This window comes from Enterobacter cloacae complex sp. SHL001 (genome assembly GCF_049236825.1).
Lineage (GTDB): Bacteria > Pseudomonadota > Gammaproteobacteria > Enterobacterales > Enterobacteriaceae > Enterobacter > Enterobacter hormaechei_C.
Genome location: NZ_JBMKIP010000001.1, coordinates 56345 through 112670 on the forward strand (window position 1 = coordinate 56345; position 56326 = coordinate 112670).

The window sequence follows — 56326 nt, forward strand, 5'->3', positions numbered from 1 at the left end:
CGCCATTTCCGCCCGACCTCCCTGCGTCCGAAAACGTTATTTATCAACTTTCGTCTGCACTGGCGCGATCAAGGGCTGCCCCGTTTGTTCCTGACCGGTTTCCTGCTGATGGGCTCGTTCGTGACGCTGTTTAATTACATCGGCTATCGTCTGATGCTTTCACCGTGGCATCTTAGTCAGGCATTGGTGGGTTTGCTCTCTGTGGCATATCTCACCGGGACATGGAGTTCGCCAAAAGCGGGCGCCATGACCGCGCGCTTCGGTCGTGGTCCGGTGATGCTGGTTTCCACCGCCGTGATGCTGTTCGGACTGCTGATGACGCTTTTCTCTTCCCTGTGGCTGATTTTTGCCGGAATGCTGCTCTTCTCTGCGGGCTTCTTTGCCGCGCATTCCGTTGCCAGCAGCTGGATTGGCCCACGCGCGCGCCGCGCCAAAGGTCAGGCTTCGTCACTGTATCTGTTCAGTTACTATCTCGGTTCCAGCATAGCCGGTACGCTCGGCGGGGTGTTCTGGCATAACTACGGCTGGAACGGCGTGGGCGGATTTATCGCGCTGATGTTGTGCGCGGCACTGCTGGTGGGCGCGAGCCTGCATAAACGTTTGAAATAGGTTAACGTTATCCCCGCATGAACGTAATTGTGCGGAGCTCATTTCTGACGTTAGTTATATTTAATTCAAAATTAAGAAAAATCAATGACTTATCACCATTTCGTGTATTTATCACCCTTCCCTCTCTCTGTAAGCTCATTGGCTCCATTCTATGAAAAGAGGGATTTTACATGGCTATTCCAGGCAACATGTGGTTGTACGATGACGGTGGTGCACTGATCAAAGGCGGTTGCGACGTGCAGCAAAGGGAGTACAGCATTGAATTTAAAGGTTTTCACCATAATCTTTCCACGCCGACCGATAATCTGACAGGTAAACCTACAGGTAAGCGCATCCACTCCCCGATGATGATTGTTAAGGAATTCGATTACTCATCACCATATCTCTATAAGGCAGTCGCCACTGGTCAGGCTCTGCAAAAAGCCGAACTCAAGTTCTACAAGATCAATGATGCAGGCCTGGAAGCGGAGTACTTCAATATTCTTCTGGAGGGCGTGCGGATTGTTTCGGTATCACCTGCCATGGCCGCGCCGGGTGACAACAATAATAACCACCTCGAAACGGTTGAATTGCGCTACGAGAAAATTACCTGGAAGCATAACGACGGCAATATTATTTTCTCTGATTCATGGAATGAACGGGCGACAGTGTAACTGGGGTCGATATGGATACAATCGAAGAAGTTAACGGCACTTACTTTTACAGAGGCCATTCAAACGTCACTCCGGGCGAGTTACTTGAGATCATTTTTCTGGAGGAGTTCTGTATAGAGTTGGGGATAGATGCCGTTTCAGGTGCAGCTATTTTGGGCGGGCAACCGTGGTTAGGTACGCGAACGAAGCCAGGGAATGCCATTGAAGGAACAAGCGTCATTTCAAAGTATGCGCGAATGATTTTGAAGGATGTTAAAACCCCATTCGGAATTCGAGTCAAAACACCGGTGGGTGTACGGATGAGAACAACAACAAGCCTTGCCGCTGTTATTGCCCGCTATTGTCCCTGGTTAGGTTGGGGGTCATTAGTTACCACCCTTTACAGAATTTCGACACGCACTCAGGAGAAATATAACCTGATCGCACGACCTAAAGACCGTATACAGTGGACATCGTTCTAATGCTGACAGACGAAATTAGCTCTAAAGTCCTTGATATGTTCAACGATGAAATTTCACGTGAACTTGACGATAACTGGAACGAGATATTGCTTGAACTCGATTCTGATTTATTCGGTTCACCAGGCGATGACCTCCACGATGCGTTAAACCGTTTCGAGAAAGAGTTTAACGTGGATTTATCTGGTGTTAACTGGTCTCGTTATTTCCCCTGGCAGAACACACCATTACTACAGCGCTGGTTTAAGCTGAAGCGGGAAGAGGTGGAAGCAACCCGCATCCCGTTAACCGTAAGAATGTTTGCTGAGTCCGCAAAAGCTGGAAAATGGCTCTACGACTGAATTGACAGGGGCTTCACGCCCCTGACATCAAAAGCGCACGGTTCCTCTCTAAATCGCGTTACACTCCCCAGACACTTTCAACCGAACGAGAACAATAACTATGCAGAAAAATGTTTCTTATCAAAAACTCACCCGCACCTTCCAGCGCCTCTCCCGCTTCTCGCACCTCTCCTCCATCGCCAGCTGGGACATGTTCACCATGATGCCGCCAGGTGGCAGTGCCGCGCGCGGTGAAGCGCTGGCGGAGATGAGCGTCCTGCAACATCAGATCCTGACCGATAAAAAAGTGGGTGAATGGCTGGCGGCGGCGGCAGACGAAGATCTGAATGACGTTGAGCAAGCCAACCTGCGTGAAATGACACGCCACTACCAGCAGGCCACTTTACTGCCGGAATCGCTGGTGGAGGCCAAATCGCTGGCGGGCAGCAGGTGTGAACACGCCTGGCGCACTCAGCGTCCGGCCAACGACTGGCAGGGCTTTTCAGCCAACCTGAAAGAGGTGGTGAAACTCAGTCGTGAAGAGGCCCGCCTGCGCGCTGAGGCTAAAGGCTGCACGCCTTACGACGCGCTGCTGGATATCTTTGAACCCGACATGACCAGCGCTCGCCTGGATGTGCTGTTCGGCGATCTGAAGTCCTGGCTGCCGGAGCTGCTGGCAAAGGTTGTGGAAAAACAGGCTCAACGATCGTTCGTTCCGCCACAGGGTCCCTTCCCGACCGCCACGCAGCGCGAGCTGGGCCTGGAAGCGATGAAAATGCTTGGCTTCGATTTTAATGGCGGTCGTCTGGACGTTAGCGCTCACCCGTTCTGCGGCGGCGTGCCGGAAGATGTGCGTATCACCACGCGTTACGATGAAGATGAACTGCTCAGCGCGCTTTTCGGCGTGATCCACGAAACCGGACATGCCCGCTACGAGCAAAACCTTCCGCGAGCGTGGGCCGGCCAGCCCGTTGCGCTGGCGCGCTCTACGGCGATCCATGAATCCCAGAGCTTGTTCTTTGAAATGCAGCTGGGCCGCAGCGACGCTTTCCTGAAGCATCTGCTTCCGGCGGTTCATGCCCGTTTCGGCAGCCAGGCGGCATTCAGCGAAGAGAATTTTATTGCCTGGAACCAGCGCGTGAAGCCGGGCTACATCCGCGTTGATGCGGATGAAGTGAGCTATCCGGCGCATGTGGTGCTGCGCTATGAGATCGAGCGCGCGCTAATCAATGGCGAAATTGAAGTCGATGATATTCCCGCGTTATGGGATGAGAAAATGCAGGCGTGGCTTGGGTTATCCACCAAAGATAACTACCGCAACGGCTGTATGCAGGATATCCACTGGACCGACGGCGGTTTTGGCTACTTCCCGTCTTACACGCTGGGGGCAATGTATGCGGCACAGCTGTTCCATGCCGCCAAAACTGCGCTGCCCGGGTTGCAGGCATCCATTGCCGGGGGCGATTTCTCGGCGCTGTTTGACTGGCTGCGTCAGAATATCTGGCAGCACGGCAGCCGTTTCAGCACGTCGCAACTCATCACCCAGGCTACAGGTGAAGATCTGAATATCCGCTACTTCCGCGAACACCTGACGTCCCGCTATCTGTAACCGAACGCGCCGGGGGGCCCACCCCGGCGTTGTACATATGGTTACACGCCGATACCAATCACTCACGGAAACCCCGAATTTACAGGGATATAGTTATTTCAACGGCCCCGCAGTGGGGTTAAATGAGAAACCAAATTCGAGGGTATGAAAATGAAAAAAGTATTAGCTCTGGTTGTTGCCGCTGCTATGGGTCTGTCTTCCGCTGCATTCGCGGCTGAAACTACCGCCACCGCAGCGCCTGCGGCATCCACCGCTGCTCCGGCCAAAACGGTTCACCATAAAAAACATCACAAAGCGGCTAAACCAGCGGCAGAACAGAAAGCGCAGGCCGCGAAAAAGCACCACAAAAAAGCGGCAAAACCTGCGGTAGAGCAGAAAGCCCAGGCGGCTAAAAAGCATCACAAAAAAGCGGCAAAACACGAAGCGGCTAAACCTGCTGCACAGCCAGCAGCGTAAGAGTACAAGCTTAACCGTGCCCTTCGGGGCACGTTGGTAAACCGGCGCTGAACGGGTTTGCGGTCAGCGCCGTTTTTTTATCCGGAGGGCGTATGCTGCGGCGCTATCGGTTTGAGTTCATTCTTATCCTGCTAATTTTATGCGCGCTCATCGCCAGCCACTTTTATCTTTCCTGAATGTAGCACGCTGATTTTACTCCCACTTTCTCGCCGTCGCGTCTATAGTATTTTCATAGGGTTCACTTTTAATAATCATAATTACCCCCACCAGAGTGTGATATGCGTAAATCTGTTGTGTTGTTACTGGGAACGTTTAGCCTTTTTGCTGGCTTTTCACATGCGGATGATGGCGACGATGACGCCATTAGCGCCAAAGAGGTAAAGACGCTGTTTTTTGGTCATGACGATCGTACGCGTGTCACCGATCCTACCGAATCGCCCTGGGATGCCATCGGGCAACTGGAAACCGCCAGCGGCAATTTATGTACCGCAACCCTCATTACGCCACGCCTTGCGCTGACGGCGGGTCATTGCCTGTTAATGCCGCCTGAAGGCAAACCGGATAAAGCGATCGCCCTGCGCTTTGTGTCGCAAAAAGGAATATGGCGCTACGAAATTCACGGTATTGAGGGGCGAGTGGATCCGTCGCTTGGCAAACGCCTGAAACCGGATGGCGATGGCTGGATTGTGCCGCCCGGGGCGGCCTCCTGGGATTTCGGGCTGATCGTTTTACGTTATCCGCCGTCCGGGATCACCCCGCTGCCGCTCTTTGATGGCGATAAGGCCGCGCTCACCGCCGCCCTGAAAGCCGCCGATCGAAAAGTGACGCAATCAGGTTATCCTGTTGATCACCTCGATTCGCTGTACACCCATACGGACTGCGTGGTGACGGGCTGGGCGCAAAACAGCGTACTGTCGCATCAGTGCGATACGCTACCGGGTGATAGCGGATCGCCCCTGATGTTAAAAACCGATAACGGCTGGCAGCTGATTGGCGTTCAGAGTTCTGCGCCAGCGGCGAAAGACCGCTGGCGCGCCGATAACCGGGCGTTGTCGGTGACCGGTTTTCGCGACCGGCTGGAAGCCCTGGCGCAGCAGTAGGTCACTCAGGCCAGTTTAATCATGATCATGCCGGCGAGCAGTAATACCAGCCCTATCCAGCCTTTATTGTTTAAACGCTGCCCGAACATAATCCAGCCTGCCGCCAGGGTGGCGGCAATACCGAAGCCCCCCCACAGCGCATAGGCCACGGACAGATCGATGCCTTTCACCGCCTGCGACAGGGCGCTAAACGCCCCCAGAACCGCGGCAATCGATAACAGGCCGTAGGCTTTGCGACGAAAACCGTCGGAGAACTTCAGAAAGACGTTGGCAATAATTTCCAGAACGATGGCGAAAGCCAGCCAGGCCGCGTGGATCCATTCAAACTGCTGCATGGGTCTGCTCCTTCTGCTGTTTTGCCGGTTTGCGTGTACCCGATTTAATCAGCACGATACCTGCGACCAGGGTCGTCAGCCCGGCAATTTTCATTGTCGTCAGGGTTTCATCAAATAACATGACGCTAAACAGCGTAATCAATAAAATACCAATACCTTCCCACAATGCGTATGCCACGCCCAGCGCGATTTTTTTAACCGCAAAAGAGAGGAAAATATAGGAAAGCGTAATCATGACCAGCATCAAAATAAAACCGGTGCTGCCATCACTCACGCTTGCCCATTTCATCGACAAGGTGCCGGTAATTTCAGCGACGATCGCCAGAGCTAATAAAATCCAGTAAAACATGTTTTTTCTCCTGCTTGAGAATATAATCCATCGAGGCTCGCTGCGGACAGCAAACCAAAAAATTGGGAATTAAATCAGTTAGCTAAGCGCATAGCGCTAGCTCAGGCAGAAGACGTGACTATAGCGCGGAACGCCAGTGTTGCTCACCAGAAAGCAGGCAGAGGGAGGTTGAAAACAGAGCAGAGTTGTTTGAAAAATACGTCCTGAACAAATTGTCCATAAAATTACAATTATCCGCGGTGTTGCTTCTCGTCTTTGCGGATGAAAATTGTCCTCGGTAGTTGAACACGCCTGATTTGTATCATAAGCCAGGAATTTACTCAAAGCCTTTTCATTTCTTTACCCAGTCTGTTTGATTTTGGTTAGTTTTTTTAATCCGCTTTCCCCTCTATTATAAATAAAAAACTGTTCAGGAACGTCCATGGCCAAACCTATTATCACCCTCAACGGGCTTAAGATCGTCATCATGCTGGGCATGCTGGTGATCATTCTGACCGGCGTTCGTTTTGCGGCCGATATCATCGTGCCTTTTATCCTGGCGCTTTTTATCGCGGTGATCCTCAATCCGCTAGTGCAGCGAATGGTGCGGCTGCGCATCCCGCGTGTGCTGGCGATAAGCCTGCTTATCAGTATTATTATCGTTGCGATGGTGCTGTTAGTCGCCTATCTGGGAACCTCCCTGAACGAGCTGGCGCGGACGCTACCGACATACCGCTCTTCCCTGGCGACCCCGCTGCTGCAAATTGAACCCTGGCTGCAACGCGCGGGTATCGAAGTCTCGGTTGAGGAACTGCTTAAATACATCGATCCGAATGCCGCCATGACGATTGTCACCAGCCTGCTGGCACAACTCTCCAACGCCATGACCTCGATTTTCCTGCTGTTCCTGACGGTTGTGTTTATGCTGCTGGAAGTTCCACAGCTGCCTGCAAAGCTCCAGCACATCATGGTGCGTCCGGTAGAGGGAATGGGCGCCATTCAGCGCGCGCTCGACAGCGTTTCACGCTATCTGGTGCTGAAAACGGCCATCAGCCTGGTGACGGGATTAGTGGTCTGGGGGATGCTCGCCGCGCTGGATGTGCGTTTTGCCTTTGTCTGGGGGCTGCTGGCCTTTGCGCTCAACTATATTCCTAACATCGGCTCCGTGCTGGCGGCGATCCCCCCTATCCTTCAGGTGCTGGTTTTCAGCGGTTTGTATGATGCCCTGATTCTGCTGGCAGGCTATCTGGTGATTAACCTTGTCTTCGGGAACATTCTCGAACCACGGATAATGGGACGCGGGCTGGGGCTTTCAACCCTTGTTGTGTTCCTGTCCCTGATTTTCTGGGGCTGGCTGCTCGGGCCTGTCGGCATGCTGCTCTCCGTTCCGCTGACAATTATTGTCAAAATTGGCCTGGAGCAGACCGCCGGTGGACAAAGTATCGCTGTACTGCTGAGCGACATGAGCCATAAGGCCGATTAATTGTCCATCGACAGCATGGGCTTACCCGTTCTTCCCGCTTCGCGATAGTTGCCCACTGCCCGCTGCCATTCCGACAGCGGGTAGAGGGTGACATCGCTGCACTGGCTGGCGCGCAGTTTAGGCCAGATGCGCCGAAACTCCGCCTGCCACGCCTCAGCGCTCAGCGCGTCCAGATAGTTACGAATGTGAAACCACGCCACGCGCGGCAACGGCCGCTGCTGCCGGAAGGTCTGCCCGGAGAGTAGCCCGTAGCAGACAAAGGTGCCGGTTTCGGGCATCACGCTCAGGATCGTCTCCGCCAGACTGCCGCCCGTGGCGTCGTACACCACCTCCGCTTGCGCGGCGGCAGCGTTGACGGCGGTCGTATCATGTTGCGCAATCGGGACGATCCCCATTTCAGCCAGACGTTGAGCGTGCACGGGCGAACGATGGATCCCGTAAACCGCCTCCGCACCCGCCTGACGTGCCCATTGCCCGAGCAGAACGGCGCAGTCAGAACCGGCAGCGGTGAGCAGCACCGTTTTCCCGACCGGAGGATAGCGGTCCAGCATCATCTGTGCGGCAAGCGGGTTGATATACGCCCGCGCGGCAAGTAGCGAGTCGACGTCGTCCGGGACGGGAACCGCATACGCCGCCGGGCAGTCGACATAGCGCTGCCAGGTTCCCTGCCCCCGTAACGGCAGGACCCGCTTGCCCAGCAGCGCCGGATAAGCGGCGGGCGTTTCGGTCACTATTCCGACCCCTTCATAACCGGCTATCGCAGGCAGCGGCGTGCGATGGCGATATGCTCCGGTGATGGGGATGAGATCAGAGGCGTTCACCGGGGAAAAAAGCATGCGCACACGTATCTCTCCCGGCTGTCGCGGCGACAATGGTGTAGTTTCCGCTTGCAGTACCGATTCAGGCTCACCAAACCGGCGATACCAGAGGGCCAGATTAAGCATTGCGATCGCGCCATCCCATTTCCGGTGCGACATGTTTCAGGATGGACTCGATCACATGTGCGTTGTATTCCACGCCCAGCTGATTCGGCATGGTAAGTAACAGCGTATCCGCTTCCGCGATCGCTTCATCCTTTTTCAACTGTTCAATCAGCTTGTCTGGCTCTGCGGCATAGCTGCGTCCGAAAATGGCCCGCGTTTTCTCATCCAGATAGCCCACGCTGTCGCTTTCATTGCGGCTTGAACCGAAATACATCCGGTCGCGATCGTCCATCAGGGCAAAAATACTGCGGCTGACCGAAACGCGTGGCTGACGGGTATGCCCTGCCTCAGCCCAGGCCTGTCGGTAGGCTCGGATCTGTTTTGCCTGCTGAATATGGAACGGCTCGCCGGTTTCATCATCTTTCAGCGTTGAGCTTTGCAGGTTCATCCCCAGTGTTGCCGCCCATACTGCCGTTGCATTAGAGCCAGCCCCCCACCAGATACGATCGCGTAAGCCTTCTGAATGCGGCTCCAGACGCAACAATCCCGGCGGGTTTGGGAACATCGGCTGTGGGTTAGGCTTTGCAAACCCTTCACCGCGTAATACATCAAGCAGTACCTCAGTGTGGCGGCGCGCCATATCAGATTCGTTTTCCCCTTCCTGCGGTACGTAACCAAAATAACGCCAGCCATCAATCACCTGCTCCGGGGAACCCCGGCTGATACCAAGCTGTAATCGCCCGCCGGAGATGAGATCTGCCGCGCCAGCATCTTCCGCCATATACAGCGGATTTTCATACCGCATGTCGATCACGCCCGTCCCGATTTCGATGCGTTTGGTTTTCGCGCCTATTGCAGCCAGCAAGGGGAATGGCGAACTGAGCTGGCGGGCAAAGTGATGCACACGGAAATAAGCCCCGTCCGCGCCCAGCTCTTCGGCGGCGACCGCCAGATCGATGGACTGTAGCAGCGTGTCAGCCGCGGTTCGCGTGCCGGACTGGGGTGACGGTGTCCAGTGACCAAACGACAAAAATCCGATCTTTTTCATAGTGGAGTATCCTGATAAAGCATTGCGTTATCCCTACTCTACGCATTAACGAATGAGAATAAATGGTGATTATTTAACGGAATGCTTCAAATAAACTGACAGAAATACGCAAATCGCACGCTGCCTTCCCGCAGAGGAGGCATTCTCCTGACATCTCATAATGGGATATAGTGTGAATTATTCTCTTTTTAACAGGTAACATCAGCAATGGCTCTGATCCCCAAAAACTACGCACGGCTGGAAAGCGGCTACCGTGAAAAAGCGCTAAAAATCTACCCCTGGGTTTGTGGACGCTGCTCGCGTGAGTTTGTTTATTCAAATCTTCGTGAACTCACGGTTCACCATATCGACCACGATCACACCAATAACCCGGAAGATGGCAGTAACTGGGAGCTGTTGTGCCTGTTTTGTCACGATCACGAACACTCAAAGTACACCGAAGCGGATCAGTATGGCACCACCGTTGTCGCGGGTGAGGATGCGCAAAAAGACGTGGGTGTCGCCACGTTTAACCCCTTTGCCGATCTCAAGGCGATGATGAACAAGAAGAAGTAATATCGACGGCTTCACTGCCCATACCTGTCGTATGGGCACTTATATTCCTTAAACATTTCATTAAATACCCTTTCCGCCAGATTTGCCTCGCCGCCATTCTGAACATAACCCTCTCCCTCCTGCATCCGTACGACGTCACTCCTCGTTCCCCCTTGATCTTTGCTATCAACATACAATACTGTATATAAAAACAGTCTTAATTAACGGTGATCATAATGCAGTTTTTCACCCCTCCTGGCGATACCAGAGCGAGCTGACCATGTTTGCACTGTGTGATGTGAACGCTTTCTATGCTTCCTGTGAAACGGTTTTTCGCCCGGACCTGAAGGGACGACCGGTGGTCGTCTTGTCCAATAACGATGGGTGCGTCATCTCTCGCTCCGCTGAAGCCAAACCCTTTGTGAAAATGGGTGAACCGTACTTCAAACAGAAAGATCTCTTCAGGCATCATGGCGTGGTTTGTTTCAGCAGTAATTATGAACTTTACGCGGATATGTCCAACCGGGTAATGAACACGCTTGAAGAGATGTCGCCTCGTAGCGAAATATACTCAATTGATGAGATCTTTTGCGATCTTACCGGCGTGCGTAATTGTCGCGATCTTTCCGACTTTGGGCATGAAATGAGAGCGACCGTACTGCAACGCACCCATCTGACCGTCGGAGTGGGCATCGCACCCACAAAGACGCTGGCGAAACTGGCAAATCATGCGGCGAAACGCTGGCAGCGCCAGACGGGAGGCGTTGTTGATTTATCCAATGTGGATCGTCAGAGAAAGCTGATGGCGGCGCTACCCGTCGAAGACGTTTGGGGTGTAGGACGTCGCATAGCGAAGAAGCTTGAGATGATGGGGATTAAGACCGTCCTGCAACTGGCAGACACCGATATCCGGTTCATAAGAAAACATTTCAATGTCGTGCTGGAGAGAACGGTGCGTGAATTACGGGGCGAATCGTGTCTTGAACTGGAAGAGTTTGCCCCGGTAAAGCAAGAAATCGTCTGTTCGCGCTCGTTTGGCGAACGCCTCACCGAATATGACGATGTACGCCAGGCCATCTGTAGTTATGCCGCCCGGGCAGCAGAAAAACTTCGCAATGAGCATCAGCATTGCCGCTTTATCTCCGTATTTGTTAAAACCTCGCCCTTCGCGCTTAACGAGCCATATTATGGCAATAGCGCGTCGGTAAAACTGCTCACCCCAACCCAGGATAGCCGGGATATTATCGGCGCATCAGTTCGTTGTCTGGATGCGGTCTGGAAGAACGGCCATCGGTACCAGAAAGCCGGAGTGATGCTGGGAGATTTTTATAGCCAGGGCGTCGCGCAACTTAATCTGTTTGACGACAACGCACCCAGGAAAAACAGCCAAAAGTTAATGGATGTATTAGACCATCTGAATGCTGAAAATGGCCGTGGCACGCTTTACTTCGCGGGACAGGGTATACAGCAGCCGTGGCAGATGAAACGGGAAATGCTTTCACCCCGCTACACCACCCGCTTTGCGGATCTCCTCACTGTTAAGTGATATTAACAATTGCTGCTAAGTTGTAATTTTCCCCTTGCCGGACCGGACAAATCGGTTATCGTGCCAGGCAACTTTCGCAGCAATAAAAGACAGTGGGATGCGCTATGGCGATTTTTGATGGTCACAATGACCTGTTGCTTAATTTATGGCTTCACCATCGCCAGGATCCGGTAACGGCCTTCTTCTCCGGCATTGAGAAGGGACACCTCGATTATCCACGCATGCAGCAAGGCGGATTTTCCGGCGGGCTGTTCGCGCTGTTCGTGCCGCCGCAGGAGTATATCGCCCGCATGGCGCCACAATACGCCAGCGAGCCGTGGCAGCCAGTCGACATTCTCTGGCAGCAGCTGACGATCCTTAAGCAGCTTGTCGCCCACTCCGATGGCCGGGCGCGATTGTGCCTGAGCGCGGCGGATATCGAACGCTGCCGTCAGGATAAAGTGCTGGCGATAGTGGCGCATATTGAGGGCGCGGGCGGTTTTGACGGCGAGGGAGACGATCTACAGGCTTTCTATGCCGCCGGGGTGCGCAGCATTGGGCCTTTCTGGAACATTGCTAACCGTTTCGGCACCGGCGTTAACGGGGCGTTTCCCGGCAGCCCGGACAGCGGCCCAGGGCTTACCGCTGAGGGTATCGCCCTCATTAAGCACGCTAACGCCCTGAACATGCTGATTGACGTTTCGCATATGAATGAAAAAGCGTTCTGGGATACCGCTCGTCATTCCTCTTCACCGCTGGTCGCCACCCATTCCAACGCCCATACGCTGTGCCCGCAACCGCGCAATCTGACCGATCGGCAGCTGCTGGCTATCCGCCACAGCGGCGGCGTGGCAGGCGTCAATTTCGGCAACGCGTTTTTGCGCGCCGACGGTAAACGCGATAGCGATACCCCGCTGAGCACAATCGTTCGTCATATCGACTATCTTATTAACATCATGGGTGACGATCATGTCGCGCTGGGCTCCGATTTTGACGGCATTACGTTGCCTGATGATTTACACGATGTGAGTGGTTTACCACGGCTAATCAGCGCATTGCGTGACAGCGGCTATGATCAATTTGTGCTGAATAAGCTGCTGTGGGGCAACTGGCAAAAGGTATTGCAAAATGTTTGGCAACAATAGGTTACGTTGTAAACATTAAGTTAATTCCTTACATCTTTCGGGTTGAGCTTTGCCCTCCTGTGACGCATTATTTGATGACCATCACAAAACTGGCACAAACAATGGCGTTGGTGCTGCTTTTTTAAAGAGGAATAAACGATGTGGAAGAAACCTGCTTTTATTGATTTACGTCTTGGCCTGGAAGTGACCCTGTACATTTCCAACCGCTAATCGCTCTGCCCGCCATCCGTGCGGGCATTTTTGTTTGACTACCTGGCCCATCTTCATGTTTATTAAAGTCCTCGGTTCCGCCGCTGGCGGTGGTTTCCCCCAGTGGAACTGTAACTGCGCCAACTGTCAGGGTTTGCGCGACGGTACCCTTCAGGCGACCCCTCGCACCCAGTCGTCGATCATCGTCAGCGATAACGGCAAAGAGTGGGTGCTGTGTAACGCCTCCCCCGATATCAGCCAGCAGATTGCCCATACGCCAGAACTGAATAAGAAAGAGGTTCTGCGCGGCACACATATTGGCGGCATTATTCTCACCGATAGCCAGATTGACCACACCACCGGGCTGCTCAGCCTGCGCGAAGGGTGCCCGCATCAGGTATGGTGTACGCCGGAGGTGCATGAAGATCTTTCCAGCGGATTCCCGATTTTTACCATGCTCCGGCACTGGAACGGTGGCCTGATTCACCACCCGATCGCGCCGCTCACCGCCTTTAGCGTGGAAGCCTGCCCTGATTTGCAGTTTACCGCTGTCCCCATCGCCAGTAACGCACCGCCCTATTCGCCGTGGCGCGACCGCCCGCTGCCGGGGCATAACGTGGCGCTGTTTATCGAAAACCGCCGCAACGGTCAGACGCTGTTCTACGCACCGGGTCTCGGTGAACCCGATGACACCATCCTGCCGTGGCTTAAAAAAGCGGACTGTCTGCTGATTGACGGCACCGTCTGGCAGGACGATGAACTCCAGGCCACCGGCGTCGGACGCAATACCGGCCGCGACATGGGCCATCTGGCGCTCGGCGATGAACACGGCATGATGGCGCTGCTGGCCTCGCTGCCGGCAAAGCGCAAGATTCTGATCCACATTAATAACACCAACCCGATCCTTAACGAGCAGTCGCCGCAGCGTCACGCCCTTGCGCAGCAGGGAATAGAAGTGAGCTGGGACGGGATGAACATCACGCTTCAGGACTAACTATGCACATTCGCGAAACGCTCTCGCCGCAAGAGTTTGAGCACGCCCTTCGGGCGAAAGGCGCCTACTATCATATTCACCATCCGTACCATATCGCGATGCATAACGGCGAGGCCAGCCGCGAGCAGATCCAGGGCTGGGTGGCGAACCGGTTTTACTACCAGACGACGATCCCGCTGAAAGACGCGGCAATTATGGCGAACTGCCCGGATCCGCACACGCGTCGCAAATGGGTGCAGCGGATCCTCGATCACGACGGTAGCAACGGTCATGACGGCGGTATCGAAGCCTGGCTACAGCTGGGCGAAGCCGTGGGGCTCAGCCGCGAGGACTTAATCAGCGAACGCCACGTGCTGCCCGGCGTCCGTTTCGCCGTCGACGCTTACGTTAACTTCGCCCGCCGCGCCAACTGGCAGGAGGCGGCATGCAGCTCGCTCACCGAACTGTTCGCCCCGCAAATCCATCAGTCGCGTCTCGACAGCTGGCCACAGCACTACCCGTGGATCAAAGAGGAAGGCTATTTTTATTTCCGCAGCCGCCTCAGCCAGGCCAGCCGCGACGTTGAACACGGTCTGGAGCTGGCGAAGCGTTACTGCGATAGCGCGGAAAAGCAGAATCGGATGCTGGAGATCCTTCAGTTCAAACTCGATATCCTGTGGTCGATGCTCGACGCGATGACCATGGCCTACGCGCTACAGCGTCCGCCTTATCACACGGTCACCGACAAAGCGGCCTGGCACACAACCCGACTGGTATAAGCATGCAAAAAAACTCCATCGTCGCCTTTCGTCGCGGCTATCGCCTGCAATGGGAAGCCGCTCAGGACAGCCATGTCATCCTCTATCCGGAAGGCATGGCTAAACTCAATGAGACCGCGGCCGCGATCCTCGAACTGGTCGATGGCCAACGCGACGCGGCGGCCATCATTGCCATACTCAACGAACGGTTCCCGGAAGCCGGCGGCGTGGATGACGACGTCGTAGAATTCCTGCAAATCGCTTATCAACAGAAGTGGATTATTTTCCGTGAGCCAGAATAAACCCGCCGTCAATCCACCGCTGTGGCTGCTGGCGGAGCTGACCTATCGCTGTCCGCTACAGTGTCCTTACTGCTCTAACCCGCTGGACTTCGCCCGGCAGGATCAGGAGCTGACCACCGAACAGTGGATTGAGGTTTTCCGCCAGGCGCGGGCGATGGGCAGCGTGCAGATAGGTTTTTCAGGCGGCGAACCGTTGACGCGTAAAGATCTGCCGGAGCTGATCCGCGCCGCCCGCGATCTCGGTTTTTATACCAACCTGATCACCTCGGGAATTGGCCTGACGGAAAGCAAACTCGACGCGTTCAGCGAGGCCGGTCTGGACCATATCCAGATTAGCTTCCAGGCCAGCGATGAAGTGCTCAACGCTGCGCTGGCGGGGAATAAAAAAGCCTTCCAGCAGAAGCTGGCGATGGCCAAAGCGGTCAAAGCCCGTGATTACCCGATGGTGCTGAATTTCGTCCTGCACCGGCATAATATCGATCAGATCGATAAAATCATCGAGCTGTGCATCGAACTGGACGCCGACGATGTCGAACTTGCCACCTGCCAGTTCTACGGTTGGGCGTTCCTTAATCGTCAGGGGCTTCTGCCGACGCGGGAACAGATCGCCCGCGCGGAACGCGTGGTTGCCGAATATCGGCAAAAAATGGCCGCCAGCGGCAATCTGACCAACCTGCTGTTCGTCACCCCCGATTATTACGAAGAGCGGCCAAAAGGCTGTATGGGCGGCTGGGGGTCGATTTTCCTCAGCGTGACCCCGGAAGGCACGGCGCTGCCCTGCCACAGCGCGCGCCAGCTGCCGGTGGATTTCCCGTCGGTGCTTGAGCAGAGCCTGGAATCCATCTGGTATGACTCTTTCGGCTTCAACCGCTATCGCGGGTTTGACTGGATGCCGGAGCCGTGCCGCTCCTGCGATGAAAAGGAGAAGGACTTCGGCGGCTGCCGCTGCCAGGCCTTTATGCTCACCGGGAATGCGGATAACGCCGATCCGGTGTGCAGCAAATCGCCGCATCATCATAAAATCCTCGAGGCGCGACGCGAAGCAGCCTGTAGTGATATGAAGATCGGTCAGCTTCAGTTCCGCAACCGTACCCGTTCTCAGCTTATCTATAAAACCCGGGAACTGTAACGATAATGACCACCCGCATCGTGGAACTGGCAGGCGGTTTGCGCGCAACGCTGGTGCATCAGCCGCAGGCGACACGCGCGGCGGCGCTGGCGCGCGTGAGTGCCGGAAGCCATCACGAGCCACCGCGCTTCGCCGGTCTTGCGCATTTGCTTGAGCACCTGCTGTTCCGCGGTAGCCAGCGCTATCAGGGCGATGATCGACTCATGGCCTGGGTCCAGCGCCAGGGCGGCAGCGTCAATGCCACCACGCTGGCACGCCATAGCGCTTTTTTCTTCGACGTTGCCGCCGATAACCTGTCCAACGGCGTCGCGCGGCTGCGGGATATGTTGCAGGCGCCGCTGCTTTCACCGCATGACATACAGCGCGAAGTGGCGGTCATTGATGCGGAAAACCGGCTCATCCAGCAACATGATTCCGCCCGGCGCGAAGCGGCGGCGCGCCACGCGATGGAAGAACCCGCGGTTTTTCGCCGTTTTCAGGTGGGTAGCAAGGAGTCTCTCGGGCAGGACCCGGGATCGCTGCAAGCCGCGTTGCTCGACTTTCATCGTCGCTATTATGTGGCAGGACACCTGCAATTGTGGCTGCAAGGGCCGCAAACGCTGGATGTGCTGGCCGAGCTTGCCCATACGTTTGCGTCAGATTTTGCGTCAGGAGGCATGCCTGAAACCGCTCCCCCGTTGCGTCTCAGCGCTGAAGCAGATTATCAGCTGGCGGTAACGGAGCGACCCGCACTGTGGCGTTGTCCGTTAATCCGAAAAAGTGACAGCGTCACTTTATTTCGGGAGTTTTTACTGGACGACGCCCCCGGAAGCCTGATTGCCGGGCTACGGGCGCGCGGGCTGGCAGAAGAGGTAGCCCTGAACTGGCTTTATCAGGATGACGATTACGGCTGGCTGGCGCTAACGGTTGATAGCGAACGGCCCGAGGACATTGACCCGCATATTACCCACTGGCTACGGGCGCTACAGCAAACGACGGATGAGCAGCAGCGGCATTATTATCGGCTGGCACAGCAGCGTTTCAGCGCCCTGCCGACGCTGGAGCAGCTGCGCCAGCGGGCATTTGGTTTTGCGCCCGGCGCGGCGCCCGTAGGTTTTTCCGCCTTCTGTGCTGACTTACTGGCGGCGCCAGTCTCGTATCTGGCCTGCAAAAAAATGGAAACCGCTGAAATTATTGCCAGCCAGGGTTTTACCCTGCCGCTTAGCCATTGGCGTCGCCAGCCGGTTGCAGATGATAGCCCCATCGCGTTTTCCTTCTACCCGCAGACTGCCAGGTATGCTGCGCCAGCCCCGACGTCAGAAGCCGCTCCACTGCTGCATTTGTCGGCGCAGACACAACCGCCGACGCTGATCCTGCGCAGGCCTTTTTATTCGCGCGTGGACAGGTCTCAGGGGGTGGCGATGGGCAAACAGTTACGCCCTCTTCTTGCTGAACTGCGCCATATCGACGGCAGCGGCGAGTGGCAAACGGTTGACGGTAGCTGGCAGCTCACCCTGCGGCTTCCTGACGCCATGGTGACGGCGGAACCCATCATCGGGGCGATAATCGATCGCCTCTCCCACCCCGCACCTGCTATTACGCCAGCGCCAGAAGGCATTGCCATCCGTGAGCTGCTTCAGCAATTGCCTGAACGTCTGGCATCGGACCCGCCACGGGACGGCTGGCTGGCGGCGTTAGTTGGCGGCAGCGCCGGACACGCGCACGGGTTAGCCCGGCAGCTTGGCCTGCTCCGGGTGCCGGTTAACGCTAAGCCGTTGCCGTTAAGCGGTTGTCCCGGCGGGATCGAACACATCCCGCACGCCAGCGCGGATTCGGCGCTGCTGGTGTTTATTCCCCTGCCGCCGGGCGCGTCGCTCGCCGCGCTGCGGCTGCTGGCGTTATGCTGCGAACCGCAATTTTTCCAGCGCCTGCGCGTGGAACAGCAGATTGGCTACGTGGTCAGCTGTCGTTATCAGCGTATTGCCGATCGCGATGGCCTGTTGCTGGCGTTACAGTCGCCTGACCGTTCTCCCGTGAACCTGTTGGGTTGCTGCAAACGATTTTTGCGTGAGCTGACGCCGTGCGATGAGGCAGCGTTCAGCATGTTGCGACAGCAGCTGGCGACGCAGATCCGCTCACCGATGGATGCCAGCGCCACGGCAGTGGCCGCCCTGCGCCAGCGCTATGGTTTGCCGGTGTTAACGCCGCAGGCTATTGATGCCCTGCAACCTGACGAGATAGTCGCGCTATGGCGCGAGATGACTCGCCGTCGCCGACGCTGGCGGGTGCTTTTCACGGGCTGACCGGAACCGGCGCTTTCTTCCTGTGCGTAGTTTTTAGTCAAAAAAAAGCCCCGTACTACGACGGGGCCGGGCTGCTTATTTCGCTGTTATTTATCCAGCGCGTAGGCAATCACGTAGTCACCACGATCCGGCGACTGGCGTGCACCGCCGGCAGAGATCAGAATGTACTGTTTGCCGGTTTTCGGTGATACATAGCTGACAGGTCCGCCCTGGCTACCCACCGGGAGACGCGCTTTCCACACTTCTTCCCCCGTGGAGGAATCAAAGGCGCGCAGGTAGTAATCCTGGGTTCCCGCAATGAAGACCAGACCGCCCTGCGTGGCCAGCGTACCGCCCAGCGTCGGCATACCGACAGGCATTGGCATGCGCATTTTTATCCCAAACGGACCGGTATCCTGAACGGTACCGACCGGCACCTGCCAGACGATTTTCTGCGTTTTCAGGTCAATTGCGGAGAGGGAGCCAAACGGTGGTTTCTGGCACGGAATGCCCAGCGGTGACATGAAACGGTTTTTGTTGACCGAATACGGCGTTCCTTTCATCGGAACGGCGCCCATCCCGGCGTTCACGGCTTCACCGCCCGTGTTTGCCACCGCGCTCTGCGGATCTTGTTTAATCAGCTGGACCCACAGACCCAGACGCATGTCGTTGACGAAGATGTACTGGTTGTTCGGATCGGTGGACAAGCTGCCCCAGTTCATTCCCCCCAGCGAGCCCGGGAAGCTCAGGGAAATATCGGTTCCCGGCATCGTGTACAGACCGTCATAACGCATTGATTTGAAGCTGATACGGCAGGCCAGCTGGTCAAACGGCGTCGCCCCCCACATATCCGATTCTTTCAGGGTTTCCGCGCCAATCTGCGGCATTCCCACAGAGCGCGGCTGCGTTGCCGGGTACTGTTCACGTGGAATATCCGCTGGTTTTACCGGAACCTCTTTCACTTCAGTGAGCGGTTTACCCGTCAGGCGATCAAGAACGTAAATTTGCCCCGCTTTGGTGCCCACCACCACCGCGGGCTTGTTGCCCTCTTTCGTCGGGAAATCAACCAGGCTCGGCTGCATCGGGATATCGAAATCCCAGAGGTCGTTATGAACGGTCTGGTATACCCACTTCTCTTTCCCGGTAGTCGCATCCAGCGCGAGGATTGAGGTGGCGTATTTGTGATCTTCCGGAATACGGTCAGCGCCCCACAGGTCGACAGAGGAACTTCCCATCGGGATAAACACGGTATTCATCGACGCATCCCAGGACATAGGGGCCCAGGAGTTTGCAGAGCTACGTTTGTAGTGTTCACCCGGCTTCAGAACATAGTTCGGATCCGGATTACGCGGGTCGAACGCCCAGCGCAGCTGGCCGGTGATCACGTCATAACCACGTATAACGCCTCCCGGCATATCGGTGCTGACGTTATCCGCAACGCGGCCGCCAACGACAACCGTCGTACCCGCCAGCGTCGGGGCCGACGTCAGCACGTAGGTGGGATCTGACGCGTCGCCCATCCCTTCATGCAGGTTAACGCTGCCGTTAGTACCGAAGTCCGGGCAGAACTTGCCGTTATCGGCGTCTAACGCGATCAGCTTACCGTCGATGGTGTTCATCAGGATACGACGCTGGCATGCAGCGCCCGGTGCCACCTGCGCTGGCAGAACCGGCGTGGAGCCGGCTACCGTTGGCTGCGCCAGCGGTTTGGTGGCATCAAAGTACGCCAGACCACGGCAGCGCATCCAGATTGCAGACCTGGCGTTGATTTCCGCTTTCCAGATCTCTTTCCCGCTATCGGCATCCACGGCGATCACGTTGTTATGCGGCGTACAGAGGAAGACACGATCGCCAACCTGTAGCGGCGTTTGCTGATCTTCTGCGCCATTGCCGTCCGGACTTTCCGGTACGTCACCGGTATGGTAGGTCCAGACCGGTTTCAGGTTTTTCACGTTGTCACGGGTTATCTGGTCCAGCGCCACAAAGCGACTACCGCCAGCCGTATTACCGTAGTGATCCCAGTTCTGCTGTTTCGCATCATCTTTTACCGGCACCAGCGGGCGTTTTTCACCGCTAAACGGCACGGTCGGATGGGGTTGAAACATCTGAACAAAGGTGACGCCCATGGCGACAATAAGGACCGCGCAGACCCCCAGGGCCCCTTTTACGCAGGACGGTTTTCCTTCACGTTTACGCAATGCAGGCCAGGTGGCGGCTGCCAGCACCATCAGCCCGGCGGGTACCATTAAACGGGAAACCAGCGGCCAGAAGTCGAGCCCGGCATCGAAAAATGCCCAAATCAGGGTACCAAGAAACACCAGGGCAAACAGCCCCACGGCAGAGGACTTGCGGCGGAAGAACTGAATCGCAGAGAGCAGAGTGATAACCCCGGCGATGAGAAAATACCAACTCCCCCCCAGGGAAACCAGTTTAAAACCGCCGATGGCAAAAAAGAGCCCCGTTACAAGAAGTATCACACCCACCAGCAGGCACCACGGGCCTAACCAGCCGGATGGGCGGGGATTATTGTCTGACATAAAAATGAATCTCCTGATTACTTTATAACAGCAGGGTTTTATTGACTGCCACGATGCTAAAACCCTGCATAACATCGATTGTTCGTGTGCGAATCATAAGTTAAAATTATAATGTAGACAAAATGTATTCTGTCGGAAGAAAAGAAAACTCACTAAAGTGCAGGAACATAACAAAATAAAAAAATGGGATATCACTCTGTAATTCGCCAATACCAGAATATTTGACCAGTCAGTTCCGGCTTATGCGATGAATATCAGGTTTGCTGACAAGACAGCCCGGATAACGTAAGATTTTTGCATGATGAGAATTAACTTATTGCCTATTAATTAAGCTTCACAAACACGATCAGCTCGCGGATTTCACGATATACGTCACTACACCAAAGATATCGAGCGTATCGTCGCTGCCGACAATAATCGGTGAATAGGCGCTGTTCATGGGGTTGAGTTGAATATTGGGACGCAACTGGAGGCGCTTCACGGTAAATTCGCCCTCTACCGCCGCAATCACGATATCGCCATGCTCAGGCTTGCGGGAACTGTCCACCACCAGCAAATCACCGTTATTGATCCCCCCTTCTATCATCGAGTCACCGGCGGCTTTGACAAAGTAAGTGGAGCTGGGATGGGCGACTAATAACTCGTTTAAATCGATACGCCGCTCTACATAATCCGCTGCCGGGCTGGGGAAGCCGCACTGTACTAAGTCGCTGAAAAGTGGAATAGCAACGATTTCACGCAACTCTGCGGGTCTGAAAAAGATCATGATAAATACCTCCATACTGTTTTTATATACAGTAGTTTTAACTGAGGTATCGATCAAGCCATGTCAGCGTAAGCGGCTGGCTACGCCTTAACCGCTTCGCTTATAACCCCCTATAGCAATGAAGATTATTTGCTTTGTAAATTTTTACGTATGGGCAAGCTTAACGCGTCATAAAACATCACTATTAAATCACTTACTAATGACTTCTAAATACACAAAACACAACTTAGCTTCACTGCACAATCACTATCCATTGACTTTCTATTTAGACTGACGCATATTTTACAGCACAAATTAACAAGACAATTTTTGGAGGACGTTTTCTATGCCCGCCCGTGATTATCCCGATAAGCGTGTTGCTCGCGGTGTCGCAAAGGAGGCCGAACTCAGGATGTTAAGCGCGCGCATCGATCCTGCGCTGATGGAGTACATCCGCATTACTGCGTATGAAACACGGAAAAGTAAGCAGGAAATCGTGGCGGAAGCATTAGCGCTTCACCGCCAAAAAAGTCAGATTGGATCATAAACAGCAAAAGCCCGAAAAATCCTCCGGGCTTTTGCTGCCATCGGGATTACCCCACCAGCGAATTTAACGTCTCCAGCGCCTCAGGCGGCAATACCAGATCGGCTGCCGCCAGGTTTTCACGCAGATGCGCCACCGACGAGGTTCCCGGGATCAAGAGGATATTTGGCGAGCGTTGCAGCAGCCATGCCAGCGCCACCTGCATCGGCGTCGCGCCCAGTGAATCCGCCACCGCCTGTAGTCCGGAAGATTGCAGTGGCGTGAAACCTCCCAGCGGGAAGAACGGCACCCAGGCAATCCCCTGCTGCGCCAGCGAATCGACCAGCGCATCGTCACCGCGATTCACAACGTTGTACATGTTCTGTACACACACCACGGAAACCATCTTCTGCGCTTCAGCGACCTGCGAAGCGGTGACGTTGCTCAGCCCAATATGGCGAACCAGCCCCTGCTGTTGCAGCTCCGCAAGGGTGCTCAGCGGCGCGGCAATTGAGCCTTCCGCCGGTCCATGGGTGCTAAACATGATCCGCAGGTTAACCACGTCCAGCACATCCCGCTTCAGGTTACGCAGGTTGTCATGCACCGCCTGCGTCAGCTCCTGCGCGGAAAACGCCGGCAGCCAGGAGGCATCCTCGCCGCGTCGGGCTCCGATCTTGGTCACAATCGTAAGGTCGTCCCGGTACGGATGAAGCGCCTCGCAGATAAGCTGGTTGGTCACATGAGGTCCGTAAAAATCGCTGGTATCAATGTGATTCACACCCGACGCCACCGCTTCACGCAGCACCGCCAGCGCCGCATTTTTGTCTTTTGGCGGACCAAAAACGCCAGGCCCGGCAAGCTGCATCGCGCCATAGCCAAATCGTTTAACCGTACGCGTTCCGAGCGTGAACGTTCCGCTTTTATCTATGCTGCTCATGCTGACCTTCCTCATAAAAAATGATCCGGATTTACAACAGGTTCCGCAACGAAACCATTAGTTAAGCAATAGTAAAATTAAAGTTTAAATTCGCTACGACGATAGTATTGATGTAACCCTGCCTCTTCTCTTACGGATGACCGCCATGCTGAAAAATCTGCACGTGATTACCGGTATTATCTTTGCCCTCACCATATTCTGTCTGCTGCAAGTTGTCACGGGAGGGTTGTTCTACTCTGCCGTTAACAACGATCGTCACAACTTTCAGAACTCCGGGTTACTCAATGCCCAACAGGAGAGCCTGAGCGACAGCGTGAACACGCTGGTGAAAACGCGCGTTACCGTCACCCGCGTGGCGATCCGCTACCTGAAAAACCAGCGCGATCCGGCCTCTCTCGCAGCAATCAACACGCTGTTGGGCACCGCGAACGGTTCGCTGACCAAAGCCGAAGACTATTACAAAAACTGGCAGGCGATTTCGCAGGTGAAGGGCCAGAATGCCGCGCTCACCGAAGAGATGCAGAAAGCCTGGAAGCAAATGCACGAGGTGATGCGCTTGTCCATTGAGTATCTGCGCGCCGATAACTATCAGGCCTATGGCGACCTGGACGCCCAGCAGGCGCAGGATGAGATGGAGGCGGTCTATACCCGCTGGCGCGCTGAAAACAACGTGCTGCTGAAAGCCGCCGCCGAAGAGAATCAGAGCAGCTTTACCCAGATGCAGTGGACGCTGGCGGCGATCTTCCTGACTGTGATCGCCGTGCTGGTGGTGATCTGGCAGGGTTTACAGCACCTGCTCCTGAAACCGCTCAACGCCATCATGAACCATATTCGCACCATCGCGAGCGGCGATCTGACGCAAAATGTCGCGATTACCGGGCGCAATGAGATGGGCCAGCTGGCTGCTGGTCTGCACGAGATGCAGCAGTCGCTGGTGAGCACCGTCAGCGCCGTGCGCGGCAGCACAGATTCTATCTACACGGGCGCAGGAGAAATTGCCGCCGGGAGTAACGACCTTTCCGCGCGAACCGAGCAGCAGGCAGCCTCGCTGGAAGAGACCGCCGCCAGTATGGAAGAGCTGACTGCCACGGTGAAACAGAACTCGGATAACGCCCGTCAGGCGACGCTGCTGGCGAAGAATGCGTCTGAAACCGCCGCTCGCGGCGGTCAGGTGGTGGATAACGTGGTGCGTACCATGAATGACATTGCCGACAGTTCTCAGCAAATTGCGCATATCACCGGCGTTATCGATAGCATTGCCTTCCAGACCAACATTCTGGCGCTCAACGCGGCGGTTGAAGCCGCCCGTGCCGGGGAACAAGGTCGCGGCTTTGCGGTCGTGGCAGGTGAAGTACGGACGCTGGCCAGCCGCAGCGCGCAGGCGGCAAAAGAGATCAAAGGGCTTATCGAGAACTCTGTCAGCCGGGTGAATACCGGCTCGGAACAGGTGAGCGAGGCGGGTGCGACCATGAAAGAGATCGTCGCGGCCGTGACGCGCGTAACCGATATTATGGCTGAGATTTCCTCGGCGTCTGACGAGCAGAGCCGCGGTATAGAGCAGGTCAGCCTGGCGGTCTCGCAGATGGACAGCGTCACACAGCAAAACGCCGCGCTGGTACAGGAGTCGGCAACGGCGGCGGCAGCGCTGGAAGATCAGTCTGAACAGCTGCGTCAGGCCGTGGCGGCATTCCGGCTGAACGCTCAGGCATCGCTGGCGGCTCGCCCTAAAAACGTGAAACCGCCCGTACTGCTGCGCCCGTCAGCGGCAGGCGCGAATACAGCTGACGCGAACTGGGAAACCTTCTGAGTGACAGGCGGGCATCTCGCCCGCCTTCCTGATTAGCGGCTGCGCTTGGCGTGGCGCTCCCAGTTATCTCGCTTCGCATCCTCTGACTTACGCAACGAGACATAGCATGCTCCGCTGCCGCCGTGATGCGGCTGCGCTTCGCAAAAGGCCTGTACTTCGTCGAACTCGGTCAGCCAGCGCGCAAGATAGCTGCGCACCACGTTAGGATGCGACTGCTGTTCACGCCCTTTACCATGCACGATGATCAGGTTGCGTAGCCCGTCACGTCCGGCCTGGCGAATAAAGGAATAGACCAGCTGGCGGCATTGCTCCGCAGGCTGGCGTAACAGCGTTAAGCTGGCCTGACGGGAATATTTGCCGGAACGCAGCTTATCAAATACCCCCTGCTGTACCCCTTCGCGCTGGTACATGAGCGGCTCGGCAAGGGGCAACAGTTCCAGAAACCCCAGGGTCAGAAAGTTATCGAGCTGCTCAGTATCTATTTCCTGACGCGCCCGCGTGTTGCGGCTCTGCTGCCAGTGAATATCCGCGCAGCGTTTGAGCGGCTGGACATCCTCCATGGCGTCAAGAAAAAGTGATTTGTCGTCAGGGTTCATGGAAATCCTCCGGCTACATCTGAGTGATGTACTATACCTGCGCCCGTTGCGGGTCTCAATCATCCAGGCACGGGTTCAAATAATGGCTTAAGGAACAGATAATCGCAGACGCAATAAATTTAATCTAACCTTAACTTAAATTTCAGCCGTAATTAATTAAATAATTTACGTTAAAAAATCGTGAAATCAATCACTCAACGTCCTTCTCTTTTAAGAAAAAGCTGTTATAACTTAATAAACCTGCCCAATGGATAATGCATGTAGGATCCGCGAAAGGACGCACGACTGTGTGTACTGTGGAGTCTGTCTGATGTCGGGCAGACTCTATTTTTTTATTGTTGTTATTTTTATTAAATTAATTTCCTGGCTTCCCTTCGAAACTGCGTGATTAATGATTCGGCAAGCGGTGTCTGGCGAGAATCACGACGCTGAATTAAATAATATGCTGCTTTAGGCAGAGTTTCGACAACCGGCAGCATTATCAGACGGTGCGCCAGAAGCGGATCGCAGCCCAGCTCCTGCGGTAAAATGCTGATGAAATCGCTTTGTGCGACGAGGCTAATACAGGAGGAAAAGGTCTCACAGACAACGCCAATTCGCGGTATTTGAGATCGATGGCTAAAAGTATCCTGCAACTGCTTATAATAACTTCCCCGGGGCGTAGGCATCGTCCAGTTATATTGCAAAAGCTCATTAATTGAGGTCGCCCCTGTCGCCGGATGCCCTGCCCGACAAAATACAGCAAAAGGCTTTTCGAACAGCTTTTCAAACGTAAATTCGTGATCGTACGGCCCCTGATAATAGGTATTGATGGTAAAGTCCAGCTCACCCTGACGTAATTCATTAATCATCGACACCAGCTGGCCTTCCATAATCCGGACGTTGACCTGAGGATGCTGCGCATGAAAACGCGTAATGACGGCCGGCATCAGGCTGCGTGAAATACTGGCCCCCATCCCAATATTGATCTGCCCGGCAAGCTCGCCCTGTCGCTGGCGGATGTCATCCTGCGCTGCACGCAGCTCTTCCAGAATCAAATTAGCGCGGTGATAAAACCCTTCCCCGCACTCGGTCAGCGCGACGCCTTTACTCCGGCGCACAAACAGCTGGGCCGCCATACCCTCCTCCAGCTCTTTAATGGATTTGGTCAGCGCCGGCTGGGAAAGATTTAACGTCCTGCTGGCACCGCGAATGCTGCCCTGACGCGCCACTTCAACAAACGCCCGGATTTGATGAAATTTAATCTGGAATGACATAGCTCAACCGATAACCGTTGTTTATCAGAGTAAAGAAACTGTCATCTACTTTAATGGAAAGGGATATGCGAGGGTAATTTCTGAACGGTTAAAACTGTGAAAAAACGGTTAGTGATAAGTAAAAACTATCACAACGTGAAGCAGTTCACATTTTTTATGATGACAGGAGCAGATATGGACACACTGGCACAGTACATCCAGACATTATCCCCCCAGTTGATCGCATGGCGTCGCGATTTTCACCATTTTGCGGAATCCGGCTGGGTAGAGTTTCGAACAGCTGCGAAAGTCGCGGAAATCCTCGACTCGCTGGGCTACGAACTGGCGATGGGTCGCGACGTGGTCGATGCCGAAAGCCGTATGGGACTGCCCGATGATGCCACCCTTTCGCGAGAGTTTGCCCGCGCCCGGGCGCAGGGTGCGCCGGAGAAATGGCTGGCGCCGTTTGAGGGCGGATTTACCGGCATTGTGGCGACCCTGAATACCGGACGTCCGGGCCCGACGCTGGCGTTTCGGGTAGACATGGATGCACTTGATTTAAGCGAAGCGCTTGACGAAAGTCATCGCCCCTTCCGCGACGGTTTTGCCTCCTGCAATGCGGGAATGATGCATGCTTGCGCGCACGACGGCCACACCACCATTGGTCTGGGGCTGGCGCAGGTGCTTAAGCAGAATGAAGCGCAGCTCAACGGCACCATCAAGCTAATTTTCCAGCCTGCCGAAGAAGGCACCCGCGGCGCGCGCGCCATGGTTGCCGCCGGGGCGCTGGACGGCGTGGATTATTTTACCGCCATTCATATTGGTACCGGCGTGCCTGCCGGAACGGCGATCTGCGGCAGCGATAGCTTTATGGCCACCACCAAGTTCGACGTGAACTTTACCGGCGTTGCGGCACACGCGGGCGGTAAGCCGGAGGACGGACGTAACGCTCTGCTCGCCGCCGCGCAGGCCGCACTTGCCCTGCACAGCATTGCGCCACACAGCGAAGGCGCCTCCCGCGTCAACGTCGGGGTGATGCAGGCAGGTAGCGGACGCAACGTGGTGCCCGCCAATGCCCTGATCAAGGTTGAAACCCGCGGCGAAACCGAAGCCATTAATCAGTATGTCTTTGAACGCGCGCAGGCGGTTATCACCGGCGCGGCCGCGCTCTACGGCGTAAGCGCCGAAATACGCCTGATGGGTGCCGCCACCTTCAGCGCGCCGACGCCGGCCTGGGTTGCTTATCTGCGCGAACAGGCGAGCCAGGTTTCCGGAATTGAGCACGCAATTGATAAGGTGACAGCGCCTGCGGGCTCCGAAGACGCCACGCTGATGATGGCCCGCGTTCAGCAGAACGGCGGCATGGCGTCGTATATGGTCTTCGGCACCGAGCTGAGCGCCGGACATCATAACGAAAAATTCGATTTTGATGAGCAGGTGATGAACGTTGCCATCGAAACGCTGGCGCGAACTGCGCTTAATTTCCCGTGGACGCGAGGTGTGTAATGCAGGAGAACTACGCTTTTATCGCCGATGCCATCGACACGCGATGTCAGACGTTTACCGATATTGCCGACGACATCTGGGATCATCCCGAAACGCGCTTCGAAGAGTTCTGGTCCGCCGAACGGCTCGCCAGTGCGCTGGAAGCCGAGGGCTTTGCCCTGGCGCGGGAAGCCGGAGGCATTCCCAATGCCTTTATTGCCAGCTACGGCAGCGGCAAGCCCGTTATCGCCCTTCTGGGCGAATACGATGCCCTGGCCGGGCTAAGCCAGCAGGCGCACTGCGCGACGGCGCAATCCGCCACCCCGGGGGAGAACGGCCACGGCTGCGGGCATAACCTGTTAGGCACTGCTGCCTTCGCCGGGGCGGTGGCGGTGAAAAGCTGGCTGGAACAACACGGCGGCAGCGGAACGGTACGATTTTACGGCTGCCCCGGCGAGGAAGGCGGCTCCGGTAAAACCTTTATGGTACGTGAAGGGCTGTTTGACGACGTGGACGCTGCCGTGACATGGCACCCGGAGGCCTTTGCCGGGATGTTTAACGTCAGCACGCTGGCCAATATTCAGGCCGCCTGGCGGTTTAAGGGGATCGCCGCTCATGCCGCAAACTCCCCACATCTGGGGCGCAGCGCGCTGGATGCCGTGACGCTGATGACCACCGGTACAAACTTCCTCAACGAACACATCATTGAAAAAGCGCGCGTTCATTACGCCATCACCGATACCGGCGGGATTTCGCCCAACGTGGTACAGGCCCAGGCCGAGGTGCTGTACCTGATCCGCGCCCCGGAGATGGCCGATGCGCAGCAGATCTACGCGCGCATCGAGAAAATCGCCCAGGGTGCGGCGATGATGACCGAAACCACCGTCGAGTGCCGCTTTGATAAAGCCTGCTCCAGCTATCTGCCGAACCGTACGCTCGAAGCGGCGATGTACCGCGCATTGCAGCATTATGGCACGCCGGCCTGGACGGAAGAGGAACGCGAATTTGCCCGTGAAATCCGCGCCACGCTCACGGCAAACGACCTGCAAAACAGCCTGAAAAACATTGCCGCAACGGGAGCCGAAGAGGGAAAAGCGTTTGCCCGACGCCATCAGGAGACGCTGCTGGTGGATGAAGTTGCCCCTTACGCCATCACCGATAACGTGCTGGCAGGCTCCACCGATGTGGGGGATGCCAGCTGGAAGATGCCTGTTGCACAGTGCTTTAGCCCCTGTTTTACCGTCGGCACCCCACTGCATACCTGGCAACTAGTGGCGCAGGGGCGTACCTCAATTGCCCATAAAGGCATGTTGCTGGCCGGAAAAGTGATGGGCGCGACCGCGCTGCATCTGCTTCAGGATGCCGACCTGTTGCGAAAATGCCGGGAAGAGTTCGAACAACACATAACAGAAAAACCGTACGAGTGTCCGATCCCGCAGGGCGTGACACCGTCACCTTTAAAATAAAAAAAACACAACACAACAACACAACAACACAACAACAGTCCCGAGGAACGCCCATGAGTATGTCTTCCATACCTTCGCATTCCCCATCCGGTAAGCTCTATGGCTGGGTTGAAAGGATCGGCAATAAAGTGCCGCACCCTTTCCTGCTTTTTATCTATTTAATTGTCATCCTGATGGTCGCGACGGCCGTGCTGTCCGCCTTTGATGTGAGCGTGCGCAGCCCGGCCGACGGCAGCATGGTGGCAGTGAAAAACCTGCTCAGCGTTGAAGGGTTGCACTGGTTTTTGCCGAACGTGATTAAAAACTTCAGCGGTTTTGCGCCGCTGGGCGCCATCCTGGCGCTGGTGTTAGGCGCGGGACTGGCCGAACGCGTGGGTCTGCTGCCCGCGCTGATGGTGAAAATGGCCTCGCACGTCAGCGCGCGTTATGCCAGCTATATGGTGCTGTTTATTGCCTTCTTCAGCCATATCTCGTCCGACGCGGCGCTGGTGATCATGCCGCCGATGGGGGCGCTGATTTTCCTCGCCGTTGGCCGTCATCCTGTTGCGGGCCTGCTGTCGGCGATTGCGGGCGTCGGCTGTGGGTTTACCGCTAACCTGCTTATCGTGACCACCGATGTGCTGCTCTCCGGCATCAGTACGGAGGCAGCCAGCACCATCGATGCGACTATGCACGTCAGCGTGATCGACAACTGGTACTTTATGGCCAGTTCGGTGATTGTCCTGACGATTGTCGGGGGGCTGATTACCGATAAGATCATTGAGCCGCGCCTGGGTAAATGGGAAGGCCGGAGCGATGAAAAGCTGGAGACGCTGAGCAAAGAGCAGCAGTTCGGCCTGCGCGTAGCCGGGATCGTCTCGCTGGCGTTCATTGCGGTGGTGGCGCTGATGGTGGTGCCGGAAAATGGCGTGCTGCGCGATCCGATCAAACACACCGTACTGCCCTCGCCGTTTATTCAGGGCATTGTGCCGCTGATAATTCTCTTCTTCTTCGTCGTTTCGCTCGCGTTCGGCATCGCCACCGGCAAAATCCGCCGTCAGGGAGATCTGCCGCACCTGATGATCGAGCCGATGAAGGAGATGGCGGGTTTTATCGTGATGGTGTTCCCGCTGGCGCAGTTTGTCGCCATGTTTAACTGGAGCAACATGGGCAAGTTTATGGCCGTGAGCCTGACGGACGCGCTGGAGGCGGCGGGGTTGAGCGGTGTTCCGGCGTTTGTCGGCCTGGCGCTGCTGTCGTCCCTGCTGTGCATGTTTATTGCCAGCGGGTCGGCCATCTGGTCGATTCTGGCGCCCATCTTTGTCCCCATGTTTATGATGCTCGGCTTCCATCCTGCGTTCGCCCAGATCCTGTTCCGTGTCGCCGATTCCTCGGTGATCCCGCTGGCGCCCGTGTCACCCTTCGTTCCGCTGTTTTTAGGCTTCCTGCAACGCTACAGACCGGAGGCTAAGCTGGGTACCTATTATTCGCTGGTTCTGCCCTATCCGCTTATCTTCTTAGGGGTATGGCTGGTGATGCTGGTGGCGTGGTATCTTGTCGGCCTGCCGATTGGACCGGGTGTTTACCCGAGGCTGAACTAAGGAGTACTGATGCTGAGATTACTCGAAGATAAGATTGCGACGCCGCTGGGGCCGCTGTGGGTTATCGCGGATGAAGCGTTCAATCTGCGCGCGGTTGAATGGGAAGAGCACAGCGACCGGATGGTTGAGCTGCTCAACATCCATTATCGCGCCGAGGGTTACGAGCGTATTACTGCCCGTAATCCTGGCGGGCTGAGCGATAAACTGACGGCCTACTTCGAGGGCGATCTCAGCATTATTAATACCCTGCCAACCGCCACGGCGGGCACCCCTTTCCAGCGCGAGGTGTGGCAGGCGCTGCGTAATATTCCCTGCGGGCAGGTGATGCACTACGGTCAGTTGGCAGAACAGCTTGGCCGTGCCGGCGCGGCGCGCGCGGTCGGTGCGGCAAATGGCTCTAACCCCGTCAGCATTGTGGTGCCTTGCCATCGCGTGATCGGGCGCAACGGCACCCTCACCGGCTATGCCGGGGGCGTACAGCGCAAAGAGTGGCTGCTGCGTCACGAAGGGTATTTTCTGCTGTAATTCCCAGGCTTTTTGTGCTTAATTTTCTTCCTGTTAGGTTCATAATCCTTAATCATTCTGTGGAATTTCAAGGAGATGGCAACACGCTGCCGTCTCTTGTCTTTATTGGGGGTTTGCCAGACTTACGTCCTTACCAAAAAGATGTTAAAATTGACCAATATCAATTAAGGCTTGAGCAAACCTATGATCCCGGAAAAGCGAATTATACGACGCATTCAGTCTGGCGGTTGTGCTATCCATTGCCAGGATTGCAGCATCAGCCAGCTCTGTATCCCGTTTACTCTGAATGAGCACGAACTCGATCAGCTTGACAATATCATCGAGCGCAAAAAGCCTATTCAGAAAGGGCAGACGCTGTTTAAGGCGGGAGACGAACTGAAATCGCTCTATGCTATCCGTTCTGGCACTATCAAAAGCTACACCATTACCGAACAGGGCGACGAGCAGATCACCGGCTTCCATCTGGCAGGCGATTTAGTCGGCTTTGACGCCATCGGCAGTGGCCATCACCCGAGCTTTGCTCAGGCGCTGGAAACCTCTATGGTCTGCGAAATTCCGTTTGAGACGCTGGACGATCTGTCCGGTAAGATGCCGAACCTGCGTCAGCAGATGATGCGTCTGATGAGCGGTGAGATTAAAGGCGATCAGGATATGATCCTGCTGCTTTCCAAAAAGAATGCCGAAGAGCGTCTGGCCGCCTTTATCTATAACCTCTCCCGCCGTTTCGCGGAGCGTGGCTTCTCCCCGCGTGAATTCCGTCTGACCATGACGCGCGGCGATATTGGCAACTATCTGGGCCTGACCGTGGAAACCATCAGCCGTCTGCTGGGTCGCTTCCAGAAAAGCGGAATGCTGGCGGTTAAAGGTAAGTACATCACCATCGAAAACGGTGAAGCGCTGGCCATTCTGGCGGGTCACTCACGTAACGTGGCATAACTCTCCCGGATATCTTATGCCAGGTCGATAAATTTTCATGATTATTGATCTGGCAAAAACTTCCCCCCTGTTTCATTCAAGATATATAGGTTACTCTTTTACTTACAGACTGTGGTGACAGTAGTAAGGAGACCTGTATGGCAAAGTATCAAAACATGCTGGTGGCTATCGATCCTAATCAGGACGATCAGCCGGCATTACGACGTGCTGTGTATTTACATCAACGGATTGGTGGCAAAATTAAAGCCTTTTTGCCGATTTATGACTTCTCATACGAGATGACCACCCTTCTGTCGCCTGACGAGCGCACCGCTATGCGTCAGGGAGTGATCAGCCAGCGTACCGCGTGGATCCGCGAGCAGGCGAAATATTACCTGGAAGCGGGCGTACCGATTGATATCAAAGTGGTCTGGCACAACCGACCTTTCGAAGCCATTATTCAGGAAGTGGTGGCCGGTGGGCATGACCTGCTGCTGAAAATGGCGCACCAGCATGACAAACTGGAATCCGTGATTTTCACTCCAACCGACTGGCACCTGCTGCGCAAATGCCCTTGCCCGGTATGGATGGTGAAAGATCAGCCATGGCCTGAGGGCGGGAAAGCCGTCGTGGCGGTGAATCTGGCCAGCGAAGAGGATTATCACAATTCGCTGAACGAGAAGCTGGTGAAGGAAACCATCCAGCTTGCCGACCAGGTTAACCACACCGAAGTCCATCTGGTGGGTGCCTATCCGGTTACGCCAATCAATATCGCCATCGAGTTGCCTGAATTTGACCCGAGCGTGTATAACGACGCGATTCGCGGTCAGCATCTGCTGGCCATGAAAGCGCTGCGCCAGAAATTCAGTATCGATGAGAATATGACGCACGTAGAAAAAGGGTTACCGGAAGAGGTTATTCCGGATCTGGCGGAGCATTTGCAGGCCGGGATTGTGGTGCTGGGCACCATTGGCCGGACCGGTATCTCTGCCGCGTTCCTGGGAAATACCGCCGAGCAGGTGATTGACCACCTGCGCTGCGACCTTCTGGTCATCAAACCGGATCAGTATCAAACGCCGGTTGAACTGGACGATGAGGAAGACGATTGACCCCAAAATGAAAGCCCGCCGGTAACGGCGGGCTTTTTTATTACGCTTCGCTCAACCGCTGCGTCGGTGCCTCGTCGCCGGCATTCATCCAGGGCGCGTGCAGAACCATGCTCGGCAGCGCCAGCTTGATCTCCTGCTGGTTCAGCCCCTCCAGAATACGGATATTGATCTCCTGCTGAATATCCATGTACTTGTTGTAGTCCGCCGTATTAACGATATGGACCACCTCGAAGGTCAGGCGATCGCGATCGAAGCCCAGGAAATGGGCGCGGTCAAACTTCGTTTCCCCGACGTCGGTAATGATCTGTTTGACCATATCACCCACTGAACGCAGTTTGTCCGGCGCCGTGTCGCTGGCAACCCCGAAGGTAAAGACGATCCGGCGCGTTTGCATCCGTTTGTAGTTATGCAGCGTCTGTTGCAGCAGAATGGCGTTCCCGCAGACAATCTGCTCCCCGCTCAGGCTGCGGATACGGGTGGTTTTCAGGCCAATGTGCTCTACCGTCCCGGCGACATCGTTAAACACCACAAAATCGCCAATTTCGAACGGCTTATCAAAACCGATGGAAAGCGATGCAAACACGTCGCTCAGGATCGTTTGCACCGCGAGGGCGATTGCAATACCCCCTACCCCAAGGCTGGCAACCAGAGCAGTGATGTTGACGCCCGCGTTAGCAAGAATAGACAGCAGCATCACTGACCAGACTATGGCACGGAGGATAAGCCCCGTGATCACCAGCGTCACCGGGTTTTTATGGCTTCCCGGCGCCAGCATGACGTGACGAAGCCACGACACCACCCCCTGATCCATCCACAGCGCCACCTGGATAGCGAAGACCAGGAACCAGGCGTGGCTCACGGTACCAAAGAGATGATCCGGTAAGTCGACGAAACGCAGGCTGAATAACAGCGCCACGACAAAAAGCAGGAAGCGGCTGGTGCGGTTAAGCATATCCGTCAGGATAAAACGCATCCGGTTGGTGGTGGGGTGCTTGTCGCCCCAGGTAGTGATCCCTTTCTTAACGAAGGCGATCAGACGCGTCAGCAGCCAGTACACCAGCAGAGTCACAAAAACCACCGTGGCGACGCCGATCCAGAAAGATGGCGTCATCATCAGCTCGATGATGTCGAAGCGGGACAAAAATCGCATTACACCTCCTCGTATTACACAAAGGGTAAAGTATAGACAGAGGAGAAAAGCTGGCCGCAGAAATAAGAAAACCGCCCCAGGGGGCGGTTTGTCAGGATGAAGCGCAATTACAGCGCTTTCAGGATCGCATCCACGCTGGCCTTGGCGTCGCCAAACAGCATGTGGGTGTTATCTTTAAAGAACAGCGGGTTCTGCACGCCAGCATAGCCGGTGTTCATAGAGCGTTTGAAGACAATGACGTTCTGCGCCTTCCACACTTCGAGAACAGGCATACCCGCAATCGGACTACGCGGGTCGTCCTGCGCCGCCGGGTTAACGGTGTCGTTGGCGCCAATCACCAACACGGTGTCGGTGTCGGCGAAATCATCGTTGATCTCGTCCATTTCCAGCACAATGTCGTAAGGCACCTTCGCTTCCGCCAGCAGCACGTTCATGTGGCCTGGCAGACGCCCCGCCACCGGGTGAATACCAAAGCGAACCTTGATGCCGCGCGCGCGGAGTTTCTCGGTGATTTCCGCCACCGGGTACTGCGCCTGCGCCACCGCCATGCCATAGCCTGGGGTGATGATGACGGAATGCGAGTTTTTCAGCATCTCTGCGGTGTCTTCCGCGCTGATTTCACGGTGTTCACCCACTTCCTCATCAGAACCGGTTGATGAGCCGTCAGAACCGAAGCCACCCGCGATGACGCTGATAAACGAACGGTTCATCGCCTTACACATGATGTAAGACAGGATCGCACCGGAAGAACCGACCAGCGCACCGGTGACAATCAGCAGGTCGTTGCTCAGCATAAAGCCTGCCGCCGCCGCCGCCCAACCGGAGTAGGAGTTCAGCATGGAAACCACCACCGGCATATCTGCTCCGCCGATAGACGCCACCAGATGCCAGCCGAAAGCCAGCGCGATGATGGTCATCACCAGTAACGCCAGCACCTGCAAGCCTACGCTTTCGGTACGCACGAAGACCACCAGCAGCACAAAGGAAACGACCAGCGCCGCCAGGTTCAGCTTGTGGCGGTTAGGCAGCATCAGCGGTTTGGAAGAGATCTTCCCGCGCAGCTTGCCGAACGCCACAATCGACCCGGTGAAGGTCACCGCACCGATGAAGATGCCGAGGAACACTTCGGTCAGGTGGATGTTCACCAGAATCGGCTCCAGGCCCGGTTCGTGGTACAGGTAGCTGTTGAAGCCCACCAGCACCGCCGCCAGACCCACGAAGCTGTGCAGAATGGCAACCAGCTCCGGCATCTCGGTCATTTCAACGCGTTTCGCCAGACGAATACCAATCGCGCCGCCGATGATCATCGCCACCAGGATCCACGCCACGTTGCCGGTGTCCGGCCCAAAGATGGTGGCAATCAGCGCAATCGCCATCCCGGCGATACCAAAGTTATTTCCCTGCTGAGACGTTTCGTGTTTGGAAAGCCCCGCCAGACTGAAAATAAACAGGATTGCAGCAACAATGTATGCGGCTGTAACTAATCCTCCAGACATATGCTACCCCTTAGCCTTTACGAAACATTTTCAGCATGCGCTGAGTCACGGTGAAACCACCGAAAATATTGATACTGGCGATCAGCACCGCAATGAAGCTCAGGAAGCTGATCCAGCCGCCATGACCAATTTGCAGCAATGCCCCGACCACGATAATCCCGGAGATGGCATTGGTGACCGACATCAGCGGGGTATGCAGCGCATGGGAGACGTTCCACACGACGTAGTAACCCACCACGCAGGAGAGCGCGAAGACGGTGAAGTGGCCAAGGAACTCTTTTGGCGCGACATCCGCCAGCCAGCCAAACAGGATAATAACCAGCGCCATGATGGCGTATTTGCGCCACGGCGACGCAGGTTTTGCTGGCTCCGCGGGCTCTGGCGCCGCTTTCGGCGCAGCCTGAGGTTGAGCGGAAACCTGAATCGGCGGTGCAGGCCAGGTGATTTCCCCTTCACGCACCACGGTAACGCCACGCACCACCACATCATCAAAATCAACGGTAATGTTGCCGTCTTTCTCTTTGCAGAGCAGCTTCAGCAGGTTAACGAGGTTCGTGCCGTACAGCTGAGAGGACTGGGTTGGCAGACGCCCTGGCAGGTCGGTATAACCGATCACCTTCACGCCGTTCGCGGTCGTCGTGACCTGGTTTGGCACGGTATACTCACAGTTACCGCCGTTTTGCGCCGCCAGATCGACAATAACGCTGCCCGGCTGCATGGAATCCACCATCTCACGGGTGATCAGCTTCGGCGCCGGTTTACCCGGAATAAGCGCGGTGGTGACAATGATGTCCACCTCTTTTGCCTGCGCCGCAAAGAGCGCCATTTCCGCCTTAATAAAGGCTTCAGACATGACCTTCGCGTAACCATCACCGCTGCCCGCTTCTTCCTTGAAGTCCAGCTCAAGGAATTCGGCGCCCATACTCTGCACCTGCTCCTTCACTTCCGGCCGGGTATCAAACGCGCGAACAATAGCGCCCAGGCTGTTTGCGGCCCCGATAGCGGCAAGACCTGCCACACCGGCACCAATCACCATCACCTTCGCGGGTGGTACTTTACCTGCCGCCGTAATCTGACCGGTAAAGAAGCGACCAAACTCATGCGCAGCTTCGACAATGGCGCGATAGCCGGCAATGTTCGCCATGGAGCTCAGCGCATCCAGAGACTGCGCGCGCGAAATACGCGGCACGGAGTCCATCGCCATCACGGTGACACCACGTGCTGCCAGCTTCTCCATCAGCTCCGGGTTTTGGGCTGGCCAGACAAAGCTCACAAGCGTAGTGCCCGCGTTCAGCAGTTCAATTTCACTCTCTTCCGGTGCGTTGACCTTCAGAATGATGGGTGATTGCCAGACCTCAGCACCGTCCACTACGTCCGCGCCAGCCTGAGTAAAGGCCTCGTCATCGAAACTCGCCAGTTTGCCCGCGCCGCTTTCAATCGCGACGGTAAAACCCAGTTTAAGCAGTTGCTCCACCGTTTTTGGTGTTGCCGCTACGCGGGTTTCATTGGCTAACCGTTCTTTTGGTACCCCAATACGCATAGTTTTCCCTTCCATCGGTTTTTGATGATGGTTTGTCGATAATTGCCCACGGTTTGTATCAATTTTCACCATCGAGATAACGACGGAGAATGATTAACCCCGGAAAATAAAACAGTAACAAACTTTCTATAACCTACTGAAAATAGCGCCCGTGATCTACCGCCAGAAAACACTATTTCTTACTTTATCTGTGAAAAATAAGCGATCGGGGTCACTGACAGAGATATTTACCTTAAATTCGCCTTCAGGACCGATAAATCGCGCAAGCGAAGCGGTAAAAACATGATATAGCGCCATAAAAGAACAACTCATTAACATTAAATTAACTTGTAAAAGTCATATGCTTAATCAGTTTTGCTTGTGAAACGCCTGTTTTTTCCACATATCACAAAATGTTATCGAATGAGGTCCTTTGGTGAGCACAGGCTGTGAAAAATGCCGCAGACAGCGACGGGTGTTAAATGCCATAATCGGGACCGTCTCAAATTAACAACAACACCAGTAAATGGTTTGCGCAAGGCGAAGGATTATTTTTATGAAGCTTAAGAACACACTCCTGGCGTCCGCACTTCTTTCCGCGACCGCCCTGTCTGCGAATGCCGCGACAGAGTTGACGCCGGAGCAAGCGGCAGCGTTAAAACCTTTTGACCATACGGTCATTGTGGGTCGCTATAACTCTATTGGCGATGCCGTCGCCGCCGCATCAAAAGCCGCCGATAAAAACGGCGCTGCCTCGTTTTACGTTGTTGACCAGTCCGATCAGGGCAACAGCGGCAACCAGCGCGTGACGATTGCGCTGTACAAAGAGAACGCCCCAAAAGCAGACGAACAGAAAAACCGCGTGATTAACGGCATTGTTGAACTGCCGAAAGATCAGGCTGTTCAGCTGGAACCGTATGACACCGTGACCGTTCAGGGCTTCTACCGCAGCCAGCCTGAAGTTAACGATGCCATCACCAAAGCCGCGAGAGAAAAAGGCGCTTACGCGTTCTATATCGTGCGTCAGGTTGATGCCAACCAAGGCGGAAACCAGCGCATCACCGCCTTCATCTATAAGCAAGATGCGAAAAAACGCGTAGTACAAAGCCCGGATGCCATTCCAGCGGATTCAGATGCGGGACGTGCCGCGTTAGCGAAAGGCGGTGAAGAAGCGAAGAAAGTGGAAATTCCGGGCGTTGCAACCTCGGCGGCACCAAGCGCTGAAGTGGGTCGTTTCTTTGAAACCCAATCCACCAAAGGCGGTCGTTATACCGTTACGTTACCAGACGGCACGAAAATTGAAGAGCTGAACAAAGCCACTGCCGCGCAGATGGTGCCGTTCGACAGCATCAAGTTTACGGGCAACTATGGCAACATGACGGAAATCTCCTATCAGGTGGCGAAGCGTGCTGCGAAGAAAGGCGCGAAGTATTACCACATCACCCGCCAGTGGCAGGAACGTGGTAACAACCTGACCATCAGCGCCGATCTGTACAAGTAACAAAACGGTTTCATAAAGGCGGCGCAGTGCCGCCTTTTTTGTTACTTTTTTTCTGATTTCTGCCACACGTCATTGCATGCATCCTTCACACTCCGTAAAATCCCGCGCCTTAGCGTGATCCACCATTTTTATGCGCCTTAGCGAAATAATTATTCTGGATTTGGACTTTTCATAACAGGAAGCCAATGGAAAAGAAACTTGGCCTGAGTGCTTTAACTGCACTTGTATTGAGCTCAATGCTGGGCGCGGGCGTATTCAGTTTGCCGCAGAACATGGCGGCCGTCGCCAGCCCGGCCGCATTACTGATTGGCTGGGGCATTACCGGTGTCGGGATTTTGCTGCTGGCGTTCGCCATGCTGCTGCTGACCCGTATCCGACCGGATCTGGACGGCGGAATATTCACTTACGCCCGGGAAGGTTTCGGCGAGCTGATCGGCTTCTGCTCCGCCTGGGGTTACTGGCTGTGCGCGGTGATCGCCAACGTCTCCTATCTGGTTATCGTCTTCTCGGCGCTCAGCTTCTTTACCGACACGCCCGAACTGCGCCTGTTTGGCGACGGCAATACCTGGCAGTCCATCGTCGGCGCCTCGGTGCTGCTGTGGATAGTTCACTGGCTGATTTTGCGTGGCGTCCAGACCGCGGCCAGCATTAACCTGGTGGCGACGCTGGCCAAGCTGGTGCCGCTTGGCCTGTTCGTCGTGCTGGCCTTCCTCGCCTTCCGTCTCGATGTCTTTACGCTCGATTTCAGCGGCATTGCGCTGGGCGTCCCCGTTTGGGAACAGGTGAAAAATACCATGCTGATCACCCTGTGGGTGTTCATCGGCGTTGAAGGTGCCGTCGTGGTCTCTGCCCGCGCGCGTAACAAGCGCGATGTGGGACGCGCCACGCTGCTGGCCGTACTGGCGGCGCTGGGCGTTTATCTGCTGGTGACGCTGCTGTCGCTCGGCGTGGTAGCTCGCCCTGAACTTGCGGAAATGCGTAACCCGTCCATGGCCGGGCTGATGGTGAAAATGTTGGGTCCCTGGGGGGACGTGATTATCGCGGCGGGTCTGATTGTTTCCGTTTGCGGCGCCTATCTGAGCTGGACCATTATGGCAGCGGAAGTCCCGTTCCTGGCCGCCACGCACAAAGCGTTCCCGCGCCTGTTTGCCCGTCAGAACAAAAACAGTGCGCCATCGGCCTCTCTGTGGCTCACCAACATCAGCGTGCAGGTCTGTCTGGTGCTGATCTGGCTCACAGGATCGGACTATAACACGCTGCTGACCATCGCCTCCGAGATGATTCTGGTACCCTATTTCTTAGTGGGCGCATATCTGTTAAAAATTGCGACCCGCCCGGCACACTATGCGGTAGGCGTCGGCGCCTGTATTTACGGTCTATGGTTGTTGTATGCTTCCGGACCGATGCATCTGCTGCTGTCCGTGGTGCTCTACGCGCCGGGCCTGCTGGTGTTTATCTACGCTCGCCGTACACATCAGCTTGATAATGCCCTTAAGCGCCGCGAAATGGCATTGATAGGTTTGCTGTTAGTCGCTGCCGTACCGGCAACGTGGATGTTAATGGGATAGCGCCGCCTGTCCCATTGTTGAACTGAAAAGGAGATTACGATGGGACACACGCAGCAACGCCCAATATTGATCACTGGCGCAGGCCGTCGCATTGGCCTCGCCCTCGCCCATCACTTTCTCAATCTTCGCCATCCGGTTATCGTCAGTTACCGCACGGAATATCCCTCCATTGAAGGGCTACGAAATGCCGGAGCAGTCTGCATTCAGGCGGATTTCTCCACAGATGAAGGTATTCTCGCCTTCGCGGACAAAGTGAAGTCGACCACCCACGGACTGCGGGCGGTTATTCACAACGCCAGTACCTGGCTTCCCGAAAAAGCAGGACATTCACTCAGCGAAACGCTCGCCTGCATGATGCAGATCCACGTTAATGCGCCTTATCTGCTCAACCATGCCCTACAGGATTTGCTGCGCGGACACGGCCATGCCGCAGGCGACATTATCCATTTCACCGATTACGTGGTGGAGCGAGGAAGCGACAAACACATCGCCTATGCGGCCAGCAAAGCCGCGCTGGATAATATGACCCGCTCTTTCGCACGCAAGCTGGCGCCCGAGGTAAAGGTCAACGCGATTGCTCCGGCGATGATTTTATTTAACGAAGGCGATGATGCCGAGTATCGTCAGCAGGCGCTCAACAAGTCGTTAATGAAAATTGCGCCCGGCGAGAAAGAGGTGATCGACCTGATCGATTATCTGCTGACCAGCTGTTACGTCACGGGCCGAACGTTTGCCGTGGACGGTGGCCGCCCCCTGCGCTAGTGAAAGCGGCTCCAGAAGAAGATGAGCACCCAGGCGCTGAGGCTCCAGCAGACCACCGCCCCGCCCAGCGCCATGGGCAGACGCAGAAAACCGGTGAAGTACCACAGCGACAGCAGGTAAATAAAATACGGGATGATCGACCACATCCCGAACACAATGGTGGCGCGCAGCGCCTCAATACCCCGCTCAGAGGCCACAATATAGTGCGCGATTAACGCAAAGGTGGGAAACAGCGGGATCAGCCCGGCAATGTAGTAGTTCTTCGTTTTAGCCAGCACCCCAATCAGCAGCACGACCAGCGCACCCAGCGCGGCTTTTATCACCAGCCCCATTCTTTTCCCTTAACAATCAAATAACATTCCCGTGCAGGATAACGGAACTCCGGCTAATTTTGAAAGATTAATGGAAGGTTAAGGTTGCGCGGTGTATGTTGACGTTTTTCGCGATGACAGACGTTGTATGAATAAGATTGTTTATGTTGAAGATGAACCCGAGGTGGGGCAATTAATCGCCGCTTATCTGGGTAAACATGATATGGAAGTGGTTGTCGAGCCTCGTGGCGATCGCGCTGAAGACGTCGTCAACCGCGAAAATCCGGATCTGGTGTTGCTGGACATCATGCTGCCCGGGAAAGATGGTATGACGCTATGCCGGGATCTGCGCGCGAAATGGGACGGCCCGATCGTGCTGCTGACCTCTCTCGACAGCGATATGAATCATATTCTGTCGCTTGAGATGGGCGCAAACGACTACATCCTGAAAACCACGCCGCCGGCGGTTCTGCTAGCCCGTTTACGCCTCCATCTGCGTCAGCGTGCCAGCGCTGAGCGTGAAGCGCCTGCGCCCTCCTTAACGCCGCATAAAGCGATGCGTTTCGGCACACTTTCTATCGACCCGGTCAACCGACAGGTTATGCTTTCCGGGGAGCTGATTGCGCTCTCAACCGCAGATTTTGACCTGCTGTGGGAGCTGGCAACCCATGCCGGACAAATTATGGACCGGGATGCATTGCTGAAAAATCTGCGCGGCGTAAGTTACGACGGAATGGATCGTAGCGTTGATGTGGCGATTTCACGACTGCGTAAAAAACTGTTGGATAACGCCACGGAACCTTACCGCATCAAAACCGTACGCAACAAGGGCTATCTGTTTGCACCGCACGCCTGGGAAACCTGAAAAAGGAGCCAACTGGAATATTCAAAAAATAACTGACGATGCATCGGAATTGTTATCGGTATTCGTCGAAAGTTATCGATTATATGCATCGTCAGTTATGACATATCCTCTGGTCTGATTCCTCTCTCCAGTTCTATTCGATGTGCATTTTTCGCGTAAACAAAAGTAGCGCTAATGTATTTGATTGCTATAGTACAGTATATATTCAGCAGAGCAGGCACCATCATCGATCAAAAATCCGTCACTTAAATGCACATTAGGCTAAAAATGATCTTTACAATTGACTTAATCATTATCTTATCCTTATGAAAACAAAGGGGATAATGGCGAACATATAAATAATATCGATCTTTTTCAATAGCTTACGTGTTTGCAGAAATCTAATTCTCATGCTAAACCTTATACTCTCTCAATTATTTAATGAAAGAGGTATAGCAATGTCATGGAGAGTCATTAGCTCGGTAATTTGTCCTAACACGGGAATCGTTTATTCAAGCATCTTGGGACTCAAGTTCTTGAAACTCATCATTTGGTATGAAAGCGATGTCTATTTGTACCCCGGTGACAGGATATATCCGACAAAAAATGGCGTCTTCATAAATGGTGTTTTCAAGCCTATATCGATATACAACATATCACCTTACAACGAAATGTTGTGGAGTGAAATTAAAAACAAGATGGCCTGCCCATACAATCGAAACCAGCACGAGGAGATATGCACTTACGCGGTGCATTGCAACGCGCGGAAATGCCCGCATGGGTTTGCCACCAACCCACTGATTGTCAGCACAGGTAAATCCAGACATTAGCGAAAATCGGAAATATTGAGATCAAGATAATTAATATTTCTGCTGCACCGCCTTTGTCCGGATAAATCTCCGTGACTACAGCCCAAATGCTCCTGTGGGGACATTTGGGCTGTAGTCACGCCTGGCAACTCTGGCTTCTTGTACCAAATTAATTTTTATTGTGCAATTTTAAGCAAGCCATCCGGAAGGCTAAAATAAAAATTGCTAATTAACCCTGCCCGTGCATTAATGGTCTCGTTAGTCCGATCCAATAATAGTTGGACAAGTTGCATGACAATTCTCATAACCAGGCGCTATCGCTGATATCCCCTCCTTTTGAGTCCACACCTTAGCATTATATGTTTATTAGCTTTTATATCACTTCGGAAATGTTCAAATGGAGTCTTTATGTCATCAAAAATTTTAGGTCTGGTTAAGTGGTTTAGGGAAGATAAAGGCTTTGGTTTTATCTCCCCTGTAGATGGCAGCAAAGATGTTTTCGTGCATTTCTCTGACCTTCAGGGAGAGAACTTCAAAACACTTTTTGAAGGTCAGAAAGTCGAATTTATCATCGTAAGCGGCGATAAAGGCCCTGCTGCTGCGAATGTAACGCTTTGCGATAAATAATATCAGCACACAGCCGCGTTGACGATGATGTTGCTTCTGGCTCGTGGACTGCACAAGCAGTCTACAATCCGATGCTAACTGCTTGTAAATCAGTAAAGTGTTATTGAGGTCAGGCGGCCGCGAAAAACATCGTCTCTTCCACTTCTTGTATGAGTATTTCTTCAGAGACGCTGAGAGGATTTAAACAAAGCGCTACAGTAGGGACAGACAAGCTGGGCCCCCTTTTGTATGCGAGTGAAACTGTGCTCTGACTCTTTAGCGCAGTTTGGACATGAACATTTGACTAAATAATTGCGACGAAGTTGCGAGTTTTTACGTCCCGACATAGGCTGCTCCTGAATGAAAAGGATTGCCACCATACACGTTAAGGCAGGATATTGCTTGCTTTTATTTCCCAAAGAGAGCAAAAAATAGAAAGGAACCACGCTTCTGGAACATTCTTACCTTGCACAATCACAAAGAGATATAGAGTGATATATGAAAAAGGTGATCATTTTTTTTAATGCCAACCCCAGTAAAGTCATTATCGTGCTTAAGGGCATAACGTCTGTACGCCAGACATATCCGGATGGTGAAGAAATAAATCTTCAGATCATGACTGCAAGCTTTCCGTCGTTGACGGGAGATCATAATTCTATCTATGTTGCTTCAGACAGGGAACTTACCTCTCAGGAAATATCTGATGCTGCCAAACAATATTTATAATATTTTCTGTCACTAGTCCGGTTAACAACACAGCATTTATTTCACTCAGAATGAGAAAAATTACAATCCATCATTATTAATGCCTGCAAAATGCAGGCTTTTTTACGACATTGCCCTTTAAATTTAACTATTCCGCATAATCGTGCTGCTCACTTTGCTCCCTCTGTTTCCGAAGAAAGTGTATCATCAACCTTCTTCGCTCCTGTGGTGATATGGATGTCCACGCAGGGCTGACGAAGTAAAGCCGGGTTCTTAATTGATTGATTTAGCGGTGCTATCCAATGAAAAAGCTGTTTGTGCAGTTTTAGTGTGCAGAAAAATTGCAACTCATTGAAATCTATATATTTTACAATATATCAGTGGGTTAGCTCGAAACGTTTAACGGACATCTACGGACGTGTACGGTCTTTTTTGTGCCCCTATTGGTGTCCCTTCTTTCAAAATGCCCCCAAATTTGCCCCCAAGATCCCCCTCTTTTGCGTAGCTCCTTCCAGTTTCGTAACACACCACTTTACGCACTCCATCCTCATCAGCATAATCGCCCCAAATCCGTTTGTAAGACTTAACCAGCGCGCTACTTTTTCTCCCTGCCTTATACTTTCAGTCTGACTGACTGGAGGTTTCTATGTGTGGACGTTTTGCACAAGCCCAAACCCGTGAAGAATATCTGGCTTACCTGGCCGAGGAAGCCGATCGTGACATTGCCTATGACCCGGAACCTATTGGCCGGTACAACGTCGCGCCCGGTACAAAAGTCCTGCTGTTGAGCGAACGAGACGAGCAGTTGCACCTCGATCCTGTTTTCTGGGGTTACGCGCCCGGGTGGTGGGATAAACCGCCACTGATTAATGCGCGTGTCGAAACCGCGGCAACCAGCAGGATGTTTAAACCCCTCTGGCAGCATGGTCGTGCGATCTGCTTCGCCGATGGATGGTTCGAATGGAAAAAGGAAGGCGACAAGAAACAGCCCTACTTCATTCACCGGGAAGATGGCCAGCCCATTTTCATGGCGGCGATTGGCAGTACGCCATTCGAGCGCGGCGATGATGCAGAAGGCTTTCTGATAGTAACGTCTGCAGCTGACAAAGGACTGGTCGACATTCACGACCGCCGGCCATTGGTGCTGTCACCAGAAGCGGCTCGGGAATGGTTGCGACAGGATATAGGCGGGAAAGAAGCTGAAGTGATAGTTGCCGACGGCACAGTGGTCGCCGACAAGTTTATCTGGCACGCCGTTACGCGCGCCGTGGGTAATGTAAAAAACCAGGGTCCGGAGTTAATCGATTCAATCCAATAAATGAACATAAGAGACCCAACACATCCGAAATGAGCAATAAACACATATTGAATTATTAATGTCTTTTCTTGTTCAAGGATGGAAGAACGATTTTATATTATTAGCAGTTTCGAAATGTATAGCTCAATTTGAGATATTTTCGATTTCGCTTAAATATTTATCTATTCTTTCCAGTTCTGGTTTTATTTTATCAGCCATCAATAGCCTGTATTTTTTTTGTTCAGTATCGGTAACATGAACATTTCCATCCATGGCTGTAAATGAACGCCCTCCTCGTGGACTGTTCATTGCTTGAGTTACTCCCTCCATTTCACCTCGATATAAAGCAATCTTCTCATAAGATGCTGATATTAAGGTATTCATTAATTGTATTTTTGCTGTTTTTTGTGCGACCGCCCCACTTTCGGAAAGTTCTTCCTTCTGAGATAAATAAGTTCTTATCAAGTAGAAAAGAGTTACCAACGATATTAATGGATTTAAAGTCCCACCAACGTAATCACCCAAGACTCCAAAATCAGAGGGATTTTTTAATATCGAAGAGAGTGATAGTTTATGAATGTAACTCCAAACTACAAGTGTTACGCCTGTGGCAAGGATTGTTACGGAGAGTATTAGTGTTTTCTTTTCTGTTTTCATTTCTTTGGCATGCAAAATAAACTAAAGCAATACAATACTATACTTTTGATTAATTAAGCAATATCAATAAGTATCTCAGACATGGTGTCAAAACATTGGTTGAAACTACTCACGTCTGCTTTTCGAACAGAGCGGACCAAGACACCAGGAAAATTTATCGGACTCTAAGCAGATCTGAATATCTCGTCGTATATCGAGGCGACAGCATTTCTCGCTTCATCTGCCACTGTTGCTGAATGCCCTGCCCGGCAAAGTAAAGCGTTCCTTTCCCGTCTTTCGCGTTCAAATGATCGAGCACCTCCATCAACCTTTCGCTACCTGCCCGCGGTGCGTTCTCATCGAAAAGGTTCAACTGAGCCACACCTTGGCTGAAGAAGTCACCCAGCATTATTCCTGCTTTCTGGTACCGGTGGCCATCCTTCCAGATTTTGTCCAGGCACTTTACCGCGGCGTTGATGATGTCGCGGGAATCCTGTGTAGGGGTGAGAAGCTTCATTGAAGCACTGTTACCGTAATACGGCTCGTTAATCGCAAAGGGAGAGGTTTTCACGAATGCAGAAATAAAGCGGCAGTACTGATGCTCGCCCCGAAGCTTTTCAGCACCTCTTGCCGCATAACTGCAGATAGCCTGACGCATCTGTTCGTACTCGGTAACGCGTTCGCCGAATGAGCGACTGCAGACGATTTCCTGCTTTGCCGGCGCAAACTCTTCAAGATCGAGACAAGGCTCGCCGCGCAGTTCCCGGACAGTCCGCTCGAGTACAACGTTAAAGTGCTTTCTGATTATCCACGTGCTCTGCTCCGAAAGGTCGAGGGCAGTTTTAATGCCCATTGCGTTCAGCTTTTTGCTGATGCGCCTTCCGACGCCCCATACGTCCTCTACAGGCATGATAGCCAACAGCCGACGCTGGCGATCGATATTGGACAAATCAACAACTCCGCCCGTCTGCCTCTGCCATTTCTTGGCAGCATGGTTGGCCAACTTAGCAAGGGTTTTCGTTTGCGCGATCCCAACCCCGACAGTCAGGTGCGTACGCTTAAGAACCGTAGCGCGGATCTCTTTGCCGAACTCCGTCAGGTCCCGGCAGTTGCGAACACCTGTCAGGTCGCAAAAAGCTTCGTCGATACTGTAAATTTCAACGCGGGGGCTCATTTCCTCAAGCGTCGTCATTACCCGGTTAGACATGTCAGCATAGAGCTCATAGTTGCTGCTGAAGCAAACAACGCCAGCGCGCCTGAATAGATCCTTTTGCTTAAAGAACGGCTCGCCCATGGTAATTCCAGCCGCCTTGGCCTCGGCGCTGCGTGCGATTACACAGCCATCGTTATTTGAGAGAACGACAACCGGCCGCCCTCTCAGGTCCGGCCTGAATACAGTCTCGCATGATGCGTAGAACGAATTCACATCACAGAGGGCAAACATATTCAGCTCGCAGATTTAACGATGAAAGTAACAACGCCAAACACGTCCAGTGTGTCTTCACTGCCAACAACAATTGGACTGTAGGCGCTGTTCATAGGATTGAGTTGTACGGTCGGGCGCAGTTGCAGACGTTTAACAGTGAACTCCCCTTCCACAGCGGCGATAACAATGTCACCGTGCTCAGCAGTGCGCGAGCTGTCGACCACCAGCAGATCACCGTCGCTGATCCCGGCTTCGATCATAGAATCACCCGCGGCTTTGACGAAATACGTTGAACTCGGGTGAGCGACAAGTAACTCATTGAGATCGATGCGCTGTTCAACGTAATCAGCGGCTGGGCTTGGGAAACCACACTGTACTAAGTCACTGAAAAGCGGGAGAGCAATAATTTCTCGCAGTTCTGTAGGCCTGATAAACTCCATAATGCACACCTCAAATACTGTTTTTATATACAGTAGTTTCATTTGGGTATGCACGCAAGACACAGGATCTGTCATGGCCGATTAAAGCTTCACCGTTTCGTTTCTAAGTTTCTACGTCGCTTCGAATTATGAGTTTTGTAAATTTTGTGGCAGTAACTCTATGTGAGCAAATTTAAGCCGGTTTTGAAACAGGGAATTTTTTATAAAGTGTACATACTGCCACGTCATAAATTGTCGCTACCTGCTTCCTGTCTACGCCGTTCGCTATTAGTCGACCTGCCTGCGCCCATTGTTCCAGGGTAAGTTTCGGACGCCTTCCACCTATTCGTCCTTTCTCACGAGCAGCCGCCAACCCCGCCCAGCTGCGCTCAACGATCAGCTCTCTCTCCATTTCGGCCAGGGCTGACATGATGTGGAATATGATACGCCCCATTGGACATAAAGTATCGATAAAGGCAGTGTAGCTTTTGAAGTGAATGCCGCGCTGCCGGAGTTCGCCCACCATGTGTCCTAATTTCCGCTATTGCGACCCTCCAAACCATATTCCCACACAACTAACGCATCTTTTCACGGAGGATTTTCATCAGCTTTTTGAGTGCAGTCTATGCGCCATCGCCCCGCTCGTTCTTTATTCAAAAGTTCGTTCACATTCTTTGCGTACGATAACATATTGCAAGAAAGTCTAATTTTCATTTCTAGTTATCTTTGCATAATTAACTTCAGTATTAACCATGCGTTAACTTCTGAAAAAAACATAATAACTCAGGGCAGCTTAAAATTAATCAACTTTCAGGCTCGAAATTATTTTAAGATATTGCGCCATTGAAAAAATCAAGAGACAGCCATTGAACCAAAGGCAAGAATATTTAAAATAGCAGTTGAAAAAATACGACACCTTTAAAACTCGCATCACAACATTTAATCCATCCAGTATATTACAAGCAATAACCATCATAGACAGTTAAAAAAGCCCGCATCAATTTTATATACTTCACACATTCAATAACAAGTGGGAACCTATCGGTTCCCAATCTCATTAAACTCTTTTTTCAAATTGTATATTTCAGATATTTAGGAATATCTTCTCCATTTATTCCGCACAACCATTTTATTTACAACTCGTCATTTTCAAGTTTCCTTGCCAAAGATCTAATCTTTTTAGCCATTTCTTTTAGATAATCGGCATCTAAAGGAACTTCAAGTTTAGAATAACTTTCCGCAGCTTGCGCCCCTGCATAATTAATGAAAACTCTACTATCTGACTTTTGCCAAGTCAGATAAAGTGCAGATGCATCCATTTTAAAAGCATGACCTTTGTTGTTTCTTGATGTTACATTGTAACTCCCATCCGGAAATTCTATATAAATTCCTTTTTGAGTCGTCATCTTTCTTGCTCTCCTATGTATGTAGCAATACAAAAAATTATGATTACAGACCTATATATATGGTTAAGCACTAACTATCAATAAATCCAAGTGTGTAAAAACCCTTGTTCCTTGATATCAGTATACTGTCATTCCTACTATACGGGCAGTAGGAAAGGTAGTTGGTAACATACCAACGCTGGTTTTACTAAGTTTACCTTTATTCATTCCTTCCAGCATGCATTTCTTGTTCTACGATACGTGTTTTGGATTTGTATAAAGAATCGGCAGGCATCTCGACACGAACGGAGACAAACTGGTCGCGGGGAATATCGACAGGATCGCCATTGCTAATACCCTTCAGTTCGTTCCTGGCGAACGCTGGAGCTTCTGGATGTGTGCGGTGAAAAGTTTTCACCAGTACCGAACCGTCAGCATGAACCTCATAATCAAGCCAGATCAGAGGCTGCTTGTTGCGGTCCGTGGGGATGTCAAAACCGCCGTCAATACCACTCCAGGCGGCGTCAGAATTCAGACCTTCGCATCCTTCTACTAGATATTCCCCCGACGCAATCCTGGTAACCTTAACGCCTTCTGATTCGTCGTTTGTTTCATATCTCCCGTCAGAAAATATCTTTACCACCGGCGATGCAGCCTTAAGGGTGCCATCGCTGGCCTTTGTAGTGTTCCTTGTTGTGTATACCTCTGCCCAGTCAGTCCAGGTTCCCTGATTTGACACAGTGGCGCCAGAACCTCCACGAACGCCCATCCGACCGCCTGCAGTAATTTGAATTTGCCCGATGTAACCTCCTGCGAAGCGGCACATGGTAAAAAGCGGGGAAAAATTATCAAAGTGATTAACGGCATTTACTCCGGCACCGCCATACCAACCATTAAGTGCCATGTAGTTTGCATTATTGCCAAAGCTGCCAATAGGCACACCTTCCCCGGCCCCAGCATTACCTCCAATTCCGTAATCCCTGTTCCTTACAAGCGCACCGGCGGTTTGGTCTATAACACCGGTCAATATATTAGATGTAGCCGCTGTTCCCAAACCGAGGTTTGTGCGACTGCCTTCTGCCGTTGTTGCCCCAGTCCCGCCCTGCCCAATCGGGATAGCTCCATTACTCCCCTTCTACGCCAGCTTACCGATCGCCGGAATGGTTACATGAGTGCCGTTGATGGTGACGGTGATGTTCTGGTTTGCTGAGGTGGTGGCGAACGTCTCCCACGCGCCGATGTTCTCGTCGTACTCTTTAATGAGCTGAGACATGGCCTGTGCCAGCCCATCAACCGAGATAATGTCTGACACAAGGATTCCATACTTCTGGCCGCTCAGCGCCGGGGAAGCAGCTGGCGTAACCGTCATTGACGTCGCGCTGTTGATGGCCGTGATCTGAAACATCTGTACCGGGTTAGAAAGAACAAATAACGTCTGGCCAACCCGAATCTGGCTGGCCGGTGCCGTCCAGTTCGTGCCGGTGCCGGTGGCTGTATTTCCGTTAATGGCGATGGTGCCAGTGTTATAAAGCATATTTTCTCCAGGCAATAAAAAACCCCGCCGGAGCGAGGTTTGTTTTGAGACAGAATGAGTTATTGGCAGGTGGTGCTGGTGAACGTGTTGGCGCTTACCCAGGTCCAGTTAAAGGGATAACCGGCGCGGTACTGCGTCTGATTGTTTTGTTTACGGACTCCGTAAATCTGGACGCTGCTTTCCTGCCCGCCGACCAGGGCTGTTCCGGTGCATACGGGTTGCTGCTTCTCAATAACGCCAGCGCAACCGGAGAGCAATACCGCTACCGCCAGGCAAAGAATCATATTTTTCATAGTGGTTATATCCCAGGGCATTCATGAAGCTACACAATAACAATATGAATCAATGGGATATAATTGATTTGGTAGATCAATTATTCGAAATTGATCGTTCAAAACGATCAATCATAGTTGGCGCAGTTGATGGCCATAATCACGTTCCTCAGATTCGAATACGTAACGTTCTGAAGGTTACCGCCGGGGGTTGTCTGCGGCCTGGCGAATATCCGCGTATTGCTTCCCTCAAGTTTTGCCATGCTCTTGTATATGGCCGAGTAGGGCTGCGGTTGACCGCCAGCCGATACAACCCCGGTAATTAGTCCCAGCATGGCAGGCATGCAGGCCCACTTCCCCGCCAGAGTTGTATTGATGTTGTATCCTGAGCTGGCATCCACCCCGGCGGTACCGAGGGTGACAACATCGCTCAGCGTGCGCGTTTCGTTTGTTAAAATCAGCGTCCCTGATGCATCCCACACAGCCAGCCCGTAGTCTGGCTTTGTCTGCGGGAAAATAGAGAAAAAATAAACGTACGCTGTGCCGGTTGCATTCGGTCTGAGAAAATCAATCGTGATGGTGTTCCCGCTTATCGTCTGAGTTATTTCGACCTCAACCGTGCAATGAACGAAGGCGACAACAGGCTGACCTGCGGGGAATGTGTGCGTCACTTTGGTATTGTACCCCGATGTTCCCTGAAGTGCCGCTGTCTTTCGCGCCTGAAGAGCGATTGGCGAGCTGTTAGCGGTCACCCATACTTCCCCGCTCGTGGTCGTCAGTAAAACGCCATACTCCGCCATTTATGCCCTCTCGATCTGGAAAATGAGATAAGCCGCTGCCGCAGGCTCAGTCCCTGCTGAGTAGTCGGTATCGCCTACTGCTGACACTGTTGCTGTTCCCCCCGAAATGGTGATCTTCCTCCGACTCGTACCAAACTGATCGCCGTTCATGCTCTGAAAATAGGTCAGCCTGCAACCCGGTGGAAGCGCTACGGTGTAAGAGCCTGTTTTCTGGTTCTGGGCCAGCTGGAGATAGCCACAAACGCTGACAGGCTTAACGCCATAGTTGTTTACCTTGCCTGATGCGTCCCATGTCTGAACACCATATTCCGCCATCCAGTTCTCCTGAAAAACAAAGAGGCCCCGTAAGAGGCCTCCCGTTACCATGTTCCCGTGATTCTCCCGATCTGCACCCTCAACACATTGTTGGCATCCTTGACACTGATCGTCTGATTAGTCTGCTTCATCGCCCCTTCCCCCGCGGTTGAACCGTAGTTTTCAAGCGTGCCCGTCCTAAAGTTTATAGACAGGCCAGCCTGGTTCTGAACGTAGTTAACCGAGCTGATGGTTTCAGCCAGTTTCGCTCGCGTGATAGTGGCATCACCTATTACCGTATCCCTGATAATTACCTGCCCGTTCTGGATAACGAACGGAAGGGTCACCGTGGCTCCGGCCTGGTGCGTTACGGCGAAGCGGTCAGCCAGGAAGATAACCTGCGACTGCATGCCGGACGGCGTATTCTCCACGCCTATCCCCATCCCTGCGGCGTAGTACTGACCGTTGCTGGATAACCCGACCTTGATGCTGTACATCGCCTTCAGGTCCCCGTTGACGTTCGCAATGGCCTGCGCGTTGGTGGTGATCGCTGAAGTATGCCCGTTGACGGTTGCCGTGATGCTGTTTACCTGCGTGGCCATAGCCTGCTGGTAATCGGAGAACGTCTGGTTCAGGCTGTTGATGGATGCCTTGTTGCCGTTCACGTCAGTCTGCAAACTCAGCAGCGAGCGCGCCGTCGCCTCCTTCTCGTTGACGATCACCTCATCAATGCGGTCCAGCTGAGCGCTGTTACCGGCGACGGATGCAGACAGCGTTTTGCGCGCGGCCACCTGAGCCAGATTGCCCTGAATAATCGCGATGGCGGAGTTCTTCACACCTCCCGCCATGCCGTCCATAGACACGTTGATGCTATCGATACGCTGACCTAGTGCGGTATCGGCCGTCGCCACTGTCTGCTCAAGCTCGTTCAGAGAAGAAGACACATCTCCGACCTTGCTCGACAGGTTTGTAACGTTGGTCTGAACCTTTCCGATATCCTGGGCATTTTGGGCAATTTTCTGCGCCTGTTGCTCCAGTTCGTCGTTGGCCTGTTTGATGTCGTTAGCCATGCCAGCAATTTTTTCATTGCTGTCCACCGCGTTCTCGATCAGGTCTTTGAACGTATCGGAGCCTTTCATGTCCTCCAGGATTGCATCGGTGATGTCGGATACATCGATGCTGGCCTGCCCGCGCACAAAGTCTGTATACCCTGATTCGTTTCCGCTGCGGTCCACCAGCTGCGCGCGGTACCAGAAAATTTGCCCTGCCTTTAGGCCCATCTGCTGATACTTGCGCTGCGGAAAGGGTACGTCTGCCAGCAGCATCACATCGTCTTCCGTCCCGGCCAGGCTGTACTGAATTTCCGTCTTCAGCGTGTCGTCGGTATTCGCGGGGAATCCCCAGCTCAGCTCAATACCGAATACCACGTTTTCAGAAGCGATGAAGCCGACCGGCTTCGGTGGATTGCCCACTTTCCCCGTCAGCGTTTTCTCTTCCGAATAGCCCCATCCGGACGAGATTTCTGCGGCATTGATTGCACGCACGCGCACCAGGTAGCGCCCTGCATAAATCCCGGGGACGTCGAATGACGTGGTGGAGCTGCGCGGCACGTTAACCCAGTTCCCGTCGTTGCGGCGCCATTGCGCTTCATAGGCGATAGCGTTCTGCGCCTGGTCCCAGCTCACGCGCATCGTTTCGACGCTGATATTTTGCTGTACCACAGAAAACGAGCTGATCACGATGTTCGCAGGCGGCGACTGGTTGCCCGGCGGGATCACGCTCACCGGCCGCTGGTCAATGATGGCTCCCGTATCAATGCGATCGAATTTATCCGGATCGTGATTTGCACCGACGATTATGAACGTGCCGTCATTATTATCAGTTACCGTAATAACGCGATACTGCTGTGCGTAGAGCTCATCAGACTCAATGACCCATACGGCCTCAGCCACAGGCGTTTCGCTGTAAGCAGTCGTAACGGTTACTTTATTGCCCCTTATCGACTGGATGGTGCGTGACTGCGAAACCCCTGATGGCAGATTGACAATCATCCTGTCGCCCGAAGATGCATCCGGTGCCCTGTCCAGCGTCAAAACACGACCATTCACCGCAGAAACACGGCCGCCAAGGTCACGTCCGGAAAGATTTCGGTCGGCTACAGCAATTACATAGCCAGGCTGTGGAATGTTACCGTCTTCCCCTACATTTAAAGTAACAACGCGATCTTTGTTATTGGTGAGGATCCCCCATCGCCCCTTTCGGTTCGCCTCCGATTGCCGGGTACAACCAATAGCTGTTATCTCAAGTTGATTAAAACCATAACGCGAAACCAGCGCCTGTTCAAAAACAGGTTCCATCGCATCAGAATAGGCGTTATCAGGATCAGACCAGGATACGAGCGCATTGGTATAACGGTTCTTTGTGGTGCTGCTGGAATAGGTAAACCGGCCATCGATAACGTTCGCATGCGTGTATGTAAAATCAACATCCCTCGGCATGTCCGCCAGCGCAACAATCTGGTCGTCGCCCCAGTAGGTCATCCCGCGGAAGATAGCAGCAAAATCACGCAGGACCGTATAAGCGTCGTTGCGTTCCTGAATGTAGACGTTGCAGGTATAACGTGGTTCGGTGCCACTTCCGCCTTTGCCATCCGGCACCATCTGATCGCAATACTGTGCAACCTGGTAAAGTGTCCATTTGTCTATGTTCGCTGTTGTGAGACGATCCCCAAGCCCGAAACGGTCGCTAACCACCAGGTCGTAGAATATCCACGCAGGGTTATCTGTCCAGGCCCATTTGAATGTCCCAAGCCACGTACCGCTATAAGTTCTTGTTTCCGGATCGTAAGTATCCGGTACGCGGATGACACGACCACGTGGTTCACAGGCAATTTGGGGAATAGAGCCATTGAACTGGCTGGAATCAAACTCGATGTACAACAGAGCTGTGTTTGGATAGCGCAGTTTGGCATCGATGACCTCTGTATAACTTTGGAGCGTCATCGTGTCGCCAATTTTGGCACTGTTTGCGTCAGCGGTAATTTTGCGCAGTCTGATGGTCCAGGTGCTGCCAGCTTTCGGTAAATCGATGCGATGGCTGCGTTCATAACCGGATGTGGTTTTACCGGTCACATTAGTATCAAGGACCTTTTGCCAGCTACCACCGTCCGTCTGAAGCTCCACCACATAGTTGATGGAATACCCTACCAAATCCCCGTTATCTTGCTGTTTGAAAAGAGATGGCCACTTCAGGCGCAGGCGAACCGCTGAAAGCTGCGTATTGGTGAAGGTATGCGTCCAGGCTGTTTCGCTGGATACTTCGGTACCGACGCTGATTTCATTTTCTGTGCCAGGTATCCCCTGAATGTAATCCTGAGCCTGTGTCCCTGGGCGAA

General features: G+C 53.6%; 57 protein-coding genes and 2 pseudogenes (2 of these 59 cut by a window edge). 34 read left to right on the forward strand and 25 right to left on the reverse strand.

All coding sequences use genetic code 11. From position 1 onward, the window contains the following. From ACOTYH_RS00270 to ACOTYH_RS00305, 8 genes are all read left to right on the forward strand, one after another. Window positions 1-609, forward strand: partial view of an MFS transporter gene (locus ACOTYH_RS00270; RefSeq protein ID WP_045907537.1) — the 3' portion only. It extends 645 nt beyond the left edge of the window; 609 of the gene's 1254 nt are visible here — the last part of the coding sequence; the start codon falls outside the window, past its left edge; the stop codon is at window positions 607-609. A 170-nt stretch (window positions 610-779) separates the two neighbouring features. Continuing rightward, a complete protein-coding gene (locus ACOTYH_RS00275) occupies window positions 780-1262 on the forward strand; it encodes an Hcp family type VI secretion system effector (protein WP_047733695.1) in 483 nt (160 codons plus the stop codon). A gap of 11 nt (window positions 1263-1273) precedes the next feature. Further along, window positions 1274-1723 carry an STM2901 family protein gene (locus tag ACOTYH_RS00280; protein ID WP_045907534.1) on the forward strand — a complete coding sequence of 150 codons (450 nt, stop codon included), beginning with the start codon at window positions 1274-1276 and terminating at the stop codon, window positions 1721-1723. After that, window positions 1708-2061, forward strand: coding sequence for a DUF1493 family protein (locus ACOTYH_RS00285; protein WP_229296604.1), 354 nt, complete (start codon window positions 1708-1710; stop codon window positions 2059-2061). Before ACOTYH_RS00280 ends, ACOTYH_RS00285 begins: the two co-directional genes overlap by 16 nt. 100 nt (window positions 2062-2161) lie before the next feature. Next, window positions 2162-3649, forward strand: a complete 1488-nt coding sequence (locus tag ACOTYH_RS00290; RefSeq protein WP_045907532.1) for a carboxypeptidase M32 — start codon at window positions 2162-2164, stop codon at window positions 3647-3649. 150 nt (window positions 3650-3799) lie between these two features. Beyond that, on the forward strand, window positions 3800-4105 hold the full coding sequence (asr, locus tag ACOTYH_RS00295; protein WP_003857459.1) for an acid resistance repetitive basic protein Asr: 306 nt from the start codon (window positions 3800-3802) through the stop codon (window positions 4103-4105). Window positions 4106-4197: 92 nt separating this feature from the next. Next, window positions 4198-4281, forward strand: a complete 84-nt coding sequence (locus tag ACOTYH_RS00300) for a hypothetical protein (protein ID WP_057979992.1) — start codon at window positions 4198-4200, stop codon at window positions 4279-4281. A gap of 102 nt (window positions 4282-4383) precedes the next feature. Further along, the gene (locus tag ACOTYH_RS00305) at window positions 4384-5205 is read left to right on the forward strand and encodes a trypsin-like serine peptidase (protein WP_003857461.1); all 822 of its coding nucleotides are present in this window, start codon (window positions 4384-4386) and stop codon (window positions 5203-5205) included. A 5-nt stretch (window positions 5206-5210) separates the two neighbouring features. Here the strand turns inward: ACOTYH_RS00305 and mdtI are convergent, their stop codons facing one another. The 3 genes from mdtI to ACOTYH_RS00320 all read right to left on the reverse strand — a co-directional run bounded on the left by mdtI (window position 5211) and on the right by ACOTYH_RS00320 (window position 6178). Then, complete coding sequence (gene mdtI / locus ACOTYH_RS00310; protein ID WP_003857463.1) at window positions 5211-5540, reverse strand: multidrug/spermidine efflux SMR transporter subunit MdtI; 330 nt, start codon at window positions 5538-5540, stop codon at window positions 5211-5213. Further along, complete coding sequence (gene mdtJ / locus ACOTYH_RS00315) at window positions 5527-5889, reverse strand: multidrug/spermidine efflux SMR transporter subunit MdtJ (RefSeq protein WP_015570633.1); 363 nt, start codon at window positions 5887-5889, stop codon at window positions 5527-5529. Before mdtJ ends, mdtI begins: the two co-directional genes overlap by 14 nt. Before the next feature lie 118 nt (window positions 5890-6007). Further along, on the reverse strand, window positions 6008-6178 hold the full coding sequence (locus ACOTYH_RS00320; protein WP_006808891.1) for a hypothetical protein: 171 nt from the start codon (window positions 6176-6178) through the stop codon (window positions 6008-6010). A 132-nt stretch (window positions 6179-6310) separates the two neighbouring features. Between ACOTYH_RS00320 and ACOTYH_RS00325 the strand changes: the two genes are divergently transcribed. After that, the gene (locus ACOTYH_RS00325) at window positions 6311-7351 is read left to right on the forward strand and encodes an AI-2E family transporter (RefSeq protein ID WP_003857467.1); all 1041 of its coding nucleotides are present in this window, start codon (window positions 6311-6313) and stop codon (window positions 7349-7351) included. On the opposite strand, the gene ACOTYH_RS00330 is transcribed toward ACOTYH_RS00325, so the two are convergent. Further along, window positions 7348-8295, reverse strand: a complete 948-nt coding sequence (locus tag ACOTYH_RS00330; RefSeq protein ID WP_017384558.1) for a zinc-dependent alcohol dehydrogenase family protein — start codon at window positions 8293-8295, stop codon at window positions 7348-7350. The genes ACOTYH_RS00325 and ACOTYH_RS00330 overlap by 4 nt on opposite strands. Continuing rightward, window positions 8288-9322 carry an LLM class flavin-dependent oxidoreductase gene (locus tag ACOTYH_RS00335; protein WP_045347993.1) on the reverse strand — a complete coding sequence of 345 codons (1035 nt, stop codon included), beginning with the start codon at window positions 9320-9322 and terminating at the stop codon, window positions 8288-8290. Before ACOTYH_RS00335 ends, ACOTYH_RS00330 begins: the two co-directional genes overlap by 8 nt. 207 nt (window positions 9323-9529) lie before the next feature. Here ACOTYH_RS00335 and yajD point away from each other — a divergent pair, with 207 nt between their 5' ends. From yajD to pqqF, 9 genes are all read left to right on the forward strand, one after another. Continuing rightward, window positions 9530-9877 (forward strand): HNH nuclease YajD, encoded by a 348-nt coding sequence (gene yajD, locus ACOTYH_RS00340; RefSeq protein ID WP_006808895.1) that lies wholly within the window; start codon window positions 9530-9532, stop codon window positions 9875-9877. Between the two features lie 259 nt (window positions 9878-10136). Then, complete coding sequence (locus ACOTYH_RS00345) at window positions 10137-11402, forward strand: Y-family DNA polymerase (RefSeq protein WP_023303648.1); 1266 nt, start codon at window positions 10137-10139, stop codon at window positions 11400-11402. 104 nt (window positions 11403-11506) lie between these two features. Continuing rightward, window positions 11507-12526: a dipeptidase gene (locus ACOTYH_RS00350; RefSeq protein ID WP_421637480.1), complete on the forward strand. Its 1020-nt coding sequence runs from the start codon at window positions 11507-11509 to the stop codon at window positions 12524-12526. 138 nt (window positions 12527-12664) lie between these two features. Beyond that, the gene (gene pqqA, locus ACOTYH_RS00355) at window positions 12665-12736 is read left to right on the forward strand and encodes a pyrroloquinoline quinone precursor peptide PqqA (protein WP_002905689.1); all 72 of its coding nucleotides are present in this window, start codon (window positions 12665-12667) and stop codon (window positions 12734-12736) included. A 55-nt stretch (window positions 12737-12791) separates the two neighbouring features. Then, a complete protein-coding gene (gene pqqB / locus ACOTYH_RS00360; RefSeq protein ID WP_017384563.1) occupies window positions 12792-13709 on the forward strand; it encodes a pyrroloquinoline quinone biosynthesis protein PqqB in 918 nt (305 codons plus the stop codon). A gap of 2 nt (window positions 13710-13711) precedes the next feature. Continuing rightward, window positions 13712-14467, forward strand: coding sequence for a pyrroloquinoline-quinone synthase PqqC (gene pqqC / locus ACOTYH_RS00365; protein ID WP_003857506.1), 756 nt, complete (start codon window positions 13712-13714; stop codon window positions 14465-14467). Window positions 14468-14469: 2 nt separating this feature from the next. Then, complete coding sequence (gene pqqD, locus ACOTYH_RS00370; RefSeq protein WP_003857508.1) at window positions 14470-14748, forward strand: pyrroloquinoline quinone biosynthesis peptide chaperone PqqD; 279 nt, start codon at window positions 14470-14472, stop codon at window positions 14746-14748. Next, a complete protein-coding gene (gene pqqE / locus ACOTYH_RS00375) occupies window positions 14735-15877 on the forward strand; it encodes a pyrroloquinoline quinone biosynthesis protein PqqE (protein WP_022651046.1) in 1143 nt (380 codons plus the stop codon). Before pqqD ends, pqqE begins: the two co-directional genes overlap by 14 nt. Window positions 15878-15882: 5 nt before the next feature. Beyond that, window positions 15883-18159, forward strand: a complete 2277-nt coding sequence (gene pqqF, locus ACOTYH_RS00380; RefSeq protein WP_062937735.1) for a pyrroloquinoline quinone biosynthesis protein PqqF — start codon at window positions 15883-15885, stop codon at window positions 18157-18159. A gap of 86 nt (window positions 18160-18245) precedes the next feature. Here the strand turns inward: pqqF and ACOTYH_RS00385 are convergent, their stop codons facing one another. Beyond that, window positions 18246-20675 (reverse strand): glucose/quinate/shikimate family membrane-bound PQQ-dependent dehydrogenase, encoded by a 2430-nt coding sequence (locus tag ACOTYH_RS00385; protein ID WP_033487076.1) that lies wholly within the window; start codon window positions 20673-20675, stop codon window positions 18246-18248. 346 nt (window positions 20676-21021) lie between these two features. Continuing rightward, entirely contained in the window at window positions 21022-21441 is a 420-nt protein-coding gene (locus ACOTYH_RS00390) for a translesion error-prone DNA polymerase V autoproteolytic subunit (protein WP_003857514.1), read from the reverse strand. 325 nt (window positions 21442-21766) lie between these two features. Between ACOTYH_RS00390 and ACOTYH_RS00395 the strand changes: the two genes are divergently transcribed. Then, complete coding sequence (locus ACOTYH_RS00395; protein ID WP_032670025.1) at window positions 21767-21967, forward strand: hypothetical protein; 201 nt, start codon at window positions 21767-21769, stop codon at window positions 21965-21967. Window positions 21968-22013: 46 nt separating this feature from the next. Here the strand turns inward: ACOTYH_RS00395 and ACOTYH_RS00400 are convergent, their stop codons facing one another. After that, complete coding sequence (locus ACOTYH_RS00400) at window positions 22014-22880, reverse strand: aldo/keto reductase family oxidoreductase (RefSeq protein ID WP_023296516.1); 867 nt, start codon at window positions 22878-22880, stop codon at window positions 22014-22016. Between the two features lie 145 nt (window positions 22881-23025). Between ACOTYH_RS00400 and tcp the strand changes: the two genes are divergently transcribed. Continuing rightward, window positions 23026-24687 carry a methyl-accepting chemotaxis citrate transducer gene (gene tcp, locus ACOTYH_RS00405; protein ID WP_049012582.1) on the forward strand — a complete coding sequence of 554 codons (1662 nt, stop codon included), beginning with the start codon at window positions 23026-23028 and terminating at the stop codon, window positions 24685-24687. 32 nt (window positions 24688-24719) lie between these two features. Here tcp and smrA read toward each other — a convergent pair whose 3' ends face one another. Beyond that, window positions 24720-25283 (reverse strand): DNA endonuclease SmrA, encoded by a 564-nt coding sequence (gene smrA / locus ACOTYH_RS00410; protein WP_015570640.1) that lies wholly within the window; start codon window positions 25281-25283, stop codon window positions 24720-24722. 350 nt (window positions 25284-25633) lie between these two features. Further along, window positions 25634-26539, reverse strand: coding sequence for a LysR family transcriptional regulator (locus ACOTYH_RS00415; RefSeq protein WP_032648168.1), 906 nt, complete (start codon window positions 26537-26539; stop codon window positions 25634-25636). A 174-nt stretch (window positions 26540-26713) separates the two neighbouring features. Here ACOTYH_RS00415 and ACOTYH_RS00420 point away from each other — a divergent pair, with 174 nt between their 5' ends. From ACOTYH_RS00420 to uspE, 6 genes are all read left to right on the forward strand, one after another. Next, complete coding sequence (locus tag ACOTYH_RS00420; RefSeq protein WP_032671083.1) at window positions 26714-28024, forward strand: M20 family metallo-hydrolase; 1311 nt, start codon at window positions 26714-26716, stop codon at window positions 28022-28024. Beyond that, window positions 28024-29469 carry a M20 family metallopeptidase gene (locus ACOTYH_RS00425; protein ID WP_421637481.1) on the forward strand — a complete coding sequence of 482 codons (1446 nt, stop codon included), beginning with the start codon at window positions 28024-28026 and terminating at the stop codon, window positions 29467-29469. The genes ACOTYH_RS00420 and ACOTYH_RS00425 overlap by 1 nt, the downstream gene beginning before the upstream one ends. Window positions 29470-29522: 53 nt before the next feature. Continuing rightward, window positions 29523-31049 carry a p-aminobenzoyl-glutamate transporter gene (abgT, locus tag ACOTYH_RS00430; protein WP_017694100.1) on the forward strand — a complete coding sequence of 509 codons (1527 nt, stop codon included), beginning with the start codon at window positions 29523-29525 and terminating at the stop codon, window positions 31047-31049. A 9-nt stretch (window positions 31050-31058) separates the two neighbouring features. Further along, on the forward strand, window positions 31059-31574 hold the full coding sequence (ogt, locus tag ACOTYH_RS00435) for a methylated-DNA--[protein]-cysteine S-methyltransferase (protein WP_015570643.1): 516 nt from the start codon (window positions 31059-31061) through the stop codon (window positions 31572-31574). A 183-nt stretch (window positions 31575-31757) separates the two neighbouring features. Beyond that, window positions 31758-32510 carry a fumarate/nitrate reduction transcriptional regulator Fnr gene (gene fnr, locus ACOTYH_RS00440; protein ID WP_000611906.1) on the forward strand — a complete coding sequence of 251 codons (753 nt, stop codon included), beginning with the start codon at window positions 31758-31760 and terminating at the stop codon, window positions 32508-32510. Between the two features lie 137 nt (window positions 32511-32647). Beyond that, the gene (gene uspE, locus ACOTYH_RS00445) at window positions 32648-33598 is read left to right on the forward strand and encodes a universal stress protein UspE (RefSeq protein ID WP_006808916.1); all 951 of its coding nucleotides are present in this window, start codon (window positions 32648-32650) and stop codon (window positions 33596-33598) included. 40 nt (window positions 33599-33638) lie between these two features. Here the strand turns inward: uspE and ACOTYH_RS00450 are convergent, their stop codons facing one another. The 3 genes from ACOTYH_RS00450 to pntA all read right to left on the reverse strand — a co-directional run bounded on the left by ACOTYH_RS00450 (window position 33639) and on the right by pntA (window position 37784). Next, on the reverse strand, window positions 33639-34748 hold the full coding sequence (locus ACOTYH_RS00450) for a mechanosensitive ion channel family protein (RefSeq protein ID WP_017694101.1): 1110 nt from the start codon (window positions 34746-34748) through the stop codon (window positions 33639-33641). Between the two features lie 107 nt (window positions 34749-34855). Then, window positions 34856-36244: a Re/Si-specific NAD(P)(+) transhydrogenase subunit beta gene (pntB, locus tag ACOTYH_RS00455; protein ID WP_003857541.1), complete on the reverse strand. Its 1389-nt coding sequence runs from the start codon at window positions 36242-36244 to the stop codon at window positions 34856-34858. 10 nt (window positions 36245-36254) lie between these two features. Continuing rightward, complete coding sequence (gene pntA, locus ACOTYH_RS00460; protein WP_017384575.1) at window positions 36255-37784, reverse strand: Re/Si-specific NAD(P)(+) transhydrogenase subunit alpha; 1530 nt, start codon at window positions 37782-37784, stop codon at window positions 36255-36257. A gap of 535 nt (window positions 37785-38319) precedes the next feature. On the opposite strand from pntA, the gene ydgH reads away from it, so the two are divergent. The 3 genes from ydgH to folM all read left to right on the forward strand — a co-directional run bounded on the left by ydgH (window position 38320) and on the right by folM (window position 41594). Continuing rightward, complete coding sequence (gene ydgH / locus ACOTYH_RS00465) at window positions 38320-39264, forward strand: DUF1471 family protein YdgH (protein ID WP_000769339.1); 945 nt, start codon at window positions 38320-38322, stop codon at window positions 39262-39264. 185 nt (window positions 39265-39449) lie between these two features. Next, a complete protein-coding gene (locus tag ACOTYH_RS00470) occupies window positions 39450-40832 on the forward strand; it encodes an amino acid permease (RefSeq protein WP_003857548.1) in 1383 nt (460 codons plus the stop codon). A gap of 39 nt (window positions 40833-40871) precedes the next feature. Beyond that, a complete protein-coding gene (gene folM, locus ACOTYH_RS00475; RefSeq protein WP_003857550.1) occupies window positions 40872-41594 on the forward strand; it encodes a dihydromonapterin reductase in 723 nt (240 codons plus the stop codon). Here the strand turns inward: folM and ACOTYH_RS00480 are convergent. Further along, window positions 41591-41926 carry a GlpM family protein gene (locus tag ACOTYH_RS00480; protein WP_015570648.1) on the reverse strand — a complete coding sequence of 112 codons (336 nt, stop codon included), beginning with the start codon at window positions 41924-41926 and terminating at the stop codon, window positions 41591-41593. The genes folM and ACOTYH_RS00480 overlap by 4 nt on opposite strands. A gap of 127 nt (window positions 41927-42053) precedes the next feature. Between ACOTYH_RS00480 and rstA the strand changes: the two genes are divergently transcribed. From rstA to ACOTYH_RS00495, 3 genes are all read left to right on the forward strand, one after another. Then, entirely contained in the window at window positions 42054-42770 is a 717-nt protein-coding gene (rstA, locus tag ACOTYH_RS00485) for a two-component system response regulator RstA (protein WP_015570649.1), read from the forward strand. A gap of 437 nt (window positions 42771-43207) precedes the next feature. Continuing rightward, window positions 43208-43579, forward strand: coding sequence for an anti-adapter protein IraM (gene iraM, locus ACOTYH_RS00490; RefSeq protein ID WP_023296508.1), 372 nt, complete (start codon window positions 43208-43210; stop codon window positions 43577-43579). Window positions 43580-43966: 387 nt separating this feature from the next. Further along, a complete protein-coding gene (locus tag ACOTYH_RS00495) occupies window positions 43967-44185 on the forward strand; it encodes a cold shock domain-containing protein (protein WP_077580105.1) in 219 nt (72 codons plus the stop codon). 161 nt (window positions 44186-44346) lie between these two features. Here the strand turns inward: ACOTYH_RS00495 and ACOTYH_RS00500 are convergent, their stop codons facing one another. Next, window positions 44347-44544, reverse strand: coding sequence for a YnfU family zinc-binding protein (locus ACOTYH_RS00500; protein WP_306414190.1), 198 nt, complete (start codon window positions 44542-44544; stop codon window positions 44347-44349). A 118-nt stretch (window positions 44545-44662) separates the two neighbouring features. Between ACOTYH_RS00500 and ACOTYH_RS00505 the strand changes: the two genes are divergently transcribed. Both ACOTYH_RS00505 and ACOTYH_RS00510 read left to right on the forward strand, forming a co-directional pair. After that, window positions 44663-44890: a hypothetical protein gene (locus tag ACOTYH_RS00505; RefSeq protein WP_017384578.1), complete on the forward strand. Its 228-nt coding sequence runs from the start codon at window positions 44663-44665 to the stop codon at window positions 44888-44890. A gap of 625 nt (window positions 44891-45515) precedes the next feature. Next, on the forward strand, window positions 45516-46187 hold the full coding sequence (locus ACOTYH_RS00510) for an SOS response-associated peptidase (RefSeq protein ID WP_421637482.1): 672 nt from the start codon (window positions 45516-45518) through the stop codon (window positions 46185-46187). A 123-nt stretch (window positions 46188-46310) separates the two neighbouring features. Here the strand turns inward: ACOTYH_RS00510 and ACOTYH_RS00515 are convergent, their stop codons facing one another. From ACOTYH_RS00515 to ACOTYH_RS00560, 10 genes and pseudogenes are all read right to left on the reverse strand, one after another. Beyond that, window positions 46311-46823 (reverse strand): hypothetical protein, encoded by a 513-nt coding sequence (locus tag ACOTYH_RS00515; protein ID WP_421637483.1) that lies wholly within the window; start codon window positions 46821-46823, stop codon window positions 46311-46313. A gap of 154 nt (window positions 46824-46977) precedes the next feature. Then, entirely contained in the window at window positions 46978-48246 is a 1269-nt protein-coding gene (locus tag ACOTYH_RS00520) for a Y-family DNA polymerase (RefSeq protein ID WP_421637484.1), read from the reverse strand. A 2-nt stretch (window positions 48247-48248) separates the two neighbouring features. Then, a complete protein-coding gene (locus ACOTYH_RS00525; protein ID WP_020884462.1) occupies window positions 48249-48668 on the reverse strand; it encodes a translesion error-prone DNA polymerase V autoproteolytic subunit in 420 nt (139 codons plus the stop codon). A gap of 172 nt (window positions 48669-48840) precedes the next feature. Continuing rightward, window positions 48841-49344 (reverse strand): annotated as a pseudogene (locus ACOTYH_RS00530) (recombinase family protein). Between the two features lie 436 nt (window positions 49345-49780). Beyond that, window positions 49781-50053, reverse strand: coding sequence for a hypothetical protein (locus ACOTYH_RS00535; RefSeq protein WP_421637485.1), 273 nt, complete (start codon window positions 50051-50053; stop codon window positions 49781-49783). 199 nt (window positions 50054-50252) lie between these two features. Continuing rightward, window positions 50253-51566: pseudogene (locus ACOTYH_RS00540) on the reverse strand (phage tail protein). A 59-nt stretch (window positions 51567-51625) separates the two neighbouring features. Then, window positions 51626-51859: a phage exclusion lipoprotein Cor gene (gene cor, locus ACOTYH_RS00545; protein WP_017694300.1), complete on the reverse strand. Its 234-nt coding sequence runs from the start codon at window positions 51857-51859 to the stop codon at window positions 51626-51628. 107 nt (window positions 51860-51966) lie between these two features. Next, a complete protein-coding gene (locus tag ACOTYH_RS00550; protein ID WP_400212442.1) occupies window positions 51967-52638 on the reverse strand; it encodes a hypothetical protein in 672 nt (223 codons plus the stop codon). Next, window positions 52639-52953, reverse strand: coding sequence for a hypothetical protein (locus tag ACOTYH_RS00555; RefSeq protein ID WP_017694302.1), 315 nt, complete (start codon window positions 52951-52953; stop codon window positions 52639-52641). 44 nt (window positions 52954-52997) lie between these two features. Next, a protein-coding gene (locus ACOTYH_RS00560; RefSeq protein ID WP_421637486.1) for a host specificity protein J crosses the window boundary here: on the reverse strand, window positions 52998-56326 show its 3' portion. It continues 226 nt past the right edge of the window; only the last 3329 of its 3555 coding nucleotides appear in the window; its start codon lies beyond the right edge, outside the window — the gene reads right to left on this strand; the stop codon is at window positions 52998-53000.

Excerpts from the sequence above, each read along its gene's own strand:
- yajD (WP_006808895.1), top strand. The coding sequence starts at position 9,530 with ATGGCTCTGATCCCCAAAAACTACGCACGGCTGGAAAGCGGCTACCGT.
- ACOTYH_RS00495 (WP_077580105.1), top strand. The coding sequence starts at position 43,967 with ATGTCATCAAAAATTTTAGGTCTGGTTAAGTGGTTTAGGGAAGATAAA.
- ACOTYH_RS00550 (WP_400212442.1), bottom strand. The coding sequence starts at position 52,638 with ATGGCGGAGTATGGCGTTTTACTGACGACCACGAGCGGGGAAGTATGG.
- abgT (WP_017694100.1), top strand. The coding sequence starts at position 29,523 with ATGAGTATGTCTTCCATACCTTCGCATTCCCCATCCGGTAAGCTCTAT.
- iraM (WP_023296508.1), top strand. The coding sequence starts at position 43,208 with ATGTCATGGAGAGTCATTAGCTCGGTAATTTGTCCTAACACGGGAATC.
- pqqC (WP_003857506.1), top strand. The coding sequence starts at position 13,712 with ATGCACATTCGCGAAACGCTCTCGCCGCAAGAGTTTGAGCACGCCCTT.
- mdtJ (WP_015570633.1), bottom strand. The coding sequence starts at position 5,889 with ATGTTTTACTGGATTTTATTAGCTCTGGCGATCGTCGCTGAAATTACC.
- ACOTYH_RS00555 (WP_017694302.1), bottom strand. The coding sequence starts at position 52,953 with ATGGCGGAATATGGTGTTCAGACATGGGACGCATCAGGCAAGGTAAAC.
- mdtI (WP_003857463.1), bottom strand. The coding sequence starts at position 5,540 with ATGCAGCAGTTTGAATGGATCCACGCGGCCTGGCTGGCTTTCGCCATC.
- pqqB (WP_017384563.1), top strand. The coding sequence starts at position 12,792 with ATGTTTATTAAAGTCCTCGGTTCCGCCGCTGGCGGTGGTTTCCCCCAG.
- ACOTYH_RS00300 (WP_057979992.1), top strand. The coding sequence starts at position 4,198 with ATGCTGCGGCGCTATCGGTTTGAGTTCATTCTTATCCTGCTAATTTTA.
- pqqF (WP_062937735.1), top strand. The coding sequence starts at position 15,883 with ATGACCACCCGCATCGTGGAACTGGCAGGCGGTTTGCGCGCAACGCTG.
- pqqD (WP_003857508.1), top strand. The coding sequence starts at position 14,470 with ATGCAAAAAAACTCCATCGTCGCCTTTCGTCGCGGCTATCGCCTGCAA.
- pntA (WP_017384575.1), bottom strand. The coding sequence starts at position 37,784 with ATGCGTATTGGGGTACCAAAAGAACGGTTAGCCAATGAAACCCGCGTA.
- folM (WP_003857550.1), top strand. The coding sequence starts at position 40,872 with ATGGGACACACGCAGCAACGCCCAATATTGATCACTGGCGCAGGCCGT.
- pntB (WP_003857541.1), bottom strand. The coding sequence starts at position 36,244 with ATGTCTGGAGGATTAGTTACAGCCGCATACATTGTTGCTGCAATCCTG.
- rstA (WP_015570649.1), top strand. The coding sequence starts at position 42,054 with ATGAATAAGATTGTTTATGTTGAAGATGAACCCGAGGTGGGGCAATTA.
- ACOTYH_RS00470 (WP_003857548.1), top strand. The coding sequence starts at position 39,450 with ATGGAAAAGAAACTTGGCCTGAGTGCTTTAACTGCACTTGTATTGAGC.
- ACOTYH_RS00350 (WP_421637480.1), top strand. The coding sequence starts at position 11,507 with ATGGCGATTTTTGATGGTCACAATGACCTGTTGCTTAATTTATGGCTT.
- fnr (WP_000611906.1), top strand. The coding sequence starts at position 31,758 with ATGATCCCGGAAAAGCGAATTATACGACGCATTCAGTCTGGCGGTTGT.
- ACOTYH_RS00505 (WP_017384578.1), top strand. The coding sequence starts at position 44,663 with ATGAAAAAGGTGATCATTTTTTTTAATGCCAACCCCAGTAAAGTCATT.
- ACOTYH_RS00330 (WP_017384558.1), bottom strand. The coding sequence starts at position 8,295 with ATGCTTAATCTGGCCCTCTGGTATCGCCGGTTTGGTGAGCCTGAATCG.
- ACOTYH_RS00400 (WP_023296516.1), bottom strand. The coding sequence starts at position 22,880 with ATGAGCAGCATAGATAAAAGCGGAACGTTCACGCTCGGAACGCGTACG.
- ACOTYH_RS00525 (WP_020884462.1), bottom strand. The coding sequence starts at position 48,668 with ATGGAGTTTATCAGGCCTACAGAACTGCGAGAAATTATTGCTCTCCCG.
- ACOTYH_RS00480 (WP_015570648.1), bottom strand. The coding sequence starts at position 41,926 with ATGGGGCTGGTGATAAAAGCCGCGCTGGGTGCGCTGGTCGTGCTGCTG.
- tcp (WP_049012582.1), top strand. The coding sequence starts at position 23,026 with ATGCTGAAAAATCTGCACGTGATTACCGGTATTATCTTTGCCCTCACC.
- cor (WP_017694300.1), bottom strand. The coding sequence starts at position 51,859 with ATGAAAAATATGATTCTTTGCCTGGCGGTAGCGGTATTGCTCTCCGGT.
- ACOTYH_RS00535 (WP_421637485.1), bottom strand. The coding sequence starts at position 50,053 with ATGACGACTCAAAAAGGAATTTATATAGAATTTCCGGATGGGAGTTAC.
- ACOTYH_RS00280 (WP_045907534.1), top strand. The coding sequence starts at position 1,274 with ATGGATACAATCGAAGAAGTTAACGGCACTTACTTTTACAGAGGCCAT.
- ACOTYH_RS00390 (WP_003857514.1), bottom strand. The coding sequence starts at position 21,441 with ATGATCTTTTTCAGACCCGCAGAGTTGCGTGAAATCGTTGCTATTCCA.
- ACOTYH_RS00420 (WP_032671083.1), top strand. The coding sequence starts at position 26,714 with ATGGACACACTGGCACAGTACATCCAGACATTATCCCCCCAGTTGATC.
- ACOTYH_RS00415 (WP_032648168.1), bottom strand. The coding sequence starts at position 26,539 with ATGTCATTCCAGATTAAATTTCATCAAATCCGGGCGTTTGTTGAAGTG.
- asr (WP_003857459.1), top strand. The coding sequence starts at position 3,800 with ATGAAAAAAGTATTAGCTCTGGTTGTTGCCGCTGCTATGGGTCTGTCT.
- ACOTYH_RS00515 (WP_421637483.1), bottom strand. The coding sequence starts at position 46,823 with ATGAAAACAGAAAAGAAAACACTAATACTCTCCGTAACAATCCTTGCC.
- ACOTYH_RS00385 (WP_033487076.1), bottom strand. The coding sequence starts at position 20,675 with ATGTCAGACAATAATCCCCGCCCATCCGGCTGGTTAGGCCCGTGGTGC.
- uspE (WP_006808916.1), top strand. The coding sequence starts at position 32,648 with ATGGCAAAGTATCAAAACATGCTGGTGGCTATCGATCCTAATCAGGAC.
- ACOTYH_RS00425 (WP_421637481.1), top strand. The coding sequence starts at position 28,024 with ATGCAGGAGAACTACGCTTTTATCGCCGATGCCATCGACACGCGATGT.
- ACOTYH_RS00520 (WP_421637484.1), bottom strand. The coding sequence starts at position 48,246 with ATGTTTGCCCTCTGTGATGTGAATTCGTTCTACGCATCATGCGAGACT.
- ydgH (WP_000769339.1), top strand. The coding sequence starts at position 38,320 with ATGAAGCTTAAGAACACACTCCTGGCGTCCGCACTTCTTTCCGCGACC.
- ACOTYH_RS00305 (WP_003857461.1), top strand. The coding sequence starts at position 4,384 with ATGCGTAAATCTGTTGTGTTGTTACTGGGAACGTTTAGCCTTTTTGCT.
- ACOTYH_RS00510 (WP_421637482.1), top strand. The coding sequence starts at position 45,516 with ATGTGTGGACGTTTTGCACAAGCCCAAACCCGTGAAGAATATCTGGCT.
- ACOTYH_RS00500 (WP_306414190.1), bottom strand. The coding sequence starts at position 44,544 with ATGGTGGCAATCCTTTTCATTCAGGAGCAGCCTATGTCGGGACGTAAA.
- ACOTYH_RS00290 (WP_045907532.1), top strand. The coding sequence starts at position 2,162 with ATGCAGAAAAATGTTTCTTATCAAAAACTCACCCGCACCTTCCAGCGC.
- ACOTYH_RS00395 (WP_032670025.1), top strand. The coding sequence starts at position 21,767 with ATGCCCGCCCGTGATTATCCCGATAAGCGTGTTGCTCGCGGTGTCGCA.
- ACOTYH_RS00450 (WP_017694101.1), bottom strand. The coding sequence starts at position 34,748 with ATGCGATTTTTGTCCCGCTTCGACATCATCGAGCTGATGATGACGCCA.
- ogt (WP_015570643.1), top strand. The coding sequence starts at position 31,059 with ATGCTGAGATTACTCGAAGATAAGATTGCGACGCCGCTGGGGCCGCTG.
- smrA (WP_015570640.1), bottom strand. The coding sequence starts at position 25,283 with ATGAACCCTGACGACAAATCACTTTTTCTTGACGCCATGGAGGATGTC.
- ACOTYH_RS00345 (WP_023303648.1), top strand. The coding sequence starts at position 10,137 with ATGTTTGCACTGTGTGATGTGAACGCTTTCTATGCTTCCTGTGAAACG.
- ACOTYH_RS00335 (WP_045347993.1), bottom strand. The coding sequence starts at position 9,322 with ATGAAAAAGATCGGATTTTTGTCGTTTGGTCACTGGACACCGTCACCC.
- ACOTYH_RS00325 (WP_003857467.1), top strand. The coding sequence starts at position 6,311 with ATGGCCAAACCTATTATCACCCTCAACGGGCTTAAGATCGTCATCATG.
- ACOTYH_RS00275 (WP_047733695.1), top strand. The coding sequence starts at position 780 with ATGGCTATTCCAGGCAACATGTGGTTGTACGATGACGGTGGTGCACTG.